At 35.6% G+C, this 57,671-nt stretch carries 41 protein-coding genes, 1 tRNA gene and 1 riboswitch (1 of these 43 running past the window's edge); of the genes, 28 read left to right on the top strand and 14 right to left on the bottom strand.

All coding sequences use genetic code 11. The annotated features are described in order from the left end of the window. Both HHU12_RS02450 and HHU12_RS02455 read left to right on the top strand, forming a co-directional pair. The coding region (locus HHU12_RS02450) for a transposase (protein WP_205959760.1) at positions 1–377 on the top strand (377 nt) is incomplete at its 5' end. A 276-nt stretch (positions 378–653) separates the two neighbouring features. Beyond that, positions 654–1,496 (top strand): class I SAM-dependent methyltransferase, encoded by an 843-nt coding sequence (locus HHU12_RS02455; protein ID WP_169654669.1) that lies wholly within the window; start codon positions 654–656, stop codon positions 1,494–1,496. Between the two features lie 55 nt (positions 1,497–1,551). Here HHU12_RS02455 and HHU12_RS02460 read toward each other — a convergent pair whose 3' ends face one another. Both HHU12_RS02460 and HHU12_RS02465 read right to left on the bottom strand, forming a co-directional pair. Beyond that, a complete protein-coding gene (locus HHU12_RS02460; protein ID WP_044204205.1) occupies positions 1,552–2,259 on the bottom strand; it encodes a response regulator transcription factor in 708 nt (235 codons plus the stop codon). Continuing rightward, entirely contained in the window at positions 2,246–3,889 is a 1,644-nt protein-coding gene (locus HHU12_RS02465) for a sensor histidine kinase (protein WP_169654671.1), read from the bottom strand. Before HHU12_RS02465 ends, HHU12_RS02460 begins: the two co-directional genes overlap by 14 nt. A gap of 936 nt (positions 3,890–4,825) precedes the next feature. On the opposite strand from HHU12_RS02465, the gene HHU12_RS02470 reads away from it, so the two are divergent. Next, a tRNA-OTHER gene (locus HHU12_RS02470) sits at positions 4,826–4,901 on the top strand. Between the two features lie 115 nt (positions 4,902–5,016). Here HHU12_RS02470 and HHU12_RS02475 read toward each other — a convergent pair. The 4 genes from HHU12_RS02475 to HHU12_RS02490 form a co-directional block, all read right to left on the bottom strand. Continuing rightward, a complete protein-coding gene (locus tag HHU12_RS02475; protein ID WP_169654673.1) occupies positions 5,017–5,727 on the bottom strand; it encodes an SDR family NAD(P)-dependent oxidoreductase in 711 nt (236 codons plus the stop codon). Beyond that, complete coding sequence (locus HHU12_RS02480; RefSeq protein WP_169654675.1) at positions 5,728–6,714, bottom strand: YpdA family putative bacillithiol disulfide reductase; 987 nt, start codon at positions 6,712–6,714, stop codon at positions 5,728–5,730. After that, on the bottom strand, positions 6,714–7,811 hold the full coding sequence (locus HHU12_RS02485; RefSeq protein ID WP_169654677.1) for a hypothetical protein: 1,098 nt from the start codon (positions 7,809–7,811) through the stop codon (positions 6,714–6,716). The genes HHU12_RS02480 and HHU12_RS02485 overlap by 1 nt, the downstream gene beginning before the upstream one ends. 112 nt (positions 7,812–7,923) lie before the next feature. After that, positions 7,924–10,161: an ATP-dependent helicase gene (locus HHU12_RS02490; protein ID WP_169654679.1), complete on the bottom strand. Its 2,238-nt coding sequence runs from the start codon at positions 10,159–10,161 to the stop codon at positions 7,924–7,926. Between the two features lie 416 nt (positions 10,162–10,577). Between HHU12_RS02490 and HHU12_RS02495 the strand changes: the two genes are divergently transcribed. The 4 genes from HHU12_RS02495 (at position 10,578) to HHU12_RS02510 (ending at position 15,757) form a co-directional block, all read left to right on the top strand. Continuing rightward, positions 10,578–11,150, top strand: coding sequence for a YqgE/AlgH family protein (locus HHU12_RS02495; protein WP_169654681.1), 573 nt, complete (start codon positions 10,578–10,580; stop codon positions 11,148–11,150). 90 nt (positions 11,151–11,240) lie between these two features. Continuing rightward, the gene (locus HHU12_RS02500) at positions 11,241–13,280 is read left to right on the top strand and encodes a M3 family metallopeptidase (protein ID WP_169654683.1); all 2,040 of its coding nucleotides are present in this window, start codon (positions 11,241–11,243) and stop codon (positions 13,278–13,280) included. A 78-nt stretch (positions 13,281–13,358) separates the two neighbouring features. After that, on the top strand, positions 13,359–13,685 hold the full coding sequence (locus HHU12_RS02505; RefSeq protein WP_169654685.1) for a HesB/IscA family protein: 327 nt from the start codon (positions 13,359–13,361) through the stop codon (positions 13,683–13,685). 191 nt (positions 13,686–13,876) lie between these two features. Next, complete coding sequence (locus HHU12_RS02510; protein WP_169654687.1) at positions 13,877–15,757, top strand: 7TM diverse intracellular signaling domain-containing protein; 1,881 nt, start codon at positions 13,877–13,879, stop codon at positions 15,755–15,757. 68 nt (positions 15,758–15,825) lie between these two features. Here HHU12_RS02510 and HHU12_RS02515 read toward each other — a convergent pair whose 3' ends face one another. The 3 genes from HHU12_RS02515 to HHU12_RS02525 all read right to left on the bottom strand — a co-directional run bounded on the left by HHU12_RS02515 (position 15,826) and on the right by HHU12_RS02525 (position 20,196). Beyond that, positions 15,826–18,234 carry a patatin-like phospholipase family protein gene (locus HHU12_RS02515; protein ID WP_169654689.1) on the bottom strand — a complete coding sequence of 803 codons (2,409 nt, stop codon included), beginning with the start codon at positions 18,232–18,234 and terminating at the stop codon, positions 15,826–15,828. Between the two features lie 85 nt (positions 18,235–18,319). Continuing rightward, a complete protein-coding gene (gene metK, locus HHU12_RS02520) occupies positions 18,320–19,603 on the bottom strand; it encodes a methionine adenosyltransferase (RefSeq protein ID WP_169654691.1) in 1,284 nt (427 codons plus the stop codon). A gap of 8 nt (positions 19,604–19,611) precedes the next feature. Next, the gene (locus tag HHU12_RS02525; protein ID WP_169654693.1) at positions 19,612–20,196 is read right to left on the bottom strand and encodes a hypothetical protein; all 585 of its coding nucleotides are present in this window, start codon (positions 20,194–20,196) and stop codon (positions 19,612–19,614) included. Positions 20,197–20,370: 174 nt separating this feature from the next. Then, a riboswitch (SAM riboswitch) is annotated at positions 20,371–20,480 on the bottom strand. A 198-nt stretch (positions 20,481–20,678) separates the two neighbouring features. Between HHU12_RS02525 and HHU12_RS02530 the strand changes: the two genes are divergently transcribed. The 7 genes from HHU12_RS02530 (at position 20,679) to HHU12_RS02560 (ending at position 31,839) form a co-directional block, all read left to right on the top strand. Continuing rightward, positions 20,679–23,129, top strand: a complete 2,451-nt coding sequence (locus tag HHU12_RS02530) for an outer membrane beta-barrel family protein (RefSeq protein WP_169654695.1) — start codon at positions 20,679–20,681, stop codon at positions 23,127–23,129. 65 nt (positions 23,130–23,194) lie between these two features. Beyond that, positions 23,195–23,875 (top strand): response regulator transcription factor, encoded by a 681-nt coding sequence (locus HHU12_RS02535; protein WP_169654697.1) that lies wholly within the window; start codon positions 23,195–23,197, stop codon positions 23,873–23,875. Positions 23,876–23,890: 15 nt separating this feature from the next. After that, the gene (locus HHU12_RS02540; protein WP_169654699.1) at positions 23,891–25,183 is read left to right on the top strand and encodes a sensor histidine kinase; all 1,293 of its coding nucleotides are present in this window, start codon (positions 23,891–23,893) and stop codon (positions 25,181–25,183) included. A 113-nt stretch (positions 25,184–25,296) separates the two neighbouring features. Then, positions 25,297–26,751: a M20 family peptidase gene (locus HHU12_RS02545; RefSeq protein ID WP_169654701.1), complete on the top strand. Its 1,455-nt coding sequence runs from the start codon at positions 25,297–25,299 to the stop codon at positions 26,749–26,751. Positions 26,752–27,237: 486 nt separating this feature from the next. After that, positions 27,238–28,614: a sulfatase family protein gene (locus HHU12_RS02550; protein WP_169654703.1), complete on the top strand. Its 1,377-nt coding sequence runs from the start codon at positions 27,238–27,240 to the stop codon at positions 28,612–28,614. A 267-nt stretch (positions 28,615–28,881) separates the two neighbouring features. Then, on the top strand, positions 28,882–31,218 hold the full coding sequence (locus tag HHU12_RS02555; RefSeq protein WP_169654705.1) for a DUF5686 family protein: 2,337 nt from the start codon (positions 28,882–28,884) through the stop codon (positions 31,216–31,218). 240 nt (positions 31,219–31,458) lie between these two features. Further along, on the top strand, positions 31,459–31,839 hold the full coding sequence (locus HHU12_RS02560) for a GxxExxY protein (protein ID WP_169654707.1): 381 nt from the start codon (positions 31,459–31,461) through the stop codon (positions 31,837–31,839). 74 nt (positions 31,840–31,913) lie between these two features. Here the strand turns inward: HHU12_RS02560 and HHU12_RS02565 are convergent, their stop codons facing one another. After that, positions 31,914–33,098 carry an asparagine synthetase B gene (locus HHU12_RS02565; RefSeq protein WP_394353150.1) on the bottom strand — a complete coding sequence of 395 codons (1,185 nt, stop codon included), beginning with the start codon at positions 33,096–33,098 and terminating at the stop codon, positions 31,914–31,916. Positions 33,099–33,455: 357 nt separating this feature from the next. Here HHU12_RS02565 and HHU12_RS02570 point away from each other — a divergent pair, with 357 nt between their 5' ends. Continuing rightward, complete coding sequence (locus HHU12_RS02570) at positions 33,456–34,688, top strand: ABC transporter permease (RefSeq protein WP_169654711.1); 1,233 nt, start codon at positions 33,456–33,458, stop codon at positions 34,686–34,688. 145 nt (positions 34,689–34,833) lie between these two features. On the opposite strand, the gene HHU12_RS02575 is transcribed toward HHU12_RS02570, so the two are convergent. Then, entirely contained in the window at positions 34,834–36,171 is a 1,338-nt protein-coding gene (locus HHU12_RS02575; protein WP_169654713.1) for an NfeD family protein, read from the bottom strand. Positions 36,172–36,658: 487 nt separating this feature from the next. Between HHU12_RS02575 and HHU12_RS02580 the strand changes: the two genes are divergently transcribed. Next, positions 36,659–37,408 carry a hypothetical protein gene (locus HHU12_RS02580; RefSeq protein WP_169654715.1) on the top strand — a complete coding sequence of 250 codons (750 nt, stop codon included), beginning with the start codon at positions 36,659–36,661 and terminating at the stop codon, positions 37,406–37,408. Positions 37,409–37,470: 62 nt separating this feature from the next. Here the strand turns inward: HHU12_RS02580 and dcm are convergent, their stop codons facing one another. Next, the gene (gene dcm, locus HHU12_RS02585) at positions 37,471–38,439 is read right to left on the bottom strand and encodes a DNA (cytosine-5-)-methyltransferase (RefSeq protein WP_169654717.1); all 969 of its coding nucleotides are present in this window, start codon (positions 38,437–38,439) and stop codon (positions 37,471–37,473) included. Between the two features lie 279 nt (positions 38,440–38,718). On the opposite strand from dcm, the gene HHU12_RS35570 reads away from it, so the two are divergent. From HHU12_RS35570 to HHU12_RS02600, 4 genes are read left to right on the top strand one after another with little or no spacing between them, the layout of a single operon-like run. Continuing rightward, on the top strand, positions 38,719–38,841 hold the full coding sequence (locus tag HHU12_RS35570; protein WP_262889369.1) for a hypothetical protein: 123 nt from the start codon (positions 38,719–38,721) through the stop codon (positions 38,839–38,841). Next, positions 38,831–39,511: a DUF4905 domain-containing protein gene (locus tag HHU12_RS02590; protein ID WP_169654719.1), complete on the top strand. Its 681-nt coding sequence runs from the start codon at positions 38,831–38,833 to the stop codon at positions 39,509–39,511. The genes HHU12_RS35570 and HHU12_RS02590 overlap by 11 nt, the downstream gene beginning before the upstream one ends. Before the next feature lie 25 nt (positions 39,512–39,536). Then, positions 39,537–40,343, top strand: a complete 807-nt coding sequence (locus HHU12_RS02595) for a DPBB and LysM peptidoglycan-binding domain-containing protein (protein ID WP_169654721.1) — start codon at positions 39,537–39,539, stop codon at positions 40,341–40,343. Positions 40,344–40,348: 5 nt separating this feature from the next. Continuing rightward, complete coding sequence (locus tag HHU12_RS02600) at positions 40,349–41,470, top strand: glycosyltransferase (RefSeq protein ID WP_169654723.1); 1,122 nt, start codon at positions 40,349–40,351, stop codon at positions 41,468–41,470. On the opposite strand, the gene HHU12_RS02605 is transcribed toward HHU12_RS02600, so the two are convergent. Continuing rightward, the gene (locus tag HHU12_RS02605; protein ID WP_169654725.1) at positions 41,471–42,208 is read right to left on the bottom strand and encodes an SGNH/GDSL hydrolase family protein; all 738 of its coding nucleotides are present in this window, start codon (positions 42,206–42,208) and stop codon (positions 41,471–41,473) included. Positions 42,209–42,425: 217 nt separating this feature from the next. Here HHU12_RS02605 and HHU12_RS02610 point away from each other — a divergent pair, with 217 nt between their 5' ends. The 6 genes from HHU12_RS02610 (at position 42,426) to HHU12_RS02635 (ending at position 50,297) form a co-directional block, all read left to right on the top strand. Then, a complete protein-coding gene (locus HHU12_RS02610; RefSeq protein ID WP_169654727.1) occupies positions 42,426–43,856 on the top strand; it encodes a caspase family protein in 1,431 nt (476 codons plus the stop codon). A 170-nt stretch (positions 43,857–44,026) separates the two neighbouring features. Further along, entirely contained in the window at positions 44,027–44,359 is a 333-nt protein-coding gene (locus tag HHU12_RS02615; RefSeq protein WP_062615193.1) for a hypothetical protein, read from the top strand. Positions 44,360–44,501: 142 nt separating this feature from the next. Beyond that, on the top strand, positions 44,502–47,459 hold the full coding sequence (gene secDF, locus HHU12_RS02620; RefSeq protein ID WP_169654729.1) for a protein translocase subunit SecDF: 2,958 nt from the start codon (positions 44,502–44,504) through the stop codon (positions 47,457–47,459). Positions 47,460–47,631: 172 nt separating this feature from the next. After that, a complete protein-coding gene (locus HHU12_RS02625) occupies positions 47,632–48,039 on the top strand; it encodes a hypothetical protein (protein ID WP_169654731.1) in 408 nt (135 codons plus the stop codon). A 173-nt stretch (positions 48,040–48,212) separates the two neighbouring features. After that, entirely contained in the window at positions 48,213–48,866 is a 654-nt protein-coding gene (locus HHU12_RS02630) for a hypothetical protein (RefSeq protein WP_169654733.1), read from the top strand. Positions 48,867–49,079: 213 nt separating this feature from the next. After that, a complete protein-coding gene (locus HHU12_RS02635) occupies positions 49,080–50,297 on the top strand; it encodes a hypothetical protein (RefSeq protein WP_169654735.1) in 1,218 nt (405 codons plus the stop codon). Between the two features lie 110 nt (positions 50,298–50,407). On the opposite strand, the gene HHU12_RS02640 is transcribed toward HHU12_RS02635, so the two are convergent. Further along, a complete protein-coding gene (locus HHU12_RS02640) occupies positions 50,408–52,951 on the bottom strand; it encodes a hypothetical protein (RefSeq protein WP_169654737.1) in 2,544 nt (847 codons plus the stop codon). A gap of 337 nt (positions 52,952–53,288) precedes the next feature. Between HHU12_RS02640 and HHU12_RS02645 the strand changes: the two genes are divergently transcribed. Together HHU12_RS02645 and HHU12_RS02650 are read left to right on the top strand one after the other, a co-directional pair. Continuing rightward, a complete protein-coding gene (locus HHU12_RS02645) occupies positions 53,289–56,303 on the top strand; it encodes a SusC/RagA family TonB-linked outer membrane protein (protein ID WP_169654738.1) in 3,015 nt (1,004 codons plus the stop codon). A 14-nt stretch (positions 56,304–56,317) separates the two neighbouring features. After that, positions 56,318–57,671: the 5' portion of a SusD/RagB family nutrient-binding outer membrane lipoprotein gene (locus HHU12_RS02650; RefSeq protein ID WP_169654739.1), read on the top strand. It continues 287 nt past the right edge of the window; only the first 1,354 of its 1,641 coding nucleotides appear in the window; its start codon is at positions 56,318–56,320; its stop codon lies beyond the right edge, outside the window.

Consider the following 57,671-nt stretch of genomic DNA (forward strand, 5'->3'; position numbering starts at 1 on the left):
TTTCAAGAACAAATCAGTTTCTCTATCGAAATTCGGAAAAGAATATAAGTGCTTCTTTTATTATCGAAACTCTTGATGAACTTTCTATCAAGATTAGAAAGCCAACAGTGGTCGTCTTAGATAATGCTAGTGTTCATACTGCACGTAAAGTCAAAGAACTCTTGAAAGTGTGGCAAACAAGAGGCTTGTATATCTTTTACTTGCCTCCTTATTCGCCACACTTAAATATTATTGAAAGGCTTTGGAAAGAAATGAAACAATCTTGGATAAAGCCTGAAGACTATATTTCTGTTGATAATTTATTCTATGCAGTTGATAGAGTCTGCTCAGTCATTGGTAAACAGTTGTTTCTTCAATTTTCAAAAGCTCATTTTTAGTTATACTTTAAAATGTCTCAATACTTAAGACAAAAGTATTTAATACTAATTCCAATTATTGTTTTGCGATTACTGCCTTAAAAAAACTATGAATAGAACCACTATTAATACGCTTTTTTGCGTTGTACTCACAAAAAATAATTATGAATTAGTTATCAATTATTTTTGCCTTAGCACTTTAATCTATTTTTTTAATAATAAATGTTGTAATGGGCGATGTGTTTTATTCTTTAAAATTATTGTCCTTAAATTGTTGAGAGACAAATTATTTTACTTATGAAAATACAATCCATTATCAACAAAACAGGGAAGCCTGAAATCTACGAAAAAGGGTCTTCATTTATGTGGACCGATCCATATATTGCACAGCAATTATTACAAGTTCATTTAAATCCTGATATAGATCTTGCGAGCCGTAAATCAACAACCATTGAGAAAACTGTTCAATGGATTTTGAAGAACGAAAATGGAACTTCAAAACTTGATATTCTAGACTTAGGATGTGGTCCCGGCTTGTATACAGAAAGGTTTGCCAAAGAAGGTCATAATGTACGAGGTATTGATATCTCAGAAAATTCCATCAATTATGCCTCTCAATCTGCGAAAGACAAAAACTTAACGATTGAGTATCAAAATAAAAGTTACCTAGAGATAGATCTAGGCGAAGAAAAATATGACCTGATTGTTTTAATTTATACTGATCTAGGAGCTTTAATTCCTAAAGAGAGAGAGGTGTTGCTACGTAAAATCTTCAAAGCTTTAAGGCAGGGTGGTACTTTTATTTTTGATGTATTGAATGATAAAGAATATACTGATAAAGTATCTCCAAAGGAATGGGAATCTGCTGAGGCTGGTTTTTGGAAGGGAACTCCCTATGTCGCGTTGACAGAATCATTTTTGTATGAACAAGAAAAAGTAATTTTATCTCAACATACAATCTATGATGATGATACAATCGAAATCTACCGTTTTTGGACGCATTTCTTTTCCCAAAGTGACATTCTAGAAATATTACAGCCTATAGGTTTTCAATCTATCACCTTTAGAAATGATATCCTTCCAGAAAGCGATATGTGGAATGGCGATAATGTGAATTTTACACGCTGTAAGAAATTATAAGCACAAAAAAAGCCTCCAAAAAATGGAGGCTCTCAAAATAACTTTTTGGTGTGGATTACTCAGCACCTAATTCTACTAACTTGAATCCTTGGCCGTGAACGTTTACGATACGTAGGTTGTCATCCGGCTTTAAGAATTTTCTAAGTTTAGTAATATATACGTCCATACTTCTTGAGTTGAAGTAGTTGTCATCTAACCAAATTTTCTTTAATGCTAGAGATCTGTCCATAATTTCGTTTTTATGGATAGCTAAAAGACGTAATAACGCAGACTCCTTAGAAGTAAGGCGTTGCTCATGACCGTCTTCGTTGTATTTCAACATTTGAGCATTAAAGTCAAAAGTAAACTTACCAATCTCGAAAATAGTTTGTTTTTCTTTTGAGTCAGTTTTACTCTTTGTTCTTCTTAAGATAGATGTGATACGAGCTAAAAGCTCTTCCATACTGAATGGCTTTGTGATATAATCATCAGCACCCACTTCAAATCCTCTCAACGTATCTTCTTTCATAGATTTCGCTGTTAGGAAAAATATTGGAATATCCACATCTGATTTACGGATACGTTCTGCAAGAGTATAACCATCCATTTTAGGCATCATCACATCGAAGATACATAAATCATGATCACCGTCTTGATACGCTCTTAATGCTTCCTCACCATCTTGAGTACGTGTTACATCAAAGTTTTTAACTTCTAAATACTCAGTAAGTAACATTCCTAAGTTTGGATCATCCTCCGCAAGTAAAATTTTAATCTTGTCCATTTTCAGATATTGGTAGTTGTATAATAAATTCACTTCCTTTGCCAAGCTCACTCTTACAACGTATGTTGCCTTTGTGTGCTTCGACAATATTTTTGACATAGCTAAGGCCTAAACCGAAACCTTTTACATTGTGAACGTTGCCTGTAGGCACTCTGTAAAATTTATCAAAAATTTTACTAATATGCTCTCTTGGTATCCCTTGACCTTCATCTTTTATATGAATTTCCAGCATTTCTTTCTTTCGTATGGCTGAAAGGTCAATTTTTGGTGCCTCCGGAGAGTATTTATTAGCATTGTCTAACAAGTTAAAAATAATATTAGATAAATGTAACTCATCCCCCTTAACATTTACCTCACCGGCTGCCCAATTGAAGGATAATTGTCCTCCGCGGTCCTCAATCTTGATCAAGGTGTTCTCATATGCAACCTGCATTATTTTATTCATGTCCACATCCACGTTTCGGAGTTTTAAATCGCCACGTTCAATTCTGGCAATCTGCAGTACTCTTTCCACCTGTCTGCTCAAACGCTGATTTTCATCTTTTATAACACTGAGATAGCGTCCTGTTATACTTGGCATTTTCTGTACGTCTGGGTCCATCAATGCTTCAGTCGCTAACGCCACGGTTGATATAGGGGTTTTCAACTCGTGCGTCATATTACTAATGAAATCGTTTGTTATTTCTGAAATACGTTTCTGGTCAATTATAGTTTTAGCTGCAAATATGAAAGTAAGAAGTGTTAACAAAATAAACCCTAAAGAGGAGAAGAGTACAAATCGCATTTTACTGATCAAAAACTTGTTTTCCTGGGGAAATTCTAAATATAAAGTGTTAGAATTATCAAAAAGATCCTTTGGAAATAAAGTGACATGATAAGCACTCTTAATTATTTTGGCGTTTCTTTCCACATTACTGCTCATAATGACCGTTTCTCTATCGCCTTCTCTCTGTAAAACGGCAAAATCATAAACCGTTTTAAGACCTTTGTTCTCAATTTCCTGACTCAGCAATGAATCAAGCATTTCAAAGTTCACACGGTCTTGTAGCATAGTATTCTCAGCCAGAATCATCTCACTTACCACCTGATTGACCAAGTCTGTCTTCTTCATGATCAAATCCATGGCAATGTCCAGCCTTTTGCGGGCTGTGGAATCCGATGTGATATTGCTGACTACTTGAGGCTGATTGGTAGAATCGTTCATGCCATATTTTGAACCTTCAATATTTGAAAGCATCGTCTTAGTGGCCTTGCCCGATTTCTTGATTTCCGCCTTTTCTTGTACTTTATAAGCTATGCCTTGTTTGGCTAGTTTATCAGAACTGATCGTTTGAGATATCTTAATGTTCTGTTTACTAGTCCAGTAAGCTTCCTGTTTTACAGAATCGTATCTTACATTGATATCACTGTTGGTAACAGAAATATCATCTAAATATCTTTTTGTTACTTGTAGAACTTCTTGCTGTTCAAGTCTTTTGACAACATTGGTAAGTAGCTCACCAACTTCCTGTTCGAAGTGGCTTTTGCGTTCTTGAATAGCTTCCTTGATCCAATAATACTGGAGTGCCGCTAATCCGAACATTGCAATACACATCAAAGTGATTATAGTAATGAGCCTTCTTTTTGCCATATTATATTCTTTCGATAAGAAGTAAATACTACTGTTGATAATCTACTTATAGTACAACTTAAAAGTATATTATTCTTTTTCTTAGTAGTTTGAAAACACTAATTTTTTATTTGTAAAATCAATATGTTAAAAGTAACATTGATCACTGCAAATAAAAGTAATGTTTTACATTTTATTTAGTATTTAACAAATCTTATTTTAATTCTACAATAAATACTTATTTTTTGTTTGTTTCGGTATAAAGGGATTTTGCAATATTATTATTCATAATCATCATTATGCAATACAATATTATTATTTCTGAGAGATAAACTTATAATCTTTGTTTACACTTTACATTTATATTCTAAAATAAATGAGGGCCTGACTCAGGAATAGGTTGTTTTGTATTTCTATACGTTATTATTGAGGTAGTGAGCAATGATATCTAAAGTGTATGTCGTTATTAAGTGATGTTTGATGATGTGCTTTATGTAGGACAGGGCTATTGCAAGTTGAAAATAAGTACATCCTTCTTTAGTATTATCTGTTCATATCTCTATTATTCATCAGAGTTGCATTTTTCCTTGAAGTAGAATAAAATGAAAGAGGCATTTTTTTTAAGATTATTTCAGTCTCTTTTTACTATTAAAAGTGAGTAAGTGTTCATTTAAATCGCCTTTTATGTCTTTTTCTATCGGTTGAAATCGCTCTATATTTAGCTGTAAAAGAGGTTGATTAGAATCTATTAAGAATAAGTGGTAAATATTAAGTATTTTTTACAAGTATTACCTAACGGAGTAAAATGCTGAAAAATAGGGGTTTGAATTTATTATTGGTATCTATTTAATTTTGTTAGCAAATCAAGTAAGGAAAAGACTTTAATTAAGTAATTCAAGTTTGTATTATTGTATTAACCAATTAAGGCTAAGACCTCAAAGATACTTCAGAAAATCAACGATTTTAGCTCAGTGGTCAGAGCAAAACTTAATTTATTAAGTTGAGGCGATGGGTTCGATTCCCATATTTCGTTCTCATAGTAGAAAGTAGCAATGAGAAATAGCGAAAAAGAAGGCTTGTTTTACGAGCCTTTTTTTTATGTCTAAATATGAAATAAAACAGCCATAATACAAGATTATGGCTTTGGTTTATAATTTTCTGACATCTTGATAACTTCCGTTAGGTGTATTTAAAAGAGAAGGAATAAGCTTTGCAATCATCTTTCCAGCTTCTTTACCGTTTGGCATGGCCTGTGTTCCTCTAGCATCTTGCAGACGCTGCATACTTGGAAACTCCTCGTGGTTTACTTTTTCACATAAATAATCCTGCATGCCTGTATCAATCAAACCAGGGGCTAGAGCAGTGAAGTGTGTTTCTTGATGCTCAGCGGCGTATAGTTTGATCATCATATTAAAAGCGGCTTTTGAAATAGAATAACCTGACCATCCTTTGTTGCCATTGATAGAAGCACCCGATGAAATGCCCACAACTTGCTTTACTTTAATTCCTTTTTTAAATAAAGTATCTAAAACCACTTTATTGCTCCAAAGGTTCACATCCATCACATTTTTCATGTTGGAAATATCAGCATCCACCATTGACTTTATCTCACCGAGCACACCTGCATTAAGAATCACCAGGTCCAGTTCAGTAATCCCTTCAAGAGCTTTTTCCACAACCTGCTCAATAGCGTCGAAATCTTCTAGATCAATGTTGTTTTGTTTGAAATTAGGATGGGCTGTTAATTCAGTATCCTCAGTTCTGCTGAAACCTAAAACTTGATTTCCTTCTTGTAAAAAATACGTTGCAAAACCTTTTCCTAAACCTTTGCTTGTACCTGTAATAAAAACTGTACTCATCTATTTTAATCTCTCTATTAGTGTATCGTAAATAATGTCTGCATGAACCCTTGAGTTTTCAATAAACCATGTATTTGTCCTCATTCCACCACAAACTACTCCAGCAAGAAATAAATTTTCAATGTTTGATTCATGTGTCTCTGCATTATAAGCAGGAGTTTTAAGTTCATCTTCTGCAAGGCTAATTCCCATTTTAGAAAGGAAATCAAAGTTGGGCTGATACCCTGTCATTGCCAGCACAAAATCATTTGGAATTTCTACTTCATTTCCTTTTGATTGAATCACAATAGACTTCTCTTTGATCTGTTTAACCTCGCTTTCAAAATAGCACTGAATGCTTCCTTCTTTGATTCTATTTTCTATATCAGGTTTCACCCAGTATTTTACTCTATCATTGATTTCTTCCTCACGAATAATCAAAGTGACTCTAGCTCCTTTTCTGTACGTTTCTAAAGCGGCGTCAATAGCAGAGTTAGCCCCGCCGATGACTGCTACATCTGTAAATGCATACAAATGCGGGTCATCATAATAATGCTTTACTTTCGGGAGTGATTCACCTTCTACATTCATTAAGTTAGGAATATCATAAAAACCGGTGGCAATTGTAATACTGTAGGCTTTATAGGTCGTTTTGCTTGTAGAAACTTCATAGACCAACTTTCCATTTTCTTCTGTCGCTTTGATCCCCAAAACTTCCTCAAACAAGTGCACGTTCAAATTCCAAAGCGTTTGTACTCTTCTGTAATATTCCAGTGCTTCTCTTCTTACCGGTCTGTGATTGTGAGAAACAAAAGGTGTGTCACCAATTTCCAGTTTCTCAGAAGTGGAAAAGAAAGTCATGTTCACCGGATAGTTGTAGAGTGAATTCACCAAACATCCCTTTTCTATAATGATATGGGAGAGGTTACGCTTTTTAGCGGCAATTCCGCAAGCCATTCCAATAGGACCTCCACCCACAATCAGTGAATCGTATATTTGCTGTTCCATTATTTTTTCATTCTTATAAAGTTGACCTTGTCCTGTACCTTTTTCAAGTATTCTTTGTCTTCTAGTAATGAAAACCCAAAATCATTAATAGAGAGGGCGAGGTCTATATGTTCAGTTTCTGTTAAGTCTTCAAAAGTGGCAGTAAGGTGTGCTTTCTTACCATTCTGGAAAGTGGCATACATTGAAATCACTACCGTATTTACAGTCGAATAAACAAGTCTTCCACAATGCTTGTAACGTTCCTGCATAATGGGGGAAGCCATGAGTGGTGCTTCTACTGTTTTGTGCCATTCTTTTTCCATTCCTCCCTTAAATAAAGTTCTCTCATTAATTTTCTGCATCAGAAGGTTAAAATCAGAAACCAAGCCTAATGGCATTTTATCGGAAAGCAAAGAGGCATATTCTTTATGTTTGCCTGGAATAAACTCAAACGTATCAATTTTTTCCCCTAAAGAATCTTGAGCAAGTGTATCAAATAAGGCAAAAGCATCTTTTCTAAAATCGTTTGCATTCTGGTTTTTAATTTTATCAACAAACTCTTGATGTGGAATTTGGTAAGGGTTGTGGATGTAGATATTGGCTGAAGAAATAGGGAAAAGGCCGGTAGTATTGTACATCTGAAAAGTTTGTACGGCTGATTTTACGGAATCTGCACCAAGTCTTGAGATCATATAATCACCGTTAGCGTCGTTACCGAAATTGATGATACCGCTGACAATCTCTCTCATTCTCACCTTTTTATTCAGCAGTTTTCTCGTTTTGGTCAAATAGTCATTCCAGACTTTCATCTTATTGCTTGAAGCATCAAAACGAGCCACATCCACCAAAGGAACTCTTTCAGTAGGGGAGAAGTTTTTATTTTCAATTTGCCTTACGTACTCCAAAGTAAAAAGCCAGTACACAAGACCATTGACATTTGATAATTGTTCATCGTTCCATTTAATCAGTTTTCCCTCTGTATCATGATAGGTCAAATGGAACTTTTTAGGGTTTTTCTCCATAAACTCTAAAAAGTAAGGCGGCGCCTTGATGTCCTGACCTTGTAGAAAAGGAGAGCTGAAAATGATAAGTACGATTAATAAAAAATAGATTTTCATATATGTTTGATAGTAGATCAACCAAAAATAAAAGTCTTCTAATAGTTTAACTGTTGCTATTAGAAGACTTAAAGATAGTTACGGTTTTATTTAATCACTAAAATGATGTGTACTATTCTATGATCATCAATTTAGCAAAAGTAAGAATCAAGGTTTTTTTGCCTACTTCCTCAAATTGGATTGTAGCTCTTCGGTCCAGACCTTCTTCCGTTACTTTTTCTACTACACCATCACCAAATTTCATATGTCTTACTGTAAGACCATCTTTTATTTCATCTGATTTTGAAGGAACAAAAGGACGGTCATCTTTAGGTTTTACAACTTTTTTCGTGAAGTTGGATGGAGCTTGACGCAAAGATCTGTAATTAGAGAATCCTGGAACATTGCCTGGGCCAAGGTCATCATTGATACTGCTTCTCTTCATGCTTATATATTGAGGTGCAATTTCATCAATAAATCTACTTGGATCGCACATAATTGATTTACCGAAACGGTAACGCTGCAAGGCATAAGTCATGAACAGCTTAATTTTGGCCCTTGTGATGGCTACATAGAAAAGTCGGCGTTCTTCTTCAAGGTCCGCTCTTGTTTCCAGCATCATCTGTGAAGGGAAAAGGTTCTCTTCCATTCCTACCAAAAATACATAATCAAACTCCAGACCTTTAGACATGTGGATGGTCATTAAAGTAATGGCATCAGACATATCTTCTTTTTCAGCTGAAGTGATTAACGAAATTTCTTCCAAGTAGTTCGTCAAACTTTTATCTTCCTTCTCAGGATCATCCGTGAAGCCTTGAATACCGTTGAGAAGTTCTTGAAGGTTATCATATCTGTTTTTACCCTCAACTGTTTTATCATCATAAAGTTCCTTTAAAATACCCGATCCTTTGGCAATAAATGAAGCCAATTCGAAGGCATTTTTAGACTCCATTTGCATTTGGAATACTTTGATCATATTTGCAAAGTTTTCCACTTGCGTAGCCACTCTACCACCAAAGAAGCGTCTTACATTGGCCACGACATCCCAAATGCCCAGCTTATTTTCAGCTGCTTTTACAAATAGATTGTTGACCGTTGTAGGACCAATTCCTCTTTTAGGGTAATTGATAACTCTTTTAAAAGCTTCTTCATCTTTAGGGTTGGTTACAAATTTCAAATAAGCCACCATATCCTTGATTTCCTTTCTCTGATAGAAAGAAAGACCTCCAAAAATTTGAGCTTTGATACTCAGTTTTACCAAGGCTTCCTCTAGTGCTCTTGATTGAGAGTTGGTTCTATATAAAATTGCGATGTCCTGAGCTGGAATATGATCTCTCATCATCGCTGTTTGAATACTTTGAGCCACAGCTTTTGCTTCATCCAAATCCGTAGCAGAACGGATCACCTCAATACGTTCACCAATAGCGTTTTGTGTAAAAGTATTCTTTTCAAGCTGATTTGTATTATGCTTGATCACAGAGTTGGCTGCCTCTACAATGGTTTGTGTAGAACGGTAATTCTGCTCTAGTTTGATGACTTTCAGTTCAGGGTAATCCTTTTCAAAATTCAAGATGTTTTGAATGTTGGCCCCTCTAAATGCATAAATAGATTGTGCATCGTCACCCACCACACAAATATTTCTATTCTTAGCGGCTAGTTTTCTTGTAATATAATACTGAGAGATGTTGGTGTCTTGAAACTCATCAATCAATACATATTTAAACTTATGCTGATATTTGTTGAGTACATCTAAGTGCTGATGGAAAAGTACATTGGTATTAAAAAGAAGATCGTCAAAGTCCATCGCATTTGCTCTGAAACAACGGATCGCATATTCTTTATAAATCTCAAAAATCTTCGGTCTTCCTGTCGCCTCATCCTCTAGTCTTCTGTCATTGTTCCCTTCGTAGGCTCTCCATGAGATCAGGTCATTTTTAGCCGCAGAAATTCTACTCAATACCACACTTGGCTTATATAGCTTATCATCCAGACGGAAGTCTTTTACCACACTTTTGATTACTGATTTGGCATCTTCCGAATCGTAAATCGTAAAGTTGGACTGATACCCAAGTTTATCCGCTTCAAAACGTAAAATTTTGGCAAAAACTGAGTGGAATGTACCCATCCATAGGTTTTTCGCTTCATCACCAACAGCTTCTACAATACGCTCACGCATTTCTCTTGATGCTTTGTTGGTAAAAGTAAGAGATAAGATTTGGAAAGGTTCAACACCATTGGCAATCAGGTGTGCAATTTTGTAGGTCAAAACTCTCGTCTTACCAGATCCGGCACCAGCAATAATCATCATTGGGCCTTCCATATTTACAACAGCTTCTCGCTGTGGCGGGTTTAATCCTTCTAAATAATCCATACTTTTTTATTTCTGCGATTCGAATTGCGAATTTACAACCACTTTGTTACATTTTTATACATTACACCTTCATTTTCGTTAAAAAGATGCACAAATAAATGTCAACTCTAAACTGTTGAGCATTTTAGGTGATGTATTAAACAAAAAAAGACAATAAAAAGTTATTAATGTACAGTGAAAAAGAATCGATCTTAAAATTTCTTAAAAATATTTTCAGAGAAATGAACCTTTTCAGAATTTTAGAAACAGCATTTTTAGTGATTTTCCTTGAATTACGTGGTATTATTCCAATTTAATGTAAATACATTTTGCTTTTCTAGATGATATTTTGAAATTAAGGAACGAATCGTTTCACACCGAAACAAGAAAACTTTCTAAAGAAATATAGATGACTTTGAATTAGCCCCCTTTTGACTATGGATTTTACTATCAATTTTGGACAACGTCCTATCGAAAATGGAGATTTACTGCTTTCAGAACCTTTCATGAAGGATCGCAACTTCGAGCGCTCTGTGATTTTAATATGTGAACATGATGAACAAAAAGGGTCGTTCGGCCTGATTCTCAACAAGCCCTCTATGGTGACTATTGAAGAAATAGAGTCACGTTTGGCTATAGATAGTCCAATTTATGTCGGTGGGCCAGTTGAACAAGATACTTTGCATTATATCCATAAGTTTAAAGACATCACCAACGCGGTTCCATTGAAAGATGGCATTTACTGGGGTGGTGACTATGAGGAAATTCAAGAACTCAATACACAAGGAGTACTGAATGAAAGCAACTGCAGGTTCTTTATGGGATACGCAGGCTGGGAAAATCAGCAGCTTAGAGGGGAATTGAAAGAAGATTCGTGGGTGGTTTCTAATGCTAGGTTGAATCATATATTAGATGAACCTGTAGACGATATTTGGAAAAATACTCTTGAAGAAATGGGAGGAAAGTATAAAGTATTTGCCAACGCCGCGAAGAATATTAGAATGAATTAGTAGATTTTTAAAATAGATCCTACGATATTGTATAGCCTTTAGTGATTTTTGACGCTAAAGGCTATCTTTTTGAACAAATAAAATACTTACATGAGCAATCCACTATTAGAGAATTTTGCAGGCCCATTTGGAACGGCACCGTTTTCAGCAATCAAAGAAGAACATTTTATTCCCGCTTTTGACGCCGCTATTGCAGAAGCGAAAGAAAATATAAAAGCATTAGAAAGTAATACAGACGCACCTACTTTTGAGAATAGTGTGGTCGCATTAGAGCATTGTTCTGATACTTTAGGTAAAATCAGCAGTATATTTTTTAACCTGAATTCAGCGGAGACTAATGACGAAATTCAGAAAATAGCACAAGAAGTCTCTCCAAAACTAAGCTCATTACATAATGATATACTTTTAAATGAGAAGTTATTTGAGAGAGTAAAGGCAGTTTATGAGCAAAAAGATACACTAGGTTTAGATGTAGAAGATACTCGTCTGTTAGAAAAAACATATAAAGATTTTTCGTTGAATGGAGCGGAATTAAACGCAGAAGACAAAGAAAAATTAAGAGAGGTTGATTTAAAATTATCGAAACTTTCATTGACATTTGGAGAGCACGTTTTGGCGGCTACAAATGCCTATGAATTAGTGATTGAAAAGGAGGAAGATTTAGCTGGTTTGCCAGAAGCTGTGGTAGAAGGTGCGGCAATGACAGCAAAAGAAGCGGGTAAAGAAGGCAAGTGGCAATTCACTCTACAATACCCTAGCTATGTTCCTTTTATGACTTATGCTGAAAATAGAGCATTAAGAAAAGAGTTGTTTACTGCTTTTGGAACAAGATGTTTTGATGGTGGAGAAAATGATAATCAAGAAATCGTAAAAGAAATTGTTCAATACAGAAATGAAAAAGCTAAATTGTTAGGTTTTGAAAATTATGCAGATTATGTATTGGAGAAGAGAATGGCTCCTTCGCCGAATGCTGTAGTTGACTTTTTGACAGATTTAGAACAAAAAGCACACCCTGCAGCAAACAAAGAGGTGGAGGATGTAGTTAACTATGCAAAGGAAAACGGTGCAGAAGAAGTGCAGCGTTGGGATTGGGGCTTCTGGTCTGAAAAATTGAAGAAGGAGAGATATGCTATTGATGATGAAGCATTGAAGCCTTATTTCAAGTTGGAAAATGTATTGAATGGCGTTTTTGAGGTATCTTCAAAACTTTATGACTTACATTTCGAGGCTAGAACCGACATCGATAAGTATCATGAAGACGTCATGACTTATGAAGTGAAAGATGGTAAAGGAAGACATATTGCGGTTTTCTATGCTGATTTCTTCCCAAGAGCAGGAAAAAGAGGCGGTGCATGGATGACTTCTTTCAGAGGACAGTCAATTTACAATGGAGAGGAAAAAAGACCTCATGTTTCTATTGTTTGTAATTTCACAAAGCCAACTGAAACAAAACCATCATTGTTGACTTTCAATGAAGTGACAACGCTATTCCATGAATTTGGGCACGCATTGCATGGTATGTTGGCGGAAGGAAAGTATGAAAGCTTGACAGGAACGTCTGTGTATTGGGACTTTGTAGAGTTGCCGTCTCAAGTGTTAGAAAACTGGTGCTATGAAAAAGAGGCATTAGATCTTTTTGCCAGCCATTACGAAACAGGAGAGAAAATTCCTCAAGAAATGATTGATAAGATCAAAGCGTCATCTACTTTCTTGGAAGGTTATCAGACACTGAGACAAGTAAGTTTTGGCTTATTAGATATGTCTTACCATCAGTTGCATGATGGAAAAGTGGCAAATGTAAGTCAGTTTGAGGAGAAAGCCATGGAGCCAACAGCAATTGAAACACTGCCGAAAGTAGATGGTGTGAATATGAGTGTTGCCTTTTCACATATTTTCCAAGGAGGATATGCGGCAGGTTATTATTCTTACAAATGGGCGGAGGTGCTGGATGCTGATGCTTTTGAATTATTCAAAGAAAAAGGAATTTTTGACAAGAATACGGCAAGCAGCTTTAAAGAAAATATTTTATCAAGAGGCGGTATTGAAGATCCAATGGAACTTTATAAGCGTTTTAGAGGTGAAGAACCAAAGGTGGACGCCCTTCTGAGAAGAGCCGGGTTGTTGAACTAATAAAAAAGTAGTACCTTTGTTTATATCACAAAAATTGTTTGAACAAATAAAAGGTTATCCTTTCTTAATTATATAGTTATGATAGATGTAACAGATGCAGCAGCAAAGCGCATTATTGAACTAAGAGAACAAGAAGGTCGAGGAGATGATCAAAATGTTCGTGTTTCTGTAAAAGGAGGAGGATGTTCTGGTTTGATGTACGACTTAACGTTCGATGCGGAAGTAAAAGACACAGATGACATCTTTGAAGAAAAAGGTGTGAAAATCTACGTAGATAAGAAGAGCTTGCTGTACTTAGCAGGCACTACATTAGATTTTTCTGATGGTTTAAATGGTAGAGGCTTTCAATTTGTAAATCCAAATGCAAGTAGAACTTGTGGTTGCGGAGAGAGTTTTTCCATTTAAGAAAAATCACTTAAAACAAAAAATAGTCATAGAATACGTTCTATGGCTATTTTTTTTGTTTAAAAGGTACTGTATCATTTAAATAAACTGAAATTATTTATACATTTACCTAATTAGAATATTTTCTTTTTACCAAGAAGATTTTGATCAAATTACTATATCAACTAGCAGCGTTTCGATTTACATTATTTATGAATTATTATTTACTATTATTATTTACTTTTTTTCTTACAACTCACACTTTTGGGCAACAGTTAACCCCAGTTGAAATACCATTTTTTGAAGATGAGGTATTTATACCCTCTTCTAAGATTCTATTGCTGGAAGACCCTGATAATAATACTGAGATATCAGATATTTTAATTGGCCCAGATGACAAGTTCCAAACTCCTCAGGAAGACATGCTTTTGTTTTCAAAAGATGTCAAAAGCTATTGGGTGAAATTGCAGATTAAAGGTAAACCTCTGGGAATGGATCAATGGTTTTTTGAATTGCCGGACAGTCACGTCGGTAGCGTCAAAGCCTATGTTCAGGTGGGGAAAAAGCCTGTGATTTATGCGGAAACAGGTGGCTATGACCATGACTTTGGGAAAAGGAAGTTCAAGCATAAGAATATCATTTTTCCAATTACAGGGGTAGAATCCGGGGAAGATGAAGTAGTTACTATTTTCTTGAAATACAATAGTGAGTTTAATAATGTACTCTTCTATAAGTTGAGTAGATCTAACAGACTTTTTGTTTATTCCATCACTGAGTACATCTTATTAGGTATTAATTATGGTATACTGATTTGTCTTCTTATCGCCACTATTCTTCTGTTGCTGACACTAAAGGACAAGGATATTTTGTTTATTACGGCCTTCTTGCTAGCCAGTTTCCTTATAGATCTTTCTGAAGATAACCTGGCGTCACAATATCTTTTTGACAATCATCCTCATTGGAACTATATTCTGATGCGTTACTCCTCCACTTTGAGTATGCTTTCGATTGTAGCTTTAAGTATGAATGTCTTGAAGATTAGAAAGAAATCATTCAAGACTTATTTGACCATTTGGGGGATCACCTTGCTAAATACATTTTACTTTGTAGTCTTCAAGTCATTTAATGATAGCCTATGGCAAATGCCAACTTTTATGATTCCTTTTGTCATCATCTTCTTCTACATGTTGTTGGATATCAAGAGGTCAGAAATGAAAGTGACTTACTTCTTCTTAGGTTATTTAGTCATTATTGCTGGTCTTTCATTACAGGTGCTTAGAGCTTATGAAATTTTTATTTCACATGCCATCATAGTAGTCTATTCTTATAATGTCGGCTTATTGTTGACGGGGTTATTTATGACATTAGGTCAATTCCAACGCTTCAAAATTCTGAAAGAGGAGAAGGAACAGGCACAAGGGCAATTGATTAAAAACCTTCAGGTCAGAGAGAAAATCATTGAGGATAAAGTACAGGAGAGGACGGAAGAAATCGCAAAGCAAAAAGAAATTATTGCCCTTAAAAATGATGAATTGCAATGGGTCAATGATCAGCTGAATGAACATAGAAAACAGATTCAAGAGATGAATGCTCAACTTAAAGTGGAGAATGAACAGCTCCATGAAGATGTTGAACAATTAGAATCTGCCAGAGTTTTGATGCAAGAAGTGACGTTTGATGAATTTGAGAAAATGTTCCCTTCTGATGAAAGCTGTTATGCTTACTTGGAAGAAATCAAATGGAAAAATGGTTTCAAATGTAAGAAGTGCGAAAATGATACTTATGCTAAAGGAGCAGGAGTGAACAGTAGAAGATGTAAAAAATGTAATTACAACGAGTCAGTTACAGCAGGAACACTTTTCCATAGGCTTCACTTCCCTATCCAAAAAGCCTTTTATATGGTATTTATTGTATTTGCTAAGGATGGAGATATTTCATCAACAAAGCTTTCAGAAATTTTGGAAATGAGACAGAACACTTGCTGGAAGTTTGCGAAGAAAATCAAAGAAACCATGCAAGTGAAGACGGAGGAGTTAGGTTCTAAAGAGAAGCTGAAGCACAAAGGCTGGGAGGAATTGATTTTGAAAGACTGATAAAGAATGAAGAATGTAGAATTAAGAATGAAAGTTCTTACTTCTACATTCTTCATTCAAAAAAGCCTTTATTCTTCCATCATTTTCTTATTGTAAAGTAGAATTCCCAAATTAAATAATACCATAAAATTGTGATCTTCTACGTTGTAGTGATTTACTGAAAGACTGAAAGGGCCAATAGGGCTTTCATACACGATTGAACCGGCTAGAGCGTAATCCATATTACTGAAATCCCAGAAGCTTTTCTCTACGACTACAGGAAAAATAGGAGTATCTCCTCGTTCATATTTAACAGTGGAATGGAAAGCATGTCCTTCAAGCTGAATATTGAAACTTTCAGACCATAAATGACGGATTATTTTTAAACCTCCTGCCAGGAATCTAGGAGATCTGAAGGCATCAATAAAGTAAGATTTTGAATCTAAGAGAGGGTAATATGCCATTGCATTGGCCAATGATGTAGGTATGGTGATGGATTCTGTATAATTAGAATAAGCAGCATGTCCTTTTATGCCCAAAGTGAAAAGTTTCATAGGGAAGTATTGTTCATACTGAGCTTGCAACGTATACCAGTCTCTATTCCAGTCTTGATTAATCGCTGAAGTCAGCGTCATATTAAACTTGTTGTGTCCTAGAATTTGTTTGGCTGAAAGTTTAAAATACCTTCCTTTTGTTGGAAAAGTTTTAGAATTCAGCGTATTGGATTCCCATTTCAAACCAAACAACCACCCATTAAGTTTTTCATTTCCAATTAAATCCACCGGAATTCCTTGATCTGATGTTGAGTCTGTGATAATTAATATTTGTTCGTATTTATCTTCATTAAAAGTGTAGCCACCAAATGCAGTGAGCTTACTTTTTCGTCCCGTAGCAAAACAAGCGTTCAAGCCGGCGTAATTATCCCTTCTAAGGAGATTAAGTTTATCTTTTTGCTCAAAAATCAGTTCCTGTGCATTTGCATAATTCCACCTGTTAAGAATAAATTCACCACTCACTGAGAAAGGGAGTTGTTTTGCAAACATTGATTCTAATTCTGCGCTGAAAGAGTTATAAAAAGCACCTGCAAATGCATTCATTTTGAAAGTGTTGAGCGATTGTGTGAAAATACTGAACTGACCACTGATGTAAGCCTGTCCGATATTTCGGGAGGCAATATTACCTCCAACTCCAACACGTAATTTTTTATTAGGGGTGACGTCAATATGTAATCTCGGGTCAAGGTCTAAGGAGTCATAATAGAAATAGGCATCAATATCACTGAAGTAGTTGTTGGAAATCAGCATATTGTATCCGCCTAACAATTCATTAATAGATGTTTTTTTTCTTCTATTAGGTTTGACGATATTTCTCACAAATAACCTTTGATTAAAAGAAAGATCCTCACTCAGTTCTACAAAGCTAATTTCTTTTGTTTTTGGATTGAACAGTTCATTGAAGTTACTTCCTTTTGGTTTTACTCTAGGCTGATCCTCCCCGTAAATCTTATTGATTTCATCAATTTTTGTAGAAGTGAAATCATAACCAATAGTAAGAAGTGAATCAACAGGGGTGAAATCAGCAGCAGAATATTCATCTACAGGTACACCGAGGTAAACATCTTTCGAAAGGTCTATGTCCTCTTCGGGGTAGGTGTTGTTCATGACAATGTACCTTAAGACATTCCCTTTTACCATCTCATCGTCTTTATCATAAGGATATTCTTCCAGCATGTCATTAGCGCCAAGATTGACTACAATGACCATATCTGGGTTGAAATCCCTTTTCATCACATCTACAGGAAGGTTGTTGTATACCCCTCCGTCGTATAGATATTTATCATTGACTTTAACCGGTTTGAAAACCAAAGGAACGGCCATGGAAGCACGGATAGCCCTTTCCAGTTGACCTTCTTTTATAGTGACAGCTTTACGTTCGAAAATATCACTTCCTATACAGCGGAAAGGGATGCTGAGGCTGTCAAAATTAAAATTGGCGTCATATGAGGCTTTGTATAAACGAGCTGAAAATGCAAAGTTCAAAGAAGCATCTTTAATGATTGTTGGGTCCCAGGAAACGGAGTAATTAGAGTCCAGTTCAATGTTGAAGTTGATCCATTCTGCCCCTCTCTCTTGTCTTCCGAAGTAAAATTCATCATCTGGATCAATTTGTCCTGATACCCAGGCTTGGAAATCAGGATCTCGAATAAAGCCTTCGATTTCTCCACTTGTATAACCTGCGGCGTAAAAGCCACCAACAATTGCTCCCATGGAAGTACCTGTAATGTAATCTATGGGGATTCCGTTTTCTTCCAAAACCTTGATGACACCAACGTGTGCAATACCCTTTGCTCCACCGCCGCTCAGTACGAGGCCTACCGATTTTCTTTTTTTATTGTTTTCAGGAAATGCACTTTCGTCAGTTACTGATTGACAATAGCTGTTAGAGGTGAAAAGAGTAAATAAGAAAATACAGAAAAAAAGATGCTTTATGAGTTTCATATAATAAAAAAAAGTCCTTGTTAGTGAAACTACCAACAAGGACTCAGAAAAAAAACTTTTTCTATAAAAATACTTGAAATCTTAATTATAGATTAAAAGCAGACTTGATTTGATCTACGTAATCTAATTTCTCCCAAGTGAAGAATTCAACTTCTTTTTGCTCTGTAATTACAGTGCTGATTGTTTTATCACCGTCTTCAACAATTTCAGTACGGTTGATTTCTACAGTATCAGTGTAAGGAGCCTGACCCATGTGACCGTAAGCGGCAGTAGGAGTGAAGATAGGGTTAGTTAATCCTAAACGCTCTACAATTGCACTTGGACGCATGTCGAAAATACCTTCTACTACTTTAGAAATCTCAGCATCTGTAAGGTCTACGTTTGAAGTTCCGTAAGTTGTTACGTTTAATGAAACTGGAGTAGAAACACCAATCGCGTAAGCAACTTGAACTAATACTTCGTCAGCAACACCTGCTGCTACTAAGTTTTTAGCAATGTGTCTTGAAGCATAAGCAGCAGAACGGTCTACTTTTGATGGATCTTTACCAGAGAAAGCACCACCACCGTGAGCACCTTTACCACCGTAAGTGTCAACGATAATTTTACGTCCAGTCAAGCCAGCATCACCGTGAGGACCACCGATAACGAATTTACCTGTTGGGTTGATGTGGAAGATTGTCTCATCATCAATCAACTCTGAAGGGATAACAGCACTGATTACATGCTCTTTTACATCTCTTGCGATTTGAGCTAAAGCCTCATCATCAGAAATACCAGGGAACTCATCATGCTGTGTAGAAACAACGATCGTATGAACTCTTTTAGGAGTATTGTCTTCGTTATATTCAATTGTTACTTGTGCCTTAGCATCAGGACGTAAGTAACCGATAAGGTCAGTGTGGTTTTTACGGATTTCAGCCAAACGCTTCACTAAAGCATGTGAGAATGCTAATGCCATTGGCATGTACTCTTTAGTTTCTTTAGTAGCGTAACCGAACATCATACCTTGGTCACCTGCACCTTGTTCCTTATCAACACCCTCTCCAACGTTTACACCTTGAGCAATATCAGGAGACTGACTGTGAAGCGCTACTTGCACACCACATGAATGAGCTGCAAAAGAATAATCTTCTTTGTCATAACCAATCTTCTCAATTGTTTCTCTTACAACGTCAGGAATTTCAACATATGCTTTTGTTGTTACCTCACCTGCAATAACTGCTAAACCTGTAGTAACCATAGTCTCACATGCAACACGTGATCTAGGGTCTTGCTTAAGCATAGCATCAAGGATTGAATCAGAGATCTGATCTGCAATTTTATCTGGATGTCCTTCAGAAACGGACTCGGATGTGAATAAATATGTCATTATTATCGTTATTTTTCTTTTTTAAATTTGATATTCCATTGTGTGATGTACTTATAATGTTCATCATCAGGAATAGTACCTTTAAATAGGACCCCTGTAGAGCCTATTTGATTTATATCATAAGACTTTAACGTCTTAATTTCTCTGTTCAACTGCCAATTATAGACATAATGAGCAGTGTCAATAGCGTCAATCATGGCATTTTGAGCATCAGTTGAAGTAGGGAGATTTTGAGTGATGATCTTCCTCCAGTCAATATTCTGTGTCCATTCCGCCTTTTTTCTTTTCATGACCAAATACTCCACATCTTCTTTGCCGTCAATTTTGGAGAGGGCTGTATTGAGAGCATTAATGTCTACAAAAGTGAACTGAATACCCATTTTCCATAGCGTAGAATCTACAATCTCTTTACAATTATAGATACCCGGAATGGTATTCAAGTCATTACTGATTAAGGATAAAGGTTCTTTGAATTTATTTGCTTGAAATATAGTTTCTCCTTCAGGAGTAGTATAGGCAGATATAATATCAAATAATTCTTTACTGCTGGAAAAGTCGAAAACAAAGGAGTAATCACCCTTTCCGTCTTTCATGACTTGTAATTGTTCGTGCAATTCGAAACAGCTTGTCAAGAATAATAAAGAACTAAGTATTAATATTCTGATTTTCAATCTAAAACAAAAAATATTCTTTTATCATTAATTTAGTTTTCACCTACCGAAAAAGAAAGCTTTTCGCTTTATACCATCATGTCATTTTTGGAGATAAACTCATCTATTCTCGAACACCTTCGAGCTGGGAGTTAGCACCTTGCTATGGGGAGCGCAGGTTGCTAAGACATCATAGGGCCCACTCCCTCTATCTTTCTTGATAAGTACAGTGATGCAAATATAGAAATTTGACAGAAAATTCAAGGAATTATTATCAAACTTTTTCATTTCATGCGGGTTGTCTATTCATAAAAGCACATTAAGAGCAGTTCTTTTTTTGAAAAAATAGTGTCGATTCAGATTTCTACAGATTTCAAACAGATTTGCTCAATATGTTTGTAGCGAACTTATAAATCTATCAATTCATGTTTAAAAAAGCATACATACTATTAACACTTCTATCGATCGCATTTCATGTTTTCGCAAATGACCCGATTAAACCTGGCGTGATTTCAGGTAAAGTGACGGATGGAGATTCCAACGTTGCTGTAGAATACGCCACTGTTTCTATTTTTGAGCAAACCACTCATACTTTAGTGGGAGGTACTGTTACTACAGCTGACGGTATTTTCACTATCAAAAATATTGAAGAAGGAACCTATACTATTGAAGTCACTTTTATAGGATTCCAAAAAACCGTTATTGATAACGTAGCCCTAAAAAGACCCAATCTCAAAAAGAATTTAGGTGTGATTACTCTGAGCACTGATGCCGAAGTGTTGGACGCCGTGGAAGTAGTGGGTACGCAAAACTCTGTATCGTATGACATCGACAAAAAGATTGTCAATGTAGGTACTCAGTTTGCTTCTTTATCAGGTACTGCCGTTGATATCTTACAAAACATCCCATCTGTGACGGTTGATGGCGATGGTAATGTAAGTTTGAGAGGTAGTTCTGGTTTTACAGTACTTATTGATGGCAGACCTTCGGTATTAGATGCTTCTGAAGCTTTACAACAAATCCCAGCATCAACCATCGAAAACATAGAATTGATTACTAACCCATCAGCCAAATACGACCCAGACGGCACTGCCGGAATTATCAACATCATCACTAAGAAAAACGTTTTAGAAGGTGTTAGTGGTGTTTTTAACGCCTCAGCGGGTATGTATGACCGCTTGGGTGGCGATTTCCTGTTAAACTTTAAAAGAAAAAAATGGGGCTTCTATTTTGGAGCCAATTACAACAAACGCCCAGGACCCGGAACTTACAGCTCAGACAGAATCACAACTAATGGTGATACTACTTCTTACATTACTTCGGAAGGTGATAGAGAAAGAACTTTTGAAGTGAGTGGAGTGCAAGGTGGTATGGAATTTTTCTTTTCTGGTAAAGATTACTTGAAAGTGTCAGGTAAGGTGGGAGAATTCAAAATGTATGGAGGTATGGATGCCGACTTCTATGAATACCAGCGTGTAGGTGATTCTGATGCTCCAATCAATGAAAACCGTTATATCTCAAGTGAGAAATGGCAAAGAGGCGGTTTGTATTACAATATCAATGTCGCTTATCAACATAAATTTGCTAAAAAAGGGCATACTATTGATGCTCAAGTAGATTATGGTGGACGTGATATGGAAGAATGGTCTATCAATGAATTATATCCAAAATTTAGTGATGGCAGTGTTGCGGAATTTCCTTCAAGTGGACAAAGGTCTTCGGAAGTGGGTCCTGGAGGAAGATTAAGAGCTAAGATTGATTATGTATTGCCAGTAGGCGCTAAAGATAAGATCGAAGCTGGATGGCAAACACGTTGGAATCAAGCGGAAGATATTAATGAAGTGTATCAGTATAATGTGCTGACAAATGAATATGAATTCCAGCCTGATTATAGCTACACTACAAATTACACACAGACGATCCACTCTTTATATGGTATTTACTCTGGTAAAATGGGGAAATTTGGATACCAAGGTGGTGTGAGAGCAGAATACACGGGCCGTAATATTAATGTAGTAGGTTCTGATGATGAGTTTCCTGTAGATCAATGGAATTTATTCCCGACAGTCCATCTTTCTTACAATCTTCCGAAAGATGATCAATTGATGTTGAGTTATTCAAGAAGAATTGAACGCCCTAGAGGTTGGTATTTAGAGCCTTTTGTAACTTGGCAAGATGCTTTTAATGTGCGAAGAGGTAATCCAGGTCTATTGCCAGAAAATATTGATTCATTTGATTTCAGTTACCTGAAAAATCTCGGTGAGAACTTATCATTGTCATTGGATGCTTACTACAGAATGACGCACAACAAGATTGAAAGAGTACAAACGGTGTGGCCTGAAGATGTGAATGTGATTCTTCATACTTATGCCAATGTGGGAACAGATTACGCTTTAGGTACTGAAATTTCACTAAACTATCAGCCTTTTAAATGGTGGACCATCGATTTGATGGGTAACTTATATGATTACAGAGTAGAAGGGGAGTTGGAAGGTCAGAATTTCGACCGTCAGAATTTGACTTGGAGTAGCCGTTTTAATAACACTTTTAGAATTTCTAAAGGAACTCAGATCCAAATCAACAATATGTATACTGGTGAAACGGTGACGGCTCAAGGTAGAAATGAAGGTTTCTTTATGATGACCGCTGCTGTGAAGCAAAACTTGATGAAAAAGAAACTGACTTTGACAGCTTCAATGAATGATGTTTTAGGAACAGCTCGTCGTGTAAGTCATTCGTCAGGTGTAGGGTTCTATAACCTTACAGAAGACTTTAGATATCCTCATGTTTTCACTGCAACCTTAACGTATAGATTAAATAACTTTAAGCCTTCAAGAAGAGGCCGAGGAGACGGCGGAGGAATGGATGATTTCTAGCAGTCTGATAGTTACTTTTGTCCTAGTACTTACTATCTTTCCAACGGAAACAAGGATGATAATGCATGAAGCTATTATTAATAGAAGATAATAAAGAGTTAGCTAATGATGTGTCGGCTGCTTTAATTGATCAAAAAGTCAATATTGAGCATGTAGATACGCTAACTCAAGCCAGAGAGAAAATTGGAGTTTACGAATATGATATTCTAGTCGTAGACCTCGGTTTGCCTGATGGCAACGGATTAGAAATTGTTAAACTGATCAAACAAGTTGACCCAAACACAGGAGTACTTATCGTCACAGCTAGAGATAGTGTGGACGATAAAGTACTCGGTTTGGAACTAGGGGCAGATGACTACATCACGAAGCCGTTTCATATGGCTGAACTGATTGCCCGTGTTCGTTCTCTTTTTAGAAGAAAGAAATTTAAAGGGAGCAATACCATCGAAATTGGAGAATTGAAAGTTGACATTCTCTCCAAAAGCGTTTTTATCAATGAAGAGTCAATTGAATTAACGAAAAAAGAATACGACCTTTTGGTTTATTTTCTTTATAACAAAGACAAGATGCTCACCAAAGAAAACATTGCAGAACACCTTTGGGGAGATCATATAGATCAGGCAGACAGCTTCGATTTTATTTACTCGCATATCAAAAACCTAAGAAAAAAACTTCAGAAAAACGGAGGGACAGACAGAATAAAATCGGTTTATGGTATGGGATATAAATTTACTACTACTGTTTAATCACAACTGTGCAATATGGCCAAAAAACGGACCTTTAATTTATTATCAAGAATTACATTTTTCTACCTTCTTTTTACATTGGGTGTGTTTTTGGCGTATGCCCAATTTTTGACATCTGAAGCCGATGAATTTATTGATTCAGATTTGAACAGAAGGTTTTCATGGATAGAAAGAAAGGTGAAATACCACTTGGATGAGGGAACGCACCCTGACTCGCTTGTAGGCCGTTCTGTCTCTTCCATTGACATTGTATCTAAAAGATGTAAGAAAACGGAATATCCAGTTTTTGAAGATGTGACAGTATATCATGATGAATTGGACAGGAATTTACTGCACCGTAAAAAAATAGTGCTTATCACTTCTAATGAGAAGCTTTACCGTGTAGAAATGAACAGGGAAGTACAGAATTATTATTATTTCCGTGATGATATTTATGAGTTGATCATCCCTTCTTTCATTGTCCTGACGATACTAATTGTACTTTCCAACGCTATGCTTTCCGGTTATTTCCTTCAGCCTTTTAAAAGGATTTTGGAGCAAATGCAACTCTATAAAGTTGGAGGAGAAAAACAGCTGGAAAAGGTAGAAACCAATACTACAGAGTTTGTGGAAATGCAAGACCTTTTTAGTAAAATGGTAGAAAGAATTGATGCGGATTACAATCACTTGAAAGAGTATACTGAAGATATTGCCCATGAAATGCAGACGCCTTTAGCCATCATTAGAAATAAGTCGGAAGCTCTGATGATTTCTGAAAAATTGGAAGAGGAGGATGCTCGAACCATTAAAACAATCTATGATGAAGCCAATCATATTTCCAAAATTGGCAGTACACTGAATTTGATTACAAAAATTGAAAACGGTGAATTTACAGACATCAAAGAGATTGATACCAAAACAGAAATTGAGAAGCAGGTGGAGGCGATTGAAGAATTGGCGGAATTGAAAAACTTGAAAATCGAAAAAGATTTAATAGATAACCATAAATTTCAAATTGACCCTTACCTTTTTGATATCGTTTTAAAAAATCTCCTTAAAAATGCCATCCGATATGGATCCTCAGAGGGGCCTATCAAATTGAAATCAACGGCTGACGAATTTAAAATCAGTAATTACGGAGCTCCATTGATTATCTCAGAAGATCAAATTTTTAAACGCTTTGTAAAAGGATCAACTTCAAGTCAGTCCTTAGGATTAGGGTTAGCTTTGGTAAGTAAAATATGTAAAGTTTCAAATTTAGAAATACAATATTCATATCATCAGAAACAGCATATATTTTCAATAAAAACAAGAAAAATGAATGCTTAGTTTGGAGTAGTTGAGAAGTCTTAATAACTTAATTAATAACTAGTACTAATTTAATTTTGCTTGGAGTATTTACAGGCAAAAAAGATCTTATCTTCTCAAACTCCCTCTTTGCTATGAAGCGTTTTGTAGGAATTTTATCTGGCACTATAACTATTGCCTCTCTTTATATCTTTGGAAATCTTTTTTTCTTTGATTCCCGTCAGTCAAAAATTTCAAGACTAGATTCGGATTATGTAAGTGATTCCGCCAAGTATCACCTCTCCGAAGCAATACAAATTAAAACGGTCTCTTATGATGACCCAGACTTGATTGACTCTTCAGAGTTTGTCAAGTTTAATAATTTCCTTCAGCTAACTTACCCTACTGTTTTTCAAAATACAGAGTACCACCTTTTTGGAACATTTTCTTATTTAATTAAATGGAAAGGGAGTGATTCCTCTTTGAAACCTATTGTTTTAATGTCTCATTTTGATGTTGTTCCTGCTTTGGAAGAAAACCGTTCAGAGTGGAAATACCCGCCGTTTAGTGGAGCGATCAAAGATGGCGTAATCTGGGGCAGGGGAGCCATTGATGATAAGGTTGGAGTAATTGGGATTCTAGAAGCCGTTCAGACATTGATGAAGTCAGGTTTTCAACCCAAAAGAACGGTCTATATGGCATTTGGTCATGATGAAGAAATCAATGGACTTCATGGTGCAAACGCAATGGCACACTATTTAAAACAGCAAGGAGTGGAAGCTGAATTTGTACTAGATGAAGGTGGTTATATCACACAAGGTCTAGTACCCGGAATGGAGAAAGATGTGGCACTAGTAGGTACAACTGAGAAAGGTTTCTTGACGGTCGAATTATCTACAGATATTGAAGGAGGCCATGCTTCTATGCCTAAAAAAGAAAGCGCTATCAGCGTATTAACAAAAGCTGTAAATGATGTAGTCGACAATCCTTTTCCTTCTTATATATCACCTCCTCTAAAAGATTTTATTGATTTTGTGGGCCCTGAAATGCCATTTGGTTTAAGAACAGTATTTGCCAATTCTACCCTTTTAGAGCCAGTTTTAATGTCTGTTTATGAAAAATCACCCTCTTCCAATGCTCTAGTAAGAACGACAATTGCTCCCACTATTATTAATGCAGGAATGAAAAGTAATGTACTTCCCAAGAAGGCACATGCGGTTTTAAATATCAGAATATTGCCTGGTGAAACGGTAGACTATGTTTTTGAATCCATTAAAAAGAAGGTGAATAATGAAGAAGTGAAATTAAGAATATTAAATAAATCAGAAGCAGCACCCATTTCAGACGCCTATTCTGATTCTTTTAAACTGTTAGATCAATCTATAAAAGAGACATTCGGAGATATTGTCGTATCACCTTATATCATGATTGCCGCTTCAGATTCTAGACATTACTCTGAAATTTCACAAAATATTTTACGTTTCTGCCCTTTCCATTTAAATAAAGAAAACCTTGATACAATTCATGGAGAGAATGAGAGAATCGGAGTGGTAGAGTTTGAAAATTCAATTCGTTTCTATCAGCAGTTAATCAAAAATACCACAAACTAAAATTCATAATTTTATTCTCGATAAGCTTATTCAATTACTTAAAAATGTAGTTGAATAAGCTTTTTTTATTCACTCTAAAGTGTAATCAACTTATTGGTTGATGTGTTTTTATCACATCATTATGTTTTTGTAAACGATGTAGTGTAGTGCTTTTTAGTTTTTAATGTAATGATAATCAGTGTTGAATGTGTTGTTGAATCAAGTGATAAGGTGTTGTAGTACTTGATTATTTTTTAATGAAATCATTCTCTTTGATATTGCTTAAGTACTAGGACAAAAGAAATGGAACAATGATTACGTGCACCATGACTGAAGTCATGGGCTGGTGATATTGACTCCAACAACACTAAAGTGTTGTTTCCGTTGCCAACCTTCAAAACTTTAGTCTTGATTAGGTTGCCCTATCACCTGCCCATAGTTTTAACTATGGTGCAAGAAACACTCGTTTACTTTTGTCCTAGCACTTAAAATTAAAACCAATATAGAATGAGAAATTATTTTTACTTAATAATTACTGTATTACATTTTTCTTGTAGTGTAAAGCAACCTTTTTCAGAGGAAAGAAAACCGAATATCGTCTTGATTGTTGCAGATGATATGGGAATGGGAGATACAGGATATCTAGGCGCCAAAGACATCCGAACACCTAATATTGATCATTTGGCTTCATCAGGTGTGCAATTTAGCCAAGCGTATGTCACAGCATCTGTTTGTGGGCCCTCTCGATCAGGTTTAATGACGGGAGTTTACCAACAGCGTTTTGGGTATGGAGAAAATATTCCGGAGGAACGTTGGGTGACGGGGGAGTTGGAAAACCTTGGAATACCAGTAGAACAACCAATGATGGCTGAGATTTTAAAAAAACAAGGTTATACAACTCAACTTGTTGGAAAGTGGCACTTGGGATTGGATGAACATCTTAGACCTAATGCAAGAGGATTTGATGAGTTTTACGATTTTTTAAATGGCTCTCATGATTACTATAAAGCGAGTAAAGAATTTACGAAGAACAGGGATTTCTGGCCAATCTTTAGAAATAAAGAAATGGTGGACTATGAAGGATATACCACTGAGGTATTTACAGAGGAAGTAGTGAATTTTATAGATAAAAATAGTGCGAATCCGTTTTTTACTTTGGTCTCTTATAATGCCGTACATTACCCTTGGCAAGTACCTCAGAAGTACCTAGATCGACTAGAGCATATTGAAGAAGAAGAACGTAAACTTTTTTCAGGTATGACGCTGGCAATGGATGATGGAATTGGTAAAATAGTCGAAGCATTAAAGGAAAAAGGAGTGTATGATAATACTATTATTGTATTTATTTCAGATAATGGTTCTCCAAGAAGTGAAGAGGGCAGAATGTCAAGAACGGGAGGACTAAGAGGATGGAAAGGTGATACATACGAAGGAGGTATTAGAGTTCCTTACATTATAAGTTGGCCTTCAAAATTGGCTAAAGGAACTTCATATAATTACCCTGTGAGTACTTTTGATATTTTACCTACAATCAGTCACTTATTAGGTGTTAAGAGTAATAATGCAAAACATGATTTTGATGGTGTGAATTTAATACCTTATATCACTGGAGAAAGTGAAGGCAGACCTCATAAGCACTTGTTTTTTAGAAGAGATAAAGATTTTGCATTACGTAAAGATGATTATAAAATCACATTTAATACAAGGGAGAAGGAGTTAGGTGTCCAATTATTTAATTTATCTTCTGATCCAAATGAAACGAAAGATTTGAAGGAAATTGAAAAGAAAATTTATGATGAGTTACTGGAAGAATTCCATTCCTGGGATAGTAAATTACCTGATAATAGATGGTTAGGAAAACCAGAGAATAGAAAGTCGATATAATTGAATGTGAATCAAATTCCTTTAGGCATTAAAAAATGTGTCTGAAGGAATTTTTTTTTGAGTTGTAATTCAAGATATTTTTCTTCCTCATAAGAAAGAACATTAAAAATAAATTAACTTGTATTATTGTTCGAATCAAAAAATAATAATTTGTTTTTTTTGTTAAATACTATCACCCGAGAAACGATACTGTCTAAATCCTATTTTTTCGCTTTTCTCTTAGGGTATTTCATTCTAAATCAAGCTATAGCTCAAGATCAATCTGAATTGAAAGGAAAAGTAATTGATGCAAACACATTACTGCCAGTTGGGTATGTGCACCTTTCTTTAAGTCAGACTTCTCAAGGGACAACTTCCACAACCGATGGTGGATTTACCTTATCACATGTCATTTCAACTGATACTATTCATGTTTCATGTTTAGGTTATACGACGCAGTCTATTGCAGTAGATTCATTGTCATTTACAGAGGTCAATATCATTAAATTACACAAAGACGTAAAGAAACTTCAAGAAGTAGTTGTAGGAAGAAAAGGGTACGAAAATCCAGCATGGGAAATTATTAGGCTCGCCATGAAAAATGCTTCTTTGCACAATTATCACGGCAATGAGGATTTTGATTATCAATCTTCTATCAGAACCAATGTTTACATCACAGATACGAATGAGAAATTTTTAAATAGAAAGTTTGTCAAAGAGGCGATCAATAGAATGGAGGAGATTGATACTTTGACAATCAATGATGAAGGAATGCCCAATATTCCAGTTTATACTTCCACTTCAAGACAAAAAATAAATTATAATTCTTCACAAAGAGCTGAAAATAGAGAACAATCTTACTATAAAGAAGCTTTCTTGGGACCTGAGTTTGAAAATCAATTCAAGCAAGGTTTAGATAACGAAAAAACAACCATCAACTTTTATCAGCAGTGGTTAAGGTTTCTGGCTTATGACTTTTCATCTCCTTTAAATCCAACTTTCAAAAACTATTATGATTTTGAGTTAGTGACCTACGAAAAGGTGGATGGCGATTGGTGCTACAGAATTGATTTTATCCCCAGAAGGCAAAATGATATGACTTTTGGCGGAACACTCTGGATAACGGATGATGAAAAAAGTTTTGCTATCAAGAAAGTGAAAGCAGCAATTGGACGAGATTCACCGCTTAACTTTATTGATAGCATTACAGTAGAACAAAAGCTAGCTGTAATCGACACTTCTCAAATTTGGTTTCCTTATCAGCAAAATCTTAAAATGTGGGTGGGAGGAAAATTAAATGAAGACTGGACAAAATTTTTAGTTGATATTAATACCAAAAATACTTTCCCTTCTGAAGACACACTTCTGCATCATCAATCATCTGACACTACAATTTATGCTCAGTTAGATACTGTAAAACAAATGCCTTCCGTTAAGGCCACAGCGAAATTTATTGATATAGGAGTTACAGGCTATTATAGAGCAGGAGGATTTGATTTTGGTCCATTGACCGTTTTGTATGCTCAGAATAATGTAGAAGGAAACCGTTTTCAATTTGGAGGGTTGACCAATACACAATGGAATCCTAATCTAATCGGAGGAGGATATGTATCTTATGGTACTAATGATCAAAAGTGGAAATGGGGAGTGATGGGGAAATACATTCTCAATCACGAAAATTGGACATTCCTTTACGCCCGTGCTCAGCATTCCCTCCAACGTTTAGGTGCAGGAATCACTTACCCCGGACAAGACCCTTATTTATGGATTTCTCAAGCATGGGGCACATTTACCAATCCTTATTATTTGGATGAAGTAAATATGTTAGCTAATTCTTACATAGCAGAAGGTATTCAATTGAGGGGAGGTTTTACCTACCGAAATGAAAATTATTTTGCTTCAGAAGCAACAGATACGTTAGCCTTTTCACAGATCACAACTTCTGAACTCACTGGTTCTATCATTTTTGATTTCGGCAAAAGATACGTCTCCAGTCGTCACCTTAATAGATATATCGCTGCCAACGGAAAATTCCCCACCATTTCTCTCACCTACAAGAGAGGACTTCCTACATTATTCGATGCCACAGATAGCTATCACAAACTAGAGTTAGCTGTCAGCCATCGTTTCAAAATAGGAGCCTTAGGGCGTACAGATTATGTCGTTTCATCCGGCTGGACCCCTTCCACAGTTCCTTTCCCATTACTCTTTGTACACCGAGGAAACAATCTTAGGTTTATCTATAACAGAACAACTTACAACCTCATGGATTTCGGAGAATTTATGAGCGATAGGTATGCAAGTATAAGAATGTTCCATCACTTTGAAGGCTTATTCATCAATAGATTACCCGTTTTAAAGAAAATGAATATCAAAACATTCGGCATCGCCAATTTATTATGGGGAGGTGTATCGGATGAAAATCTTGCTGCTAATGTGAATCCATGGGATCGTGATGAGGCAAGTTTCAGAAGTTTAGATCCTTCTCTTCCTTATGTAGAAGTAGGAGGAGGTGTAGAAAATATCTTTAGAATGCTGAAGGTAATGTTTTTGTACAGAGCAACGTATCAGGAAGGGGCATCGAGGAAATATGGGGTGCTGTTTGCTATTACGCCGGAGTTCTAAGCTGGGATTTTGAGCCGGGATTTTTTAGGATTATAGGATTTGCAGGATTTTGTTCGTTCGGGATTTCATTATTCTCTTTCAATTTGGGTTTTATTTTTACCTCAAATAAGAGGCTGTAAATCATTTATTTCCAGATTAGTTTGAAAAGTCAAAAGAAATCCTGCAAATCCTACAATCCCTCAAAATCTTGGTACAGGGATTGGTGTAGTAAGTAGAAAATAACGTTTAACGATTCTAACTATGAGCAACTTTAGCAACAACGACCTGACAGGTAGAATAATAGGATGTGCAATGAAAGTACATCGCGTATTAGGCAATGGATTTCAAGAAGTCATTTATCAGCGTTCCTTGGCGGTAGAATTAGAAAGGCAAGGAATACCTTTTCAAAGAGAAATGGAAATGCATATTTATTATGGAGGAGTACATGTAGGCAAGAGGAGAGTAGATTTTAATATTGGAAATGTGATGGTAGAATTAAAAGCAGTAAAAATGTTGGAAGATGTACATTTAGCACAAGCCAAAAACTATTGCGAAGCTTATAATGTGCCGACTGGGTTGTTGATCAATTTTGGAGGGAGGAGTTTAGAGTTTAAGAGGATTTATAATAGAGTTAAAAGTTGAAATTGATGATAAAAAAAGCCATCCCAATAAAAAATCAGGATAGCCGAATATGTGAATCATAGATAGTTTTTAAATCAAGTTTTTTGTTTCTTTTTCTTAGCCGCAGGGAATAAAATGTTATTCAAAATCAATCTGTAGCCAGGAGAATTAGGGTGGAGATTAAGATCAGTAGGTTCCTCACCTACGAAATGTCTGTAATCTTCAGGGTCGTGACCACCGTAAAATGTCCAAGTGCCTTTTCCGAAAGTGCCGTGGATGTAACGAGCTTCTTTCGCTGATTCTGCTTCACCAAGAATGATAACATCATTTTTAATTAATTTCTTTTTGAATGCTGTCGTTTGACCCATGAAGCCTTTGATTAGACGTTCGTGATTTTGTGTCAGCATTGTAGGTACTGGGTCCCATTTAGCGGAGAAAGCAAATAACTCAAAGAAATCATTTTCTTCTCTTAATCCTCTTTCATAAGACTGATTGTCAATCTCAGAATATTCATATTGATAAGGATCGAGTTTTAATTTAAAATCTTTGAAAGCAAAGGTATTGCTGTAGTTCAACTTCTCGTGGACATTTGCATCTACACCATCACCATCATACATATAATCACAGATGTCTACACCATCAGCGGCTAATGCAATGTCATAAGTGTCTGTAGCTGAACACATGGCAAATAAAAAGCCACCTCCTGCACAAAAATCTCTTATTTTTTTCACTACACCTGCTTTCAACTGGGATACCTTCTCAAACCCATGTCTTTTGGCTGATGCCTCAAATTGCCTTTGTGCTTCCATATACCACTCTTCTCTACCATAAGTGGCATAAAACTTACCATATTGGCCTGTAAAATCTTCGTGATGTAAGTGAAGCCAGTCATACTTAGGAAGTAGGTCTGCCATCACTTCATCATCGAAAATCACATCATAAGGAATTTCTGCATAAGTAAGAACCAAGGTAACTGCGTCGTCCCATGGCTGTTTTGAAGGTGGCGAATAGACTGCAATTCTAGGAACTGCATCTAACCGCATAATGTCCATATTTGATTCCGGGTGGGAAATTTGTTCTTTAATCTGTACAGCTTGAGCTCCAGAAATAACTTCATAACTTACGCCTCTGATTACTAATTCTTGCTCAAATGAAGTTGAATTTCTAAACATAAAGCTTCCACCTCTGTAGTTAAGTAACCACTCTGCTTCTACGTCCTGACCGAGCACCCAAAACGTCATCCCATAGGCTTTGAGATGATTGCTTTGGGTTTGGTCCATGGGGATTAAGATGTAATTCCCCAAGCAGGTTATATGGGTTAATAATACTAGGTAGATGGTGGTCAATAATCTCATATATAGTTATTAAGGTTTAATAGTAGAGTGGTTCTAAAGCAACTAATAGGTTAGGCCTATTGTTTTTGGAGATTCGGGTTAATAAGATCAACAATTGTTTAACAGGAAAAATATCCGTAATGCCGAACTTTTAATTTATATTTAATTTACAATTCTTTTTAGAGTATATTTACTCAAAAAAGTTACTTTATGGTGAAAATATTACATTGTAAAGTTTTTTATTTTTTTGAACAAAATTGAACAAGAAAAGATTGGATTTTTCTTAGTTTTATCATTTGACACATGTATATACTAACCTATTTAGTAGAAGCCATCACTTCTGTAAAGGCAAATAAACTTAGAACTTTTCTTACATCAGCGATGATTGCAATAGGAATTATGTCCTTAGTGGGCATTATGACGGCAATTGATGCGGTGCAGGATTCCATTAATGATGGGATGTCAGATTTGGGTGTAAATAATTTCACAATCAATGACTTAACGAGAAGAAGAGGTGCTTTTGGGAAGAAGTTTACAAAAAAAAGTACTATTACATTCGAAGAAATTCGAAAATTCAAGAAATTATTACCTGTTGAGGGGAAAGTAAGTGTTAATACAACAATCTCTGGAAGTGTAGAAATCAAGAGATTATCCAAAAAAACAACACCCAACTATGGTGTAGTAGGTATTGATGAAATGTACTTGAAAAATAATGGGTACAGCATTCAAAAGGGCCGTACTTTCTCTTCTGTAGAATTGGCGCAAGGACAAAACGTAGCCATCATTGCTGAAGATGTTTTCAATGCTTTGTTTAATAAAAATGAAGAGCCATTGGATCAGACGATCGGTTTTTATGGAAAGAAATACCGCATTATTGGCTTATTGGAAAAAAAAGGAGGAATTGGCGAAGGAGATGCTGACCGTAAAGTTTTTATTCCTTTGATTAATGCAAATAAGTTTGCCACCACAAGAACATTAAATTATGTAGCCACTGTGAATTCAACAGACCCTAGAGGAGTGGATTATGCTATGGGTGAGGCAAGAGGTATTTTAAGGACAATTAGAAAGGATCAATTGGGTAAGCCGGATTCATTTGAAATCAAAAGATCTGATTCTTTAAACAGTGAATTTGATCAAATGACTTTGACTTTAAGGATAGGAGGTGTTGCTATCGCGATTGTTACTTTATTAGGTGCCTCTATTGGCTTGATGAATATCATGATGGTGTCAGTGACAGAAAGAACAAGAGAGATTGGGATTCGAAAAGCACTTGGGGCTACACCAACTGCCATACGTCAACAGTTCCTTTTAGAAGCTATTTTTATTTGTATTTTAGGAGGAGTGGTAGGTTCTTTTATAGGTGCAGGAATTGGTAATGCAATTGCCGTATTTTTAGATTCAACTTCATTTGTCCTGCCTTGGGTTTGGATGATTGTGTCTTTAGTGGTTTGTGTAATAGTAGGTGTGATGTCTGGGTATTACCCTGCAAGGAAAGCATCATTATTAGATCCGATTGAATCATTAAGATTTGAATAGATCCGTAGGGGTCGACCTACGTGTCTACCCGCTGTATACAATTCAAAAAATAATAAAAAGAGGTTGTCCCAAATTTTGAGACAACCTCTTTTTATCGTTAAGATATAAGTACAGAAACATTGATCTATTCTGACATATTTTTTAATTACACAATTTCTCGTACTCTCAGTGAAGATCCATTTTGCTCTACAACTTCAACAGGTACATTCTTGCCAATAAAGTCGCCCTCAGAAGTAGCATCATAAACCTTATCATCAATCTTTACTTTTCCCGAAGGTCGTAAAACAGAGTGCGTCACACCTGTAGAACCAATAAAAGATGAAACAAGGAAATCAGCAGTGTATCCTTTTTCAGCAGTCATATCATTATCCAAAACAACACCTTTCATCATTGGACTTCCTAATAACCTATGCCCAAAGAAGAACATACCGGAACCTCCGATAAGAATAGCTGAAGTAACACTGATTAATGCTGTTGCAATCTTAGCCCCAGGCACGAATGTGAAGTCAAGAAAGTCATTTTCCAGCATAACGAGCGTCAATCCTAAAATGGTTAATGTGATTCCTGAAATACCCGTCACTCCAAAGCCAGGGACGACAAAAACTTCTAATAGAATGAGCAGGAAGCCTAAACCAATGATCAGTAATTCCCAGTTGGCTGCCATTCCAGTTAAATAGTAAGGAACTAAGTACAAGACGCCTGCAGTAACTGCTGCCGCAAGTGGGAATCCTATACCAGGAGATTGCAGTTCAAAGTAGATTCCTCCTAAAATAATAAGAATCAAGATACTGCTGATGGCAGGGTTTAAAAAGATATTAATGATGCTTTCGGTGGTAGACACCTCGTGTTTTATGATTTCATAATCAGTGATATTATTTCTCTCCAATATTTCACGGATCGAACTTACTTCTGCTTCACAAAAACCATTTTTAATAGCTTCATCCGTAGTAAATGTAATTACATCGCCTTCTTTTGAAACACCTTCTACAACCAAATCCTGATCCACCATAGCTTCAGCAATTTTAGGATTCCTGTTGTTGGCTTCAGCCGTAGAACGCATCATAGAACGCATATAGGATTGGTATTTATCAGGTGCTTTTTCACCAGTACCACCCATTACTACTGTTGCAGCACCAATATTGGCCCCTTTTTCCATGTAAATAGAATCACAGGCAATAGAAATCAAAGCCCCTGCACTTGCCGCATTTTTATTGATGTAAACAAACACAGGCTGAGGATAATCTAAAATAAGTTGTCGGATATGATCAGCGTCATTCACGGCACCACCGTAAGTATCAAGATCAATAATCACATAGTCTGCTTTTTCACTTGTCGCTTCATTCAATGCATTCTCAACATGTCTTGATGTTCTTGGATCAATTTCAGCTTTTAAGTCAAATACATACACAATGGGCTCTTTCTCACTGCCAAAAATGGAAAAAGACACGAATAACAATAACAGTGTATTAATAAAAGATTTCATTTCTTATAAATTGAAATAGGTGGAAGTAATAGGCCCTTTCCTGTTTGTCTATTACTTACTTTCTTAAACAAGGCAATTAACCTAATAGTTTTACAGTAACGCTAGAGGTTAATTAATATAAGCAATTTACAAAATTTATAGTGAACATAACAGAAGCGTTTTTATTGACTTCTTGACCTGCAGATAAGGATGAGAAGTGGTTTTTTATAGGAAATTCTAAATTGTAATTGTTTGTGCTTGTAAATGAGTGTTTTGTGTTTGTTTTTGGAATTACAATAAAAAAAGCTAAATTGATTTTACTCAGTTTATATCAAGACTAACTTCTACTATTTCTTACCTTATTTCTCTCACTTTCTATTCCATAAAATGCTAAACGATTCATGCATTTCTCATAAAAAAATAGAAGAACTGACAGGATGAAATAACATGAAAACTGAAGTTATTTTGATTTACTGCTCAATGAAAAGCTAACTTTTGATCACTAACTATGCTTGACGAAAAAATTAACTTCAATCCTATGACAAAGGATTACAATACTTATTCTATTACAAGAAAAGTAGTATTCTCTCCACAACTTATGAACAAGGATGATGTAATGGAAAGCTTTGAATTTTCTTATGAAATGGCCTTCGGGAAAGGATTCCACCGCAACTATAGATCTGGAGGAGCAGTTGTCAGGAAGTCAGGAGAAATCTTTGCCAATACATTTCAGGGAAAACTTGCCGAATTTGCATTTTATCGATTACTGATTTCAAGGGGTAAACAATGTCCAAAGCCAGATTTAACGGTCATGGGGCAGGAGTTTTGGGATGATGCTGATTTTGAAATCATGAACAGGTCAATAAGTATTAAATCAGCCTGTTTTTTCAGTCAACTTTTACTTTTAGAAATAAAAGATTGGTCTGCTGAAGGCGTATATCTACCTAATAATAAAAAGTATGATTATCACTTTTTTATTCGAATCAAAGAAGACATCAAGAAGCTGTTGAAAACAAAAAAATGGCTGTATAAAAGTTATTTAAATAAAAGCGATTTATATAGCCTGATATGTTCAAAACAGTGGTTTTCAGATATCCCTGGGTTTGTCACTCATCAAGACTTGGTAGAATGCATAAGGAGAAAAAATATCATTTATAAAGGTTCTTTTTTAAACACATCAAATACAAAAATGGATGCTTCGAATTACTATATACAGGCGGGAGATTTGAGAACGTTAGATAGTGTAAGTGTACGTTGAGAAAATAGAGTTTGGAGAAAGCTGAATTAGGATGACAAAATTGGAAAATGCCATCCTAGTTTTTAGGCTAAAACTTTTTTACTGTCAACTACCTTCATAATATTCTTTGCTATTGATTGGATCACCGGCACACTCACCGAATTACCTGCTTGCTTGTATAGATGTGAGTTAGCAATTGGTGGCAATTTAAAATCATCAGGAAATCCTTGGAAAAGGAAACATTCTCTTGGCGTTAATTTTCTAAAACCTTCAGTAGTGATGACGAGAGGTACATTATGTCCTCCAGTGCCCATATTTGCAGTGAGAGTTGGACAGACACTTGACTTGTTTTCCCTAACATATTTTCTTCTGAATTGATAGACAGTGTTTTTATTGATCATTGCTTCTTTAAGCATATTGTACATATACTTATCCTCTCTGTAGTAAAATTTCTCATCTACTTTTTTGTCTTCTACAATGTCTCTCACTGTTTTGGTCAATGGCTCTTTGTCTGGGAAACTGAAGCATTCATATTCACCATCAGCGTAAAAGTTTTTATCAAAGCATATTATAAAAATACGTTCCCTATTATGAGGGACATTTCCATAATCCTTTGTGTTTAAAACCATAGAATGAAAAGAATAATCCCGTTTTTCGATTTCTTCTTTTATGACTTTAAAGGTATTGCCATCATCATGACCTACTAAGTTTTTGACATTTTCGAAAAATAGGATTTTTGGTCGCATTTCATCCACAAATTCTAGCATTCTGAAGAAATGATTTCCCCTATTGTCACTAAATCCTTTTCTATAGCCGGCAACAGAAAAAGGTTGACAAGGAAAACCTCCCGCAAGCAAGTCAATTTTCTCTAAATTTTGAATATCAATTTCCATGATATCCCCTTCAATTAGAGTATGGTCAAAATTGTTTCTGTAAGTAATGCAAGCATTCTTATCAAATTCATTTGCCCAAGAAATCTCAAAACCCGCATTTTTCAATCCCATACAGATTCCACCTACACCTGCGTATAAACTTCCAACTTTTAATGCCATAAGTAATTGTTTAAAAAATGATCTTCAAAGTTAGTTGAATTTTAGTTTTTATCTTAAAATATTCTAGCAGAAAGTGGGGTTGTCAAATGCTTTTTTCTCATTTTAATTTTTTGAGATTAATCTAAACTTAAGCAGTTGTACAATTTAAAATCGGAAGTTTTGAATTTTCTTTTTTAGCCTACTCTGCGTTAGAATATCATCACGTAGCTTTGGCTATGCTCTTCTATTCTGCCTTGATTAGGCTAAAAAATAATAATCCAACTTATCCCCATTTTAAATATGCAACTGCTTATTGCTATTTTGGGAAAGAAACTTCCTCCAACATTATTGAAAATGATGGATAATACAGATCTTTGTCCTTATTTTTTATCAAAAGAGACATCAAAACACTTTGGAGAATAAATATACATTTGAAGCACACGGTATTATTTGGAGAGTAATGTACGATCATACGATTGGTGTGATATTACTTGAGATGAGAGATGGAGAGCAAAAAGAAGTGAGTTTTGCCGCTTTGGAACTGAAAACCGGAGAGGTGCTTTGGGAAGGACTTCAATTGGATGAAAATTGGTGGGTTTCCATGGCAGGTGTAAAAAATGGCTTTTTATATTTTTCTGAATTTGATCAGAATGACGCTATACCAAAAGTCAAGAAACTTCAGAAACTGAATATTAGAGAAGCTGTTTTGGTAGAAGATCATGAAGATGATCCGGCGCAGCTGAGGAGCGCAGAGGCATTTGAGTTACCTGTAGTTTACCCTGTAGAGTCTGAGCATTATGCTACATTGAGAACTTTTTTAAAGCAAATGGATCATGATGTGGCAGAAAGCGATATTCATTATTATGAAACTGAAGATCAGATAATTTTTGTATTCATTGAAAGGAAAAATAGTGTTCTTCAAAGAAAACTGCTAATTTGTAGCAGGAAGGGAGAGGTCCTGTTTCAAGAGGTGATTGATACTGATATCCGTGGTCAAATTATGGATAGTTTTTTTATGGTCGATAATATGCTTTTGTATATTAAAGAGAAAGAAATATGGTGTGGACTATCTCTTACCGCCCTCAACAATTAAAATACTCTTAATAAACTATTGACTTATGAGACTTCTAATCATAATTCTTTGCTTTTTGAGCTTCTCTTTACAACGCAGTTTTGCACAAACTTCACTCAATCATACTGTAGAAGATCAAGAAACATTATTTTCAATTTCCAGGAAATACAATGTAAGTGTTGGTGATATTGTACAAGCCAATGCCATTCAGAATAATATGATTAAGATTGGACAGGTTTTGGTGATTCCTCAGAAAGGGGCAGAACAGCCTGCACAAAATCAATGGGATCAGCCTGCCAATGAGGTAGTGAAACAGCCAGCTTCAAAAACTTATAATGAAGCGGCATATTACACAGCAAAAGAAGGAGAAACATTAAGAGGGGTGGCTTATATTTACCAGGTTCCTGTTGATAGTTTGGCCGTTTGGAATGCTTATTTGCCAGATCAATTATTGTCAGCTGGACAGCAGATTGTGATAAGCGTGACGGGTGAAGTCAAGCAAATGGATCAGAAAACAAAAGAGGTGCAATCCAAATCTTTTGCTGATCTGACACAAGAGGAAGCAAAGGATTATGATATCCCGATGCAAAAAGTGGAAAGAGGAAACGGACAGGTAGTGGAATTGCCCAACAATACAAGTAAATTAATGGCACTTCACCGTCAGGAAACGGTGGGTTCTTATATAAAAGTGATCAACCCTAACAACGATTTAGAAGCAGTAGTGAGAGTAGTGGCGGCATTGCCTGATCAATCTATTGAAAACGGGGTGATCATTAAAATTTCTGAAGAGGTAGCCAAGAAAATTGGTGCTGTCAATCAAGAATTCAGAATCAGAGTAGAATACAATCAATAGTACATATGAGGATAGCATTTTTATCCACTTTTTATCCCTACAGAGGAGGAATAGCGCAATTTGGTGGAGCTTTGTATAAAGCATTGGAACAGCAGGGACATGAGGTAAAAGCATTCACATTCAGCAGGCAGTATCCTGATTTTTTATTTCCAGGAAAGTCGCAGTATGTGGATGAAAATGATAATTCTGATGCTATTCCTTCTGAAGAAGTACTCGACTCCATCAACCCTTTTTCTTATTTGAAAACTGCAAAAGAGATCAAAGCTTATCAACCGGATGTATTGGTGACGCAGTTTTGGATGTCTTTTTTCGGCCCTTCGTGTGGCACAGTGGCTCATATTGTAGGAAAAGAATGTAAAGTGGTAAGTATTCTTCATAATGTCATTCCTCATGAAGGGAGATTTTTTGATAAGCCCTTTACAAAGTATTTCTTGAAACCGCATGATGCTTTTATTACCATGAGTGAAGCGGTGGAAAGTGATCTTCGGAAATATGAAAATTTGAAGCCTTCAGCACTTCGCCCTCATCCGCTGTATGATCACTTTGGAGAAATTGCAGATAAAAAAGCTTCAAGGAAAGTACTGAAAATCGATGAAGAGCTGAAAACGATTCTTTTCTTTGGTTTTATAAGAGACTATAAAGGTTTGGATTTATTGATCGAAGCTTTTGGTTTAATGGATGAATCCTATCAATTAGTAATAGCAGGGGAGGTTTACGGTAGTTTCGAAAACTATGAAAAACTGATCCTTGAAAATAAGAATAAAGAAAGAATCCATTGCTTTAATCAATACATTTCTGATCAAGAAGTATCCACTTACTTTTCAGCATCAGATGTATGTGTGTTGCCTTACCGTTCTGCTACTCAAAGTGGTGTAACGGCAGTTTCCCTTCACTTTGAAGTTCCTTTAATCGCTACTGATGTTGGTGGTCTCAAAGAATTGATCAAAACAGGTGAAACCGGTGAGATTGTGGCAGAAGCAGAAGTGAATTTATTGTATGAAACAATGGAAAACTTTTTTGCCAATGATCCTTCAGTTTACCAAAAACATATACAAGAGTTAAAGGTGGAAATGTCTTGGGATAAATTTGCGGAAAACTTGGTGCAATTTGTTGAAAAACTGCCTTAATCAATTACTTGGAGGTGCAAGAAACTGTTCATAAACATCATCACTTATCAGGTTGACCCACAATTTATAAAGTTCACCAGAAGGATGTAAACCATCTGAAGCAATTAATTCAGGCCTGCTTCTTACAAGTCTCGTCAGGGAAGTGATATCATGAAAAACGACTCCTTTTCTTCTTGTAATCTCTTCTTTTATATTGTTGTATCGATTGATTTCTTCAGTAATTTGTGGAGAAGGTTGACTGTAGGTGTATCCATAATCTGGAATACTCAAAACAATTACTTTTTTAGGATCATCCCTTGCGTAAAGAATTGCACTGTCTAATAATTCTTCATATTCCCTTCTAAAAACATTTATATCGATACGCTGATACTGATTGTTCACACCAATCAATAAACTAACCATATCGTATTTTGTTCTTAAAGCAGCACTTCGCATGGCCGTTTTTAAGTTATTGGTAGTCCAGCCAGTTCGTGCAACATATTTTATCTCATTCATCTGATAGCCGCGTTGCTCAAGTTGTATTTTCAGCTGCTCATTCCATCGGTCTTCCATTTTCACGCTTGCCCCAATAGTATAAGAATCACCCAAAGCAAGCATGTACAATGGCCGTTCAGGGACTTGAAGTGATGATGAATCTACAGGGATGTTGGAAACAGGAACAGGTACAAATGCATCATTTTCATTCTCCCCGCATGAGAAAAGTATAAGACTGAAAAGCAGGAACAGTAGGTTTTTCATAGCAATCTTTTTTTAGTAGAGAACACTTAGCTTTAACTTTTGTTTGTCATAATGGGTTATAAATATGTCTTATGTTTGTAAGAGCATGTTTTGAAAGGGTAGATTTTTACTAAAAGAGATGTTTTAAACATGCTCTGACACAGGATAAACGTGCTGAATATGCCCTTTCCAAAGTATAATTTTTTTGATCAAAAACACTTCTTAATAGCCTCATCAAATGAAAAATATTTTACTGCTGATAAGTTTTATTTTTATTCATCTCAACATTTTCGCTCAGTCAGAGAAAATTGTAATTCTTCCTAAAGTTCCAAAAGGAGGCACAATTTGCAATGCCTATAAAGTATACAACAATAAGTTGATGATTGAAGGAATGGAGGAAGTTTATCAACGTAAAAAATACTCAATTGTGAATTCAAGAAGACTGGTGCAGGATTTTGGAAACAATGGAGGATGTTTTAAAGGAAATGAATGGGTAAAGGAGCAATTGATCAAGCAAAATAAGCTGAATTTATTTACCGTTAGTAAGGTTACGAAGAAGAATGGTTACAAAGGAAGTTATGTAGAACTAGAAATTGAAGTCTATGATGCTTCTAATGAGAAGTTGTTAGTGAGACAGAAATCAAGATCCAATGAAAAGTTCACCAAGGATTTAAAAGCACAAGTCAAAGAAGCTTTCGTAATTGTTTTTGATCGGTTAATGAGGACTGCAATCGCCAACTATAGAGCAAAAAAATACATTGAAGATCCTTATCCTTTTGTAATTCCTGGTGTAGTTGAGAAAAAAGTGGAAGTGAAAGAAGATGCTACAGTGGAGGAGGTAGTCGTTGAAGAAGAAGTGATGGAAAGTGATGTGGATATTAATATTCCTGTATCACCGAAAGTAAATGAAGATGCAATTGCAGTTGTTATCGGTAATCAGAATTATAGAAAAGAGGGAGTGCCTGAAGTAAAATATGCTTTGCATGATGCAAATATCATAAGAGAATATTTGATCAAGAAAATGGGTTTCAGAGAGGGAAATATTATTTATGTTGAAGACGCTACTCAAGCAGATTTTAATGCACTGTTTGGTGTGAAAAATAATCCTAAAGGTAAACTCTTTAATTATGTGAAGCCTGAAAAATCAGATGTATTTATCTATTATTCAGGTCACGGAGTACCCGATCCTGAATCGCAAAAGGGTTATTTCGTGCCGGTAGATACAGATCCTTCATTGATACAGTTTAATGGGTATTCATTAAGTACTTTTTATGAAAATATCGGTTTAGTGCCTTACCGTTCCTTGCAGGTTGTATTAGATGTTTCATTTAGTGGGGCGACAGATGACGGGATGCTTTTGAAAAATATTTCTCCTGTATTTATTAAAACAGAAAATAAAGTACTCAATGATGAGCAAGCCATTATTCTAACGGCAGCAACATCCGAACAAGCGGCATCACGTTTTCCTGAACAATATCATGGGCTGTTCACTTATTACTATTTAAAGGGGATTCAGGGTGCAGCAGACGTCAATAACGATAAAAACACCACGCTAGAGGAAATATCTCAATACTTGAAAGAAAAAATTTCTTACCAAGCAAGAACACTTCACGACAGAACGCAAACTCCTGAAATTCACGGACAACTCAAGTTTATTATAGAAAAATAAGGGTAGTTTTCACTATTCTTAGATCGCTCTCGCTTTTTAAACTCAAAAAAACGTGGTCTAAACTGTGATTTATTCCAAATGATTTCTATTTTTGCCACTGAGAACAAATTTCTATGCAAAGAAACACTACCATATCATTTAAATTATTCCCATTCTTAATGGCGATACTAATGCTTGTAGCACTAGGTGCAGAAGCTGTATATGCTGTTACGTCGGAGAAAAATGAGGTAAGTGTGAGTGTAGAGAAAGACGTTGATCAAGAAGAAGGACAACAGAAGCCTACTTACAATGTCTTAAAAGATCAGTCTACTGCAATCCCGCAGAGTACTGAAACAGTAAATTGGTGTAATGTATTTGTAAAGACATTGCCTCAATTAGAAAACTTCAGGTTAATTCTAAAGCCTGTTGCTAAAATTAAACCTACAAAAGAAGTTGTTGATACATTCCTTTCAACAGCTGTAGCCTGCATTTATACCTATTATGCAGCGCCCAATGCCCCCTAGTTATTTCTTATCCCCCTATTACGTATTGACACCGTTTTAACGCTTTTATGGCGTGTATAGCCCTATACACAAAATATCAAAGCCGTGTGTATATATATTAAATTAATCATTTCAGCTATCATATAGTACTATAATTACAACTATGAGAAACAGAGGTTTTATCCTGTTTATAGCGGTTATTGTAACCCTATTCAGTTTATTTGACTTGTCATTCTCTTTCGTATCTCGCTCTATTCAAAGCGATGCGGATGATTATGCAATGGATTCAGATGGTCACGTTGACTATTTCAAAAAACAAGCTTATATCGATTCACTTTGGAAAACTCCAGTGTACGATTTAGGTTTCACTTCATACACTTATGAAGAAGTAAAAAACAAAGAATTAGCATTAGGTCTTGACTTACAAGGTGGTATGCACGTTACGCTTGAAGTATCTCCAGTAGAGGTAATCAAAGCGATGGCAGGTGCTAACGTTGATGCTGCATTTGAAACTGCTTTAGCACAAGCGGCAAAAGCACAAAAAGAAAACAGAGAGTCTTTCACTTCTAACTTCTTTGATGCATTAGAAGAAGCTGCTCCAAACGTTCCTTTCGCTACATATTTCGCTTCTTCAGCAAACCGTAGCCGTATTTCTTTCAACTCTCCAAACAAGCAAGTTGTTGATTTAGTTGAAGGCGAAGTAGACGGTGCTGTAGATAGAGCATTCGAAATTATCCGTACTCGTATTGACAAGTTTGGTGTTACTCAACCAAACATCCAACGTTTACAAGGTACTAACCGTATTTCAATCGAATTACCAGGTGTAGATAACCCTGAGCGTGTACGTAACTTATTACAAGGTGTTGCAAAGTTAGAGTTCTTAGAAGTTTGGACTAACCAAGAAGCTCAGCCATTCATTTTCCAAATGAACCAAGAGTGGGTGAAACAAGAAGAAGCTCGTAAGAAATTAGCAGGTGACGTTCCTGCACAAAAAGAAGAAAAAGCTGTTGCTTCAGACAACTCTTTATTCGAAGGTGACTCAACAAGTACAGCTGCTGATTCAACTCAAGTTGATGAAACTGTAATCTCTCCACTTTTATCAAAAATGCAAGGTGGTTTAGTGTACTCTGAAAACGATACTTCTGACGTAAACAAAATGTTACGTGATGAGAACGTTACTTCAGTAGTTCCTTCAGATATGAAATTCTTATGGGGTCACAAGCCAGTGGCAACGCAAGAAGGTGTTAGCTACTTCGAGTTATTCGTAGTAAAGAAAGACCGTGAGGCTAAAATCTCAGGTGACGTAATTACAGACGCTATCCAGTCTTTCGACCAAAGAGCACAGCCTGCAGTTTCTATGTCAATGAACGTAGAAGGTGCTAAGAAATGGAAGAAAATGACAGGCCAAAACTTAGGTCGTCGTATCGCTATCTCTTTAGATAACGAAGTATATACTGCTCCAACTGTAAACTCAGAAATCGATGGTGGTCGTTCTGAAATCACTGGTTCTTTTGACATCAACGAAGCAAAAGATTTAGCAAACGTATTAAAAGCAGGTAAATTACCAGCTCCTACTCGTATCATCGAGGAAGTTGTTGTTGGTCCTTCATTAGGTAAAGTTGCTCAATCAGAAGGTATGACTTCTATCCTTATCGGTTTAGGTTTAGTAATCGTATTTATGATTGCTTACTACGCTAAAGGTGGTGTGATTGCTAACGTTGCATTGGGTGCAAACATCTTCTTTATCTTCGGTATCTTAGCAGAGCTTGGTGCTGCATTAACATTACCAGGTATTGCAGGTATCGTATTGACAATCGGTATGTCGATTGACGCCAACGTACTAATCTTCGAACGTATCCGTGAAGAGCAAAGAGCAGGTAGAGGTATTTTAGAAGCAATCAACAACGGTTTCGACCGTGCATTCTGGACTATCTTTGATGCCAACTTAACAACATTATTGACTGGTGCTTTCCTTTACACATTTGGTATGGGACCAATCAAAGGTTTCGCGGTAACATTAATGATCGGTATCGTTTGCTCATTCTTCTCAGCAGTATTCATTTCTCGTTTGATCGTTTCTTACTTCACTAAGAAGCACGGTGAGAGCGTAAGCTTAAACTTCGAAACTGGTTTATCGAAGAAATTAGCGGGTCAGTCGAACTACGATTTCATGGGTAAACGTAAAATCGCTTACATTTTCTCAGCAATCATTATCACATTAGGTATCGGTTCTATCGCTGTAAATGGTCTTAACTTAGGTGTAGACTTCACAGGTGGTCGTACATATATTGTAAACTTCGAAGAAGCTGTTGTTCCTTCAAAATTACAAGGTTCATTAGTAAAAGAAGTAGAAGGTAAGTCAGTTGAAGTAAAAACTTACGGAAACGACAATACTTTAAAAATCACAACTGCTTACTTGGTAAGTGATGAGTCTTCTGAAGCTGATACAAAAGTACAAGCTGCTATCGTAAAAGGTATTGAGTCATTCACTGGCTTGAAATACTCTGATAAGCAAAAAGTAGACGCAGGAACATTCATTATTCCTTCAACTTCAAAAGTAGGTGCTACGATTGCAGATGATATCACAGAAGGTGCAGAAGAGGCAGTATTATTCTCTTTAGCAGGTATCTTCTTATACATCTTATTACGTTTCGGTAAGTGGAACTTCGGTGCAGGTGCAGTTGTTGCCTTATTCCACGATACATTAGTTGTATTTGGTGCGTTCGGTATCGCTAACCTTTTAGGTGCAGGTTTCGAATTAGACCAAGTATTTATTGCGGCGGTATTAACAGTAATTGGTTACTCAATTAACGATACCGTGGTAGTATTTGACCGTGTCCGTGAAGAAACTTCTAATGCAACATCAGGTTCTAAAACAATTGATGTAATGAACTCTGCGATCAACGGTACATTAAACCGTACGATTATCACTTCATTCACTACATTATTAGTAATCTTAGTATTATTAATCTTCGGTGGTGAGGCATTAAGAGGATTCTCATTCTCATTATTCATTGGTATCATGGTCGGTACATACTCTTCAGTATTTATCGCTGCTCCAGTAGTATTTGATACTTCGAAAAAAGAAATCAAAAAAGATACTGAAGCTGTAAAAGCATAGTTCTTTTAAGATATAAATTTTGGAAGCCTCCTGAGAAATCAGGGGGCTTTTTTCGTTAAAAGCCGTGAGCATTATTTAAATAAGGTTATAGTCTCTAAATGAATCTTTCTGAGGATTATCAGCAGACAGTTATTGAACGTTTGTAAAAAATGAACAAACGTTGCCGATAACTATGAATAATCTAAAGAAAATATCAAACCTGATCATAACAACATTCTTCGCTTTTCTTTCTTTCAGCGGGATAGCTTCAGAAAGAGGAGATGACGGAGAAATTTATATCAACAAAAGAGCCTACGGTACAGTAGCTTTTTCATTTCAGCCTGATGGTAAAGTACAATATGTGCTTGATTATTCTGATGGCAGTTATTACGAATATGAAGGCACTTATACCACTTCTGAAGACAACATTAATGTAGTGCTGGAAGAAGGACACGGTGAAAACTCTGCAGGTATAAAGATGGATCATTTAAGTCCAAAACGTCCTGATATTAAACTAGTAAAGGATGGTGATTTATTGATCGATACAGCTTATGGCAGTAAGGTGGTTTTCCATTACATTGAGCCAAAAACGGGAAGATAAACCCATGCAGTTGAGTACGCTGCGGGTTAAATTACCTTTTATTTAACGTCCTTTAAATACCTATAAATCAATAATAAGATATTTTTCTAATGGAATTGCTTATTTTTGAAAAATAGAGATGTATATATACACCTCTTATTTCGAGGAATTTAATATCACAAATTATTACCGGAATGAAATTAATTAGAATCGCATTTATATTATTATTAAGCTCATTATCAATTTCAGCTTTTGCACAAACATACCCATTTGATAATCAAGTGGTTTTTAGTCAATTGCATAATGGAAAAGCGTTAGAATATCCTAAAGTATCATTGTTAATTGGAACTGAAGGTTATTTGGGTGCAAGAGTAGTCATGGAAGAAGACGGAGGCACACAGTACATGCTATGTGATTTTGCTACGAACAAATATCTGATTTTAATGCGTCAGTTTGGTCAGAAAATCGCTATTGAATCACCTGTAGATCCTTCACAAGTAGATGTTTATGGTATCAATTCTGTAAAAGCTACTGAAAACAATAAAATCAGAAAACAGATTTTAGGGAAGAGGTGCCGTGTGTACGAAGGGGAGAAAGACGGACAGAGGGTTTACATCTACATCGGTAAATTGGAAGTGCCTGCTAAAGGTCTAGAAAACTTAACGAAAGTAGTTACTAAAGATGTGGGAATACAACTTGAAGAAGGTGAGATGTTGCTAGGTTTTAGCTTTATTGATGAAGCTAAAAATCAGAGATTAGATATTGAAGCGACTAAAATTGTCAACAAGAAGTACAACTTATCTACAGCGGGTTATACTAAGATGAGTACAAGCGGATTTGGTTTTTAGAAGCTAAATCATAACAAATATTAATGGAGTGTAAGTAGTATCTTACACTCTTTTTTTTGCTTTTTTAAGGATTAATTTGGACGTATAGTAAAAACGTTAGCCATTTTTATCACTCTACCTATCAATGATAAAGTATTTCGGTTAATATTTTTGATGGTAAATGATAGAATTTTTTAAAATCTGACTTTTCCTAAATAATCAAACTTCAAAGTAATGATAAAAGTAAAAAACTATTGTCTAATTTTTCTTGCACTATTGTGTTTAGGCTGTGAAAACGATATAATTGATCCTGTAAATTCTAATTACATTACAATAAATGAAGATGCCCGATTCAGTATGCTTCATTTTAAATTGTCATTAGAAAAGCTTTTCAATCAAAAAGATGAATGGCAAATACGGTATGATCATGAAATAGTCAATGGGAATATTACAAAAAGCTATATTTCCTATCCATTATTTGGAGGGTTTGCTGATTCTGTAGTTTCATTTACTCATAATATAAAAGAGAATGGGGTGATAGAAAGTTCTGATGTAGAAGTTAAAGCTTATGAGCATCCTGTTTATTATAGAAATTATAAGCCCACAACCTTGAAAATCAAATATTTTTACAATGATGAGGCTAAGATTAATCAATTGCAGACACATGATAGTTATGGTAACAATTTAACGATTGATTACCTTCTTGAAAATGGAAAATCTTATAAGGGAGTAAGCGGGTACTTTTACGAAACTAAGTTTTTTTATATTTCTACTGACTTCGATTATTATAACTTTGAACCTGATACAGCTGGTTTTCTTTATGATGAAAAAGGAAGAGTCCTTCGTTTTAGCGGTGATATTATCTCAGGAGGAGGAGAAGTTCCTAGATACACAGAATATGAATATTCGGGTAATAAAATAAAGCATTATTCTTATTACAGCGATGATAATAAGGAAGAGTGTGTTCGAACTGTTTACAAAGATAGCTTCTCTAATTTTGAGGGATATGAGTTCAAGGAATGGAAAACCTATTTTATAGACTATCCTGAAGATATTTTTGAAGACTCAATTTTCTTTAATTCTAAAATTGAAGAATATGATTCAAACATCAGTAAAGGAGAGTCTAACGTTATTTACGAGGTGAGAAATTATCATCACTTTTTTGAGGTAAAACAAATTGAAAACGAAAAGATTTACTCTTTAATAAAAGAATTTTATCACAATTCTAATGGTGAAGTAGAATTTATTAAATATTACATGGATAAGTCTAGAGTAGTAGATTCTGGTTATTCTGATTTATATAGAGAAATAATTTTCAAAGATAAAGACGATAATAAAGTTCTAAGTATTGATGAGGTACAGTTATTATATAAAGGAAATAATTGGGAATATGTGATCAGTGAAAAGGAGCTCCCTCATTTAGTACCTTATTCTTTGAAATTTTTTCATTAGACAAAAGGCTAGATTATATTTTTGATATTTCCACCCAAAGCTTTTGATGTTTTTTAAACTCAATATTTTAAAGTCACTCTTCTTTATTAGTAAAAGTTGGAGTGACTTTTTTATGCATTAATCAAATCTTCAAAAGCCTTATGATATTCTTCCCCAAAAAAGCTCAGATGGTTTTTAGAAAACTTTGAATACTCTTGATGTGCCTGAATTTTTTTATCCATTAAAAGTAGAGTATTTATTTTCAGTATTAATGCTTCCTCATCCAATTTATCATATTGGAAAACACAATCAGAGATCTGTTCAACCCATGGGATTTGATGATTAGTTCGAGCAAATTTCAGTAGAATATTAATCAAGTCTGTTTTGATATTTGAGATCGTGTCATCTAAATATTCAAAAGCCATAGGACGAAGTAAATTTCCTTTTTCTACAATTTGGAAGAAGGAAATGAAACTATCAACATCTTGGAAATTGGTGTTTTCTAACTGTGATTTCTGCGTTATGAAGTTTTCAAATTCATTATAAAATGTAGAATCGTACTGAAAGGACCATCCTTTATTATTATAGACAAGTTGAATTCCATCACATTGTTCTAAAATGATGCGTAATCTTCTAACAGTGACAGATCTATTGTTTTTTGATTTTGGTTTTGGTGTATCAGGCCATAAAAGTTGAGTTAGTTCAGCCGTACTGACAGGACGTTTGTGTGTGTAGGGATAGAAAAGTACTATTAAAAATAATTGGCGTAGCTTTTCAGTAATCTGATCTGTGATTTGATTCCCTTCTCTATCGGTAAGTTCTAATTTGCCAAAAATAAAAAATGAATTCTTTTGGTTGACTGTTGTATGGCTGACCGGAATTTCCTTTTCATGTTGCTGCTTTTCTTCAATAGGTTGTTTCTCTTTCAGGTTTTGATCCGTTGAGGTATTCTTTAAATTATGGCTGATTACAAAAAAGAAAATTACGAGTCCCACAATTAAAATAATATAGCTGTATTGAAAGTTAGAAGGGGTATACTTCTTCGATTTACTCAATTGAATCATTTCTGAGGCACTTATTGGAGGACCTTTTAATTCATAAATAGTTAATTTTGATTCATTTTGATCGTAGTTGCCATTGAGATGACACAGGTAGAAGGACTTGTTTTTCGAGTTTTGGAATAACTTTATTTGTGATTCTGTATCTCTATATTTTACAACTAAAGTGTCACTAATCGCTTCTACTTCTCCATTTGAGATATTGATTTTAGCAAGCTGTATCGTTGTATTATAGTTGCGATTTAACAATAATATGCTGTAAAAATGTTCAGCTTGATCATCAAGGAAAATATTCCCCGCATTACTCATGTTTTTGATAGGTGGTTCAAAACTCCAAAGTTTATGAATAGAGTCTGTTTTGGTATCAATTTTATATAGCTCATGGAAAAACTGAGTACCTAGTACCTGATACCCATTTTCATTTCCAACACCTCCGTAAAGTAGATATTCTCTCGAGTTGACTTTATACTGCCCCATTCTATAACGAGGGGCGATACTGTCACCTTTTATCTCACACGCTTCCCATCGTGCCCAATAACGGTTGTATTTTCTGTAATCGGTTTTATACTTAAAACGTCCATAGCCATTAATTTCTTTAAATTGACGGGAGTGTTCGTTATAAAAAATATTAGGATACCAATAATTGATGACCTTGTTGTTGTAGATTTTTCTTGTAGCCAGCGTATCACCATGGGCCAATGAAGAAACGGTATTACCTCTGATGTCGAAAAGTAGAAACCTTTTTTCATTAGGTAGGTGAAGACCTTCAAAAATACCATTGTCTACAGCCCTTAGAGGGACACGAGTAGTAATGGTTTGGCTAGAACGCACATTGTAGCGATGTAAAAATTTCTGATCGGCTGTTACTATTTCCTGTTTCAATGAATCAAACATAATAGCAGGATGAAAACCACAGTCGAGTTCTGCTACCTTTTTCCATTGATGATGATCTTTTAAAATCCAACTAGGGTAAATGACTTTTCCGTCATATCCGTGTTGGATTTCATGAGCTATACTGCCTTGATATTCATTTAAAGGCCATTCATATTCTTTATTAGCTGTTGAAAATCTGATTGACTGTATGGAAAAAGTAGGAATATCTGTTATTTCAAAACCTTGATGATTTGAAGCTCCAAACTCTAAACGTATTGCTTCAATTTCTGGGAGTTCAGGATAATCAGCTGTAAACTCTTCTTCATTTAAAAATACAGTAACTTGATGTGTTTTTTGATTAACAGAAAGTCTAAAGTTGGTCCAGTCGATGTACTTTGAATACTTTGTAAGAGGTATACTTAGTATATGATTTTTTTTATCTAGAGCGATGAGCAAACTGTTGTTTTTGCCATTGATGCTAGGGTTGTAAATCACATCAATGGTATGTTCATCATTTGTTGCGACTCTTAAAATACGACCTATTTCATTCCCTTTTTCAAGACTTAATTCAAAACCCAATTCAAAATTTTGCTTTACCTCAATAATCGCTTCTTTTGGTAAAATTAATGAAGTAGGGTGTTCTTTTTCAATAGAAGAACTTGTAAAAAGGAGTCCTCCTTGTCCGTACACTTTGGAGAAAATGAACGAAAATGTAAGTATGAAATAGATAAAAAGTTTATTCATATTAGTCGGTTCTAGTTGATGAAGTGGATCTGTTGTTGGATTGAATAAAATATAGCTCTCAGATGTTTCTCATTTTTAATACCTGCGATTTCTTAAACATATTTTACTAAAGCAAACCCATTTACCTTTGTAAGTGATGTGTATTTTGTTGAGTTAGTGATTTTAGATTTTTTAATAATTTTATCCCATTTGTACCCCCAATTGTACGTGATAAATGCCACCCTTGCCCTGTAACATTGTGATAAGCTTTTTAAGATGAAGTTGAAAAAACTAACAAGAGGTTTCAGACTTGCTCTATTAAAAAGGATTTGTTCATAACGTATCAATTCAGATAAAAATGTATAAAATTAAACTGCTTGTGTTCGTAATTTTTATAATAACGAACCTGACTTCTTACGCTCAAAATCGTATCCATGGTCAAGTGCTTGATGCAAAAGATCAAGCTAGTCTTCCTGGTGTGAATATTTCAATAAAAGGAACTTCTAATGGTGTGATTACTGATATGGACGGGAAGTTTTCATTGGATGTAGAAATAAGTCAAGTGTTGGTTTTCACATTTGTGGGGTATCAGCAAAAAGAACTTGAGGTGGTCAGCTTAGAAAATTTGACTGTAGTATTGGAGGAAGAGGTGGAGGAACTCAAAGAAGTGGTCGTGACGGCTCTTGGAATTTCCAAAGAAAAACAAGCTTTAGGTTATGCGGTTTCTGAAGTGAGTAGTGAAGATCTTACTCAGGTAAATACAGGCTCTATTGCCAACAGTTTAGGTGGGAGAGTAACAGGTGTGCAAATTTCGGGAAATAGACCAGGGCAAGCTTCTTCCATTTCTATTCGTGGTAATGCGTCATTAAAAGGCAATAATTATCCACTGATTGTTATTGATGGAGTACCAATGGATGGAAGAACAAAAGGTGGTGTTGGAAAATGGGGTGGTACTGATAAAGGAGATGCTCTTTCTATGATTAACCCTGATGATATTGCAACGACAAGTGTATTGAAAGGTGCGGCTGCAACGGCATTATATGGATCTAGAGCTTCAAATGGAGTTTTGTTGATTACGACAAAAACAGGTAAAAAGAAAGATGGAATAGGAATAGATTTTAATTCATCGATGATCTGGAGTGTACCTAATAATATGCTTACTGCTCGTCAAAATACATATGGACAAGGGGTGCAAGGGAGAGTTCCATCATCAGAAGCGGAAGCAATGGACACCGGTTTATTGAGTTGGGGAGAGAAGATAAATGGACAAAATTATGTAGGTTTTGATGGAAATACATATCAATATAATGATCAATGGGACCCAATGTCTCTTTTCAGTATGGGACATGTTTTTAATAATAGTATTGCAATTTCGGCCGGAAATGAAACCGTACAGACTAGAATTTCATATGCCAATCAACAAGTTCAAGATATTCAGCCTAACTCTACTATTCAAAGAAACTCTATCTCAGCCCGAATCAATACAGATCAGTCAAAACGATTATTTTTAGATACAAAGTTGACTTATATCCATCAAGATGCAAGCAGATCTTCTGGAGGTGAATCGACATTTAATCCTAGTAATGCCTATCATAGAATGCCGGCTTCCCAATCCTCAGAAATTTTGAAAAAGAATAGAGCAAACCCGAGTTTTATCAATGATGTGTATACACTGAACCCTTACTGGGTGATGGATAATTTAAATATCACTGACATTGAAAATAAAGTATTACTATCCGCAAATATTGGTTTTGAGTTATTCAAAGGGGTTAAAATTAATTACAGAAATGGCCTTGATTTCACTTCAGGAAGAGACTTGAGCATTACACCAGTAGGCACACCCTATATCAGTAATGGTGAAAGCAAGGAAAGTATGAAAGAACGATATGAGATGAACCATGATTTGTACTTAAGCTTAAATAAAGACTTAGGGAAGTTTAATGTGTCGGGCATCGTTGGTGCCAATATGATGCAGTTTTCACAGAATAATGTGGGTATAGAGATGACGCAATTTTATTCTGATTGGTATCATGTAAGTAATGCAGGTTTAGTTTCAGGTACTCAGAACCATTCCGAAAAAGAAATGAATTCGATATACGGATCTTTGGATTTTGGTTATGATAGGTGGTTGTATTTGACTGTGACAGGAAGAAATGATTGGACATCAACATTACCTGCGGGAAATAATTCGTATTTCTATCCTTCTTTCAGTTCAAGCATTGTATTCTCTGAGAAAGTGAACTTGCCTGTATGGTTCACTTTGGCAAAAGTCAGAGGGTCATGGGCACAAGTAGGTTCAGATACCGATCCTTATAAATTGTATCAGACTTTCAGAACAGCCGGCAATGGTTTCAATAATAAAAATGGAAATAGAATTTTACCAGCAGGGTATTCTGGAGCAATGAATAATGCAGATTTATTGCCAGAAATGACTTCTTCTATAGAGTTCGGAGCAGACTTAGGATTCTTTCATGATAGAATAAATTTCAATTTCACTTACTATGATCAAATCACAGAAAATCAGATCATCAATATGGATATCTCTGATGCTTCAGGTTTTACTAGCAGAATGGTGAATGCTGGAAATATGAGTAATACAGGTTATGAGGTTTCATTAAATCTTGTTCCCGTTGTGAATAGAAATTTCCATTGGAATGTTGGAATCCATTACACTCAAAATAGAAACAAAGTGAACAGCTTGATTGGAGATATGGAGAAAATTACCATCAGTGATTATGGTGATGTAAGAGTGGATGCGATTGTTGGTGAAGAATATGGGGTGATTATGGGTAGAGACTATTCAAGAAATGATAAAGGAGAAATAGTATATGATGAGAATGGAATCCCTAATTACACTTCGGAATTAGTACAAATTGGAAGTATGAATCCTACTGCGATTTTAGGTTATTCTTCTAACTTCAACTACAAAAAACTGTCATTGAACATATTATTGGATCAGCAAATTGGGGGACAGTTTTATTCTGGGACAAATGCTGCTATGTACCAATCGGGAACCCATATCAATACCTTAGAGGGAAGAGATCTATATTATACTCAAGGTATAGGTCCAAATCCTGAAATCTACTACAACAGAATTTCAGAAATCAATTCAGAGTTTATCCGAGATGCATCTTACATCAGAGTGAAAGAAATCAGTTTAGGTTATGGTTTTTCTAAATCGCTATTAGAAAAAATACACTTGTCTTCTGCAAGAATATCGGCAGTGGTCAGTAATCCATTTTTTATCTGGAAAGCAACTGAAAATATAGATCCGACGGCCATTCTAAACGCATCAAGTACAGGTAGAGCCGTGGAAATGACAGCACTTCCCTCTGTAAGAAGCTATGGTTTTAATCTAAATGTCTCATTCTAAATACTAAAACAATCATGCAAATTATATATAAAACAGCCTTAGTTATCACACTTTGGTTTTCATTTTCCGCTTGTGTAAACACAGATATCAACGTTGACCCTAATAAATCAACCAACATGACACATGATAACATTTTAGCGTACGCTATTTTGCATGGGGTGGGAGATGATTATGATGTTTGGAGAGGGAACCTGATTTATGCTGAGGAATTTGTACAGCATTTGTCTGCGACCTCAAAATCGTGGTCAGGAAATTATTATACTTATAATGAAGAGTATATGTCTGCCTTCTGGGAGAGAATTTTCAGAGAATGTACTAATAATTTGGAGATGATGGCCTATGAATTAAAAAATGAGAATGAAGAGAAGAATGCATTGAAATTGGCTGTGATAGAGGTGTTACAGGTTTGGAACTTTCATCGCTTATCTGATTTTTATGGACCAATTCCCTATTCTGAAGCGGGTAAAGGAGCAACGGAAGGGATTTTTGAACCAAGATATGACCATGAACAAGACATTTATCTTGGAAATGAAACTCTAAATATAAAAGGGCTTTTAGAAAGGTTAGAAGATGCTCAGAAAGTATTGAGCAATCCACCTTCCCAAGCTGAGGCTTTTATTGATGGTGATTTATTCTTTAGTGGGGATATCGATAAGTGGAATTTATTTTGTAATTCTTTAATGTTGAGGCTAGCATTAAGAGTATCTGATAAGGCGCCAGAGGTTGCACGAAAATATGCTCAAAAAGCGTATGATAATGGCGTTCTGCAATCTAATGCTGATAATATTTTCTTAAATCATTTCAGTGATAATAGCCGTTATATGAATCCCACTTCCAGAGTGTTTTTTAATTATGGTGGAGTAGGAGGTCATCTATTCCGATACTCAGATACTTTTATTGATGTGTTGAGAAACTACTCTGATCAGGTAGATCCCAGATTAGGTTTTCTAGCAGGTGTTTATAATTCAGATGAAAAGTATTTTTCAAATAGTGAAGATTATAAAGGGTTGCCGAATGGTTTAGAAGTAAGTGAAATGACAGACCTTGCAAATGAGAATCAGTTTGATAGTCAGTTTGAAAATGGGATAGGTGTTTATGGATTTGCTCAGCCGCATCGTAAAAATTTAGTTCACTTAAATGCTCCAACTGTTGTTCTGCATTACGCTGAAGTTCAGTTTTTATTAGCAGAGGCTCAATTAAAGGGGTTAGTAAATGGGGCAGGAGATGCAAACACTTTATATAGAAGTGGGATTAAAGCAGGAATGGAATTAATGGAGATGTATAATGCTGAACAAGCATTAAAAGCAGATCAAGTAGATGATTATTTAGCTTCTATTCCAACTTTAGGAAGTAATAAGGCAATGGGTT

It is taken from the genome of Flammeovirga aprica JL-4 (assembly GCF_012844305.1).
In the GTDB taxonomy this organism is placed as follows: domain Bacteria; phylum Bacteroidota; class Bacteroidia; order Cytophagales; family Flammeovirgaceae; genus Flammeovirga; species Flammeovirga aprica.

Excerpts from the sequence above, each read along its gene's own strand:
- HHU12_RS02455 (WP_169654669.1), top strand. The coding sequence starts at position 654 with ATGAAAATACAATCCATTATCAACAAAACAGGGAAGCCTGAAATCTAC.
- HHU12_RS02460 (WP_044204205.1), bottom strand. The coding sequence starts at position 2,259 with ATGGACAAGATTAAAATTTTACTTGCGGAGGATGATCCAAACTTAGGA.
- HHU12_RS02465 (WP_169654671.1), bottom strand. The coding sequence starts at position 3,889 with ATGGCAAAAAGAAGGCTCATTACTATAATCACTTTGATGTGTATTGCA.
- HHU12_RS02475 (WP_169654673.1), bottom strand. The coding sequence starts at position 5,727 with ATGAGTACAGTTTTTATTACAGGTACAAGCAAAGGTTTAGGAAAAGGT.
- HHU12_RS02480 (WP_169654675.1), bottom strand. The coding sequence starts at position 6,714 with ATGGAACAGCAAATATACGATTCACTGATTGTGGGTGGAGGTCCTATT.
- HHU12_RS02485 (WP_169654677.1), bottom strand. The coding sequence starts at position 7,811 with ATGAAAATCTATTTTTTATTAATCGTACTTATCATTTTCAGCTCTCCT.
- HHU12_RS02490 (WP_169654679.1), bottom strand. The coding sequence starts at position 10,161 with ATGGATTATTTAGAAGGATTAAACCCGCCACAGCGAGAAGCTGTTGTA.
- HHU12_RS02495 (WP_169654681.1), top strand. The coding sequence starts at position 10,578 with ATGGATTTTACTATCAATTTTGGACAACGTCCTATCGAAAATGGAGAT.
- HHU12_RS02500 (WP_169654683.1), top strand. The coding sequence starts at position 11,241 with ATGAGCAATCCACTATTAGAGAATTTTGCAGGCCCATTTGGAACGGCA.
- HHU12_RS02505 (WP_169654685.1), top strand. The coding sequence starts at position 13,359 with ATGATAGATGTAACAGATGCAGCAGCAAAGCGCATTATTGAACTAAGA.
- HHU12_RS02510 (WP_169654687.1), top strand. The coding sequence starts at position 13,877 with ATGAATTATTATTTACTATTATTATTTACTTTTTTTCTTACAACTCAC.
- HHU12_RS02515 (WP_169654689.1), bottom strand. The coding sequence starts at position 18,234 with ATGAAACTCATAAAGCATCTTTTTTTCTGTATTTTCTTATTTACTCTT.
- metK (WP_169654691.1), bottom strand. The coding sequence starts at position 19,603 with ATGACATATTTATTCACATCCGAGTCCGTTTCTGAAGGACATCCAGAT.
- HHU12_RS02525 (WP_169654693.1), bottom strand. The coding sequence starts at position 20,196 with ATGAAAGACGGAAAGGGTGATTACTCCTTTGTTTTCGACTTTTCCAGC.
- HHU12_RS02530 (WP_169654695.1), top strand. The coding sequence starts at position 20,679 with ATGTTTAAAAAAGCATACATACTATTAACACTTCTATCGATCGCATTT.
- HHU12_RS02535 (WP_169654697.1), top strand. The coding sequence starts at position 23,195 with ATGAAGCTATTATTAATAGAAGATAATAAAGAGTTAGCTAATGATGTG.
- HHU12_RS02540 (WP_169654699.1), top strand. The coding sequence starts at position 23,891 with ATGGCCAAAAAACGGACCTTTAATTTATTATCAAGAATTACATTTTTC.
- HHU12_RS02545 (WP_169654701.1), top strand. The coding sequence starts at position 25,297 with ATGAAGCGTTTTGTAGGAATTTTATCTGGCACTATAACTATTGCCTCT.
- HHU12_RS02550 (WP_169654703.1), top strand. The coding sequence starts at position 27,238 with ATGAGAAATTATTTTTACTTAATAATTACTGTATTACATTTTTCTTGT.
- HHU12_RS02560 (WP_169654707.1), top strand. The coding sequence starts at position 31,459 with ATGAGCAACTTTAGCAACAACGACCTGACAGGTAGAATAATAGGATGT.
- HHU12_RS02565 (WP_394353150.1), bottom strand. The coding sequence starts at position 33,098 with ATGGACCAAACCCAAAGCAATCATCTCAAAGCCTATGGGATGACGTTT.
- HHU12_RS02570 (WP_169654711.1), top strand. The coding sequence starts at position 33,456 with ATGTATATACTAACCTATTTAGTAGAAGCCATCACTTCTGTAAAGGCA.
- HHU12_RS02575 (WP_169654713.1), bottom strand. The coding sequence starts at position 36,171 with ATGAAATCTTTTATTAATACACTGTTATTGTTATTCGTGTCTTTTTCC.
- HHU12_RS02580 (WP_169654715.1), top strand. The coding sequence starts at position 36,659 with ATGCTTGACGAAAAAATTAACTTCAATCCTATGACAAAGGATTACAAT.
- dcm (WP_169654717.1), bottom strand. The coding sequence starts at position 38,439 with ATGGCATTAAAAGTTGGAAGTTTATACGCAGGTGTAGGTGGAATCTGT.
- HHU12_RS35570 (WP_262889369.1), top strand. The coding sequence starts at position 38,719 with ATGCAACTGCTTATTGCTATTTTGGGAAAGAAACTTCCTCCAACATTA.
- HHU12_RS02595 (WP_169654721.1), top strand. The coding sequence starts at position 39,537 with ATGAGACTTCTAATCATAATTCTTTGCTTTTTGAGCTTCTCTTTACAA.
- HHU12_RS02600 (WP_169654723.1), top strand. The coding sequence starts at position 40,349 with ATGAGGATAGCATTTTTATCCACTTTTTATCCCTACAGAGGAGGAATA.
- HHU12_RS02605 (WP_169654725.1), bottom strand. The coding sequence starts at position 42,208 with ATGAAAAACCTACTGTTCCTGCTTTTCAGTCTTATACTTTTCTCATGC.
- HHU12_RS02610 (WP_169654727.1), top strand. The coding sequence starts at position 42,426 with ATGAAAAATATTTTACTGCTGATAAGTTTTATTTTTATTCATCTCAAC.
- HHU12_RS02615 (WP_062615193.1), top strand. The coding sequence starts at position 44,027 with ATGCTTGTAGCACTAGGTGCAGAAGCTGTATATGCTGTTACGTCGGAG.
- secDF (WP_169654729.1), top strand. The coding sequence starts at position 44,502 with ATGAGAAACAGAGGTTTTATCCTGTTTATAGCGGTTATTGTAACCCTA.
- HHU12_RS02625 (WP_169654731.1), top strand. The coding sequence starts at position 47,632 with ATGAATAATCTAAAGAAAATATCAAACCTGATCATAACAACATTCTTC.
- HHU12_RS02630 (WP_169654733.1), top strand. The coding sequence starts at position 48,213 with ATGAAATTAATTAGAATCGCATTTATATTATTATTAAGCTCATTATCA.
- HHU12_RS02635 (WP_169654735.1), top strand. The coding sequence starts at position 49,080 with ATGATAAAAGTAAAAAACTATTGTCTAATTTTTCTTGCACTATTGTGT.
- HHU12_RS02640 (WP_169654737.1), bottom strand. The coding sequence starts at position 52,951 with ATGAATAAACTTTTTATCTATTTCATACTTACATTTTCGTTCATTTTC.
- HHU12_RS02645 (WP_169654738.1), top strand. The coding sequence starts at position 53,289 with ATGTATAAAATTAAACTGCTTGTGTTCGTAATTTTTATAATAACGAAC.